57 protein-coding genes are annotated in these 57,671 nt (G+C 31.1%); 54 read left to right on the forward strand and 3 right to left on the reverse strand.

All coding sequences use genetic code 11. The features are described 5' to 3' along the window. The first annotated feature begins 168 nt into the window (after positions 1 to 168). The 6 genes from rimM (at position 169) to CLMAG_RS07305 (ending at position 4,218) form a co-directional block, all read left to right on the forward strand. On the forward strand, positions 169 to 657 hold the full coding sequence (gene rimM, locus CLMAG_RS07280) for a ribosome maturation factor RimM (protein ID WP_066620054.1): 489 nt from the start codon (positions 169 to 171) through the stop codon (positions 655 to 657). After that, positions 648 to 1,376 carry a tRNA (guanosine(37)-N1)-methyltransferase TrmD gene (gene trmD, locus CLMAG_RS07285; RefSeq protein ID WP_066620056.1) on the forward strand — a complete coding sequence of 243 codons (729 nt, stop codon included), beginning with the start codon at positions 648 to 650 and terminating at the stop codon, positions 1,374 to 1,376. The genes rimM and trmD overlap by 10 nt, the downstream gene beginning before the upstream one ends. Positions 1,377 to 1,533: 157 nt before the next feature. Beyond that, the gene (gene rplS, locus CLMAG_RS07290) at positions 1,534 to 1,878 is read left to right on the forward strand and encodes a 50S ribosomal protein L19 (RefSeq protein ID WP_066620059.1); all 345 of its coding nucleotides are present in this window, start codon (positions 1,534 to 1,536) and stop codon (positions 1,876 to 1,878) included. Positions 1,879 to 1,930: 52 nt separating this feature from the next. Continuing rightward, positions 1,931 to 2,497: a signal peptidase I gene (gene lepB, locus CLMAG_RS07295; RefSeq protein ID WP_066620061.1), complete on the forward strand. Its 567-nt coding sequence runs from the start codon at positions 1,931 to 1,933 to the stop codon at positions 2,495 to 2,497. A 15-nt stretch (positions 2,498 to 2,512) separates the two neighbouring features. Beyond that, positions 2,513 to 3,355, forward strand: a complete 843-nt coding sequence (gene ylqF / locus CLMAG_RS07300) for a ribosome biogenesis GTPase YlqF (protein ID WP_066620063.1) — start codon at positions 2,513 to 2,515, stop codon at positions 3,353 to 3,355. 20 nt (positions 3,356 to 3,375) lie between these two features. Continuing rightward, positions 3,376 to 4,218, forward strand: coding sequence for a ribonuclease HII (locus CLMAG_RS07305; protein WP_066620479.1), 843 nt, complete (start codon positions 3,376 to 3,378; stop codon positions 4,216 to 4,218). 117 nt (positions 4,219 to 4,335) lie between these two features. On the opposite strand, the gene CLMAG_RS07310 is transcribed toward CLMAG_RS07305, so the two are convergent. Continuing rightward, a complete protein-coding gene (locus CLMAG_RS07310; RefSeq protein WP_066620067.1) occupies positions 4,336 to 4,704 on the reverse strand; it encodes a YraN family protein in 369 nt (122 codons plus the stop codon). Positions 4,705 to 4,954: 250 nt separating this feature from the next. Between CLMAG_RS07310 and CLMAG_RS07315 the strand changes: the two genes are divergently transcribed. The 10 genes from CLMAG_RS07315 (at position 4,955) to CLMAG_RS07360 (ending at position 16,359) form a co-directional block, all read left to right on the forward strand. After that, positions 4,955 to 6,472 (forward strand): YifB family Mg chelatase-like AAA ATPase, encoded by a 1,518-nt coding sequence (locus tag CLMAG_RS07315; RefSeq protein WP_066620074.1) that lies wholly within the window; start codon positions 4,955 to 4,957, stop codon positions 6,470 to 6,472. 92 nt (positions 6,473 to 6,564) lie between these two features. Next, on the forward strand, positions 6,565 to 7,653 hold the full coding sequence (gene dprA / locus CLMAG_RS07320; RefSeq protein ID WP_066620076.1) for a DNA-processing protein DprA: 1,089 nt from the start codon (positions 6,565 to 6,567) through the stop codon (positions 7,651 to 7,653). A 147-nt stretch (positions 7,654 to 7,800) separates the two neighbouring features. Continuing rightward, positions 7,801 to 9,957: a type I DNA topoisomerase gene (gene topA, locus CLMAG_RS07325; protein WP_066620079.1), complete on the forward strand. Its 2,157-nt coding sequence runs from the start codon at positions 7,801 to 7,803 to the stop codon at positions 9,955 to 9,957. 266 nt (positions 9,958 to 10,223) lie between these two features. Further along, positions 10,224 to 11,000 carry a GTP-sensing pleiotropic transcriptional regulator CodY gene (gene codY, locus CLMAG_RS07330; RefSeq protein ID WP_066620082.1) on the forward strand — a complete coding sequence of 259 codons (777 nt, stop codon included), beginning with the start codon at positions 10,224 to 10,226 and terminating at the stop codon, positions 10,998 to 11,000. Between the two features lie 575 nt (positions 11,001 to 11,575). After that, on the forward strand, positions 11,576 to 12,277 hold the full coding sequence (rpsB, locus tag CLMAG_RS07335) for a 30S ribosomal protein S2 (RefSeq protein ID WP_066620084.1): 702 nt from the start codon (positions 11,576 to 11,578) through the stop codon (positions 12,275 to 12,277). A 75-nt stretch (positions 12,278 to 12,352) separates the two neighbouring features. Further along, on the forward strand, positions 12,353 to 13,273 hold the full coding sequence (gene tsf / locus CLMAG_RS07340; RefSeq protein ID WP_066620086.1) for a translation elongation factor Ts: 921 nt from the start codon (positions 12,353 to 12,355) through the stop codon (positions 13,271 to 13,273). An 89-nt stretch (positions 13,274 to 13,362) separates the two neighbouring features. Then, positions 13,363 to 14,076: a UMP kinase gene (pyrH, locus tag CLMAG_RS07345; protein ID WP_066620089.1), complete on the forward strand. Its 714-nt coding sequence runs from the start codon at positions 13,363 to 13,365 to the stop codon at positions 14,074 to 14,076. 20 nt (positions 14,077 to 14,096) lie between these two features. After that, positions 14,097 to 14,654: a ribosome recycling factor gene (frr, locus tag CLMAG_RS07350; protein ID WP_066620103.1), complete on the forward strand. Its 558-nt coding sequence runs from the start codon at positions 14,097 to 14,099 to the stop codon at positions 14,652 to 14,654. 87 nt (positions 14,655 to 14,741) lie between these two features. Next, the gene (locus CLMAG_RS07355) at positions 14,742 to 15,515 is read left to right on the forward strand and encodes an isoprenyl transferase (protein WP_066620109.1); all 774 of its coding nucleotides are present in this window, start codon (positions 14,742 to 14,744) and stop codon (positions 15,513 to 15,515) included. A 46-nt stretch (positions 15,516 to 15,561) separates the two neighbouring features. After that, positions 15,562 to 16,359 (forward strand): phosphatidate cytidylyltransferase, encoded by a 798-nt coding sequence (locus CLMAG_RS07360; RefSeq protein ID WP_066620123.1) that lies wholly within the window; start codon positions 15,562 to 15,564, stop codon positions 16,357 to 16,359. Between the two features lie 164 nt (positions 16,360 to 16,523). On the opposite strand, the gene CLMAG_RS07365 is transcribed toward CLMAG_RS07360, so the two are convergent. Further along, positions 16,524 to 17,048 (reverse strand): amidase domain-containing protein, encoded by a 525-nt coding sequence (locus CLMAG_RS07365; RefSeq protein WP_066620124.1) that lies wholly within the window; start codon positions 17,046 to 17,048, stop codon positions 16,524 to 16,526. 246 nt (positions 17,049 to 17,294) lie between these two features. Between CLMAG_RS07365 and CLMAG_RS07370 the strand changes: the two genes are divergently transcribed. The 30 genes from CLMAG_RS07370 (at position 17,295) to CLMAG_RS07515 (ending at position 48,997) form a co-directional block, all read left to right on the forward strand. Continuing rightward, a complete protein-coding gene (locus CLMAG_RS07370) occupies positions 17,295 to 18,446 on the forward strand; it encodes a 1-deoxy-D-xylulose-5-phosphate reductoisomerase (RefSeq protein ID WP_066620126.1) in 1,152 nt (383 codons plus the stop codon). 71 nt (positions 18,447 to 18,517) lie between these two features. Beyond that, on the forward strand, positions 18,518 to 19,528 hold the full coding sequence (gene rseP, locus CLMAG_RS07375) for an RIP metalloprotease RseP (RefSeq protein ID WP_066620130.1): 1,011 nt from the start codon (positions 18,518 to 18,520) through the stop codon (positions 19,526 to 19,528). 226 nt (positions 19,529 to 19,754) lie between these two features. Beyond that, the gene (gene ispG / locus CLMAG_RS07380) at positions 19,755 to 20,804 is read left to right on the forward strand and encodes a flavodoxin-dependent (E)-4-hydroxy-3-methylbut-2-enyl-diphosphate synthase (RefSeq protein WP_066620133.1); all 1,050 of its coding nucleotides are present in this window, start codon (positions 19,755 to 19,757) and stop codon (positions 20,802 to 20,804) included. 456 nt (positions 20,805 to 21,260) lie between these two features. Beyond that, a complete protein-coding gene (rimP, locus tag CLMAG_RS07385) occupies positions 21,261 to 21,725 on the forward strand; it encodes a ribosome maturation factor RimP (protein ID WP_066620139.1) in 465 nt (154 codons plus the stop codon). 18 nt (positions 21,726 to 21,743) lie between these two features. Then, positions 21,744 to 22,847 carry a transcription termination factor NusA gene (gene nusA / locus CLMAG_RS07390; RefSeq protein ID WP_066620142.1) on the forward strand — a complete coding sequence of 368 codons (1,104 nt, stop codon included), beginning with the start codon at positions 21,744 to 21,746 and terminating at the stop codon, positions 22,845 to 22,847. A gap of 23 nt (positions 22,848 to 22,870) precedes the next feature. After that, complete coding sequence (gene rnpM, locus CLMAG_RS07395) at positions 22,871 to 23,140, forward strand: RNase P modulator RnpM (protein WP_066620152.1); 270 nt, start codon at positions 22,871 to 22,873, stop codon at positions 23,138 to 23,140. Continuing rightward, on the forward strand, positions 23,130 to 23,444 hold the full coding sequence (locus tag CLMAG_RS07400; protein WP_066620154.1) for a 50S ribosomal protein L7ae-like protein: 315 nt from the start codon (positions 23,130 to 23,132) through the stop codon (positions 23,442 to 23,444). Before rnpM ends, CLMAG_RS07400 begins: the two co-directional genes overlap by 11 nt. A gap of 17 nt (positions 23,445 to 23,461) precedes the next feature. Next, positions 23,462 to 25,561, forward strand: coding sequence for a translation initiation factor IF-2 (infB, locus tag CLMAG_RS07405; RefSeq protein ID WP_066620156.1), 2,100 nt, complete (start codon positions 23,462 to 23,464; stop codon positions 25,559 to 25,561). A 141-nt stretch (positions 25,562 to 25,702) separates the two neighbouring features. Next, the gene (gene rbfA, locus CLMAG_RS07410) at positions 25,703 to 26,068 is read left to right on the forward strand and encodes a 30S ribosome-binding factor RbfA (protein ID WP_066620164.1); all 366 of its coding nucleotides are present in this window, start codon (positions 25,703 to 25,705) and stop codon (positions 26,066 to 26,068) included. Continuing rightward, positions 26,055 to 27,020 (forward strand): DHH family phosphoesterase, encoded by a 966-nt coding sequence (locus tag CLMAG_RS07415; protein ID WP_066620171.1) that lies wholly within the window; start codon positions 26,055 to 26,057, stop codon positions 27,018 to 27,020. Before rbfA ends, CLMAG_RS07415 begins: the two co-directional genes overlap by 14 nt. Before the next feature lie 119 nt (positions 27,021 to 27,139). Continuing rightward, positions 27,140 to 28,015, forward strand: a complete 876-nt coding sequence (truB, locus tag CLMAG_RS07420; protein WP_066620173.1) for a tRNA pseudouridine(55) synthase TruB — start codon at positions 27,140 to 27,142, stop codon at positions 28,013 to 28,015. A gap of 6 nt (positions 28,016 to 28,021) precedes the next feature. After that, the gene (locus CLMAG_RS07425; protein WP_066620175.1) at positions 28,022 to 28,960 is read left to right on the forward strand and encodes a bifunctional riboflavin kinase/FAD synthetase; all 939 of its coding nucleotides are present in this window, start codon (positions 28,022 to 28,024) and stop codon (positions 28,958 to 28,960) included. A 115-nt stretch (positions 28,961 to 29,075) separates the two neighbouring features. Beyond that, positions 29,076 to 29,339, forward strand: a complete 264-nt coding sequence (gene rpsO, locus CLMAG_RS07430) for a 30S ribosomal protein S15 (RefSeq protein WP_066620176.1) — start codon at positions 29,076 to 29,078, stop codon at positions 29,337 to 29,339. 167 nt (positions 29,340 to 29,506) lie between these two features. After that, positions 29,507 to 31,618, forward strand: a complete 2,112-nt coding sequence (locus CLMAG_RS07435; RefSeq protein ID WP_066620178.1) for a polyribonucleotide nucleotidyltransferase — start codon at positions 29,507 to 29,509, stop codon at positions 31,616 to 31,618. Positions 31,619 to 31,871: 253 nt separating this feature from the next. Then, entirely contained in the window at positions 31,872 to 33,170 is a 1,299-nt protein-coding gene (locus CLMAG_RS07440; RefSeq protein WP_066620183.1) for a M16 family metallopeptidase, read from the forward strand. Positions 33,171 to 33,248: 78 nt separating this feature from the next. Beyond that, a complete protein-coding gene (locus tag CLMAG_RS07445) occupies positions 33,249 to 33,521 on the forward strand; it encodes a YlmC/YmxH family sporulation protein (protein WP_066620185.1) in 273 nt (90 codons plus the stop codon). A gap of 56 nt (positions 33,522 to 33,577) precedes the next feature. Further along, a complete protein-coding gene (gene dapG / locus CLMAG_RS07450) occupies positions 33,578 to 34,786 on the forward strand; it encodes an aspartate kinase (protein ID WP_066620191.1) in 1,209 nt (402 codons plus the stop codon). Positions 34,787 to 34,845: 59 nt separating this feature from the next. Next, a complete protein-coding gene (locus CLMAG_RS07455; RefSeq protein ID WP_066620193.1) occupies positions 34,846 to 35,580 on the forward strand; it encodes a ClpP family protease in 735 nt (244 codons plus the stop codon). Between the two features lie 95 nt (positions 35,581 to 35,675). Then, positions 35,676 to 37,928, forward strand: coding sequence for a DNA translocase FtsK (locus CLMAG_RS07460; RefSeq protein WP_066620196.1), 2,253 nt, complete (start codon positions 35,676 to 35,678; stop codon positions 37,926 to 37,928). A 91-nt stretch (positions 37,929 to 38,019) separates the two neighbouring features. Next, positions 38,020 to 39,360 carry a 30S ribosomal protein S12 methylthiotransferase RimO gene (rimO, locus tag CLMAG_RS07465; protein ID WP_066620199.1) on the forward strand — a complete coding sequence of 447 codons (1,341 nt, stop codon included), beginning with the start codon at positions 38,020 to 38,022 and terminating at the stop codon, positions 39,358 to 39,360. Next, positions 39,344 to 39,931 carry a CDP-diacylglycerol--glycerol-3-phosphate 3-phosphatidyltransferase gene (pgsA, locus tag CLMAG_RS07470; RefSeq protein WP_066620203.1) on the forward strand — a complete coding sequence of 196 codons (588 nt, stop codon included), beginning with the start codon at positions 39,344 to 39,346 and terminating at the stop codon, positions 39,929 to 39,931. Before rimO ends, pgsA begins: the two co-directional genes overlap by 17 nt. Before the next feature lie 325 nt (positions 39,932 to 40,256). Further along, positions 40,257 to 41,315 (forward strand): recombinase RecA, encoded by a 1,059-nt coding sequence (gene recA / locus CLMAG_RS07475; RefSeq protein WP_139264218.1) that lies wholly within the window; start codon positions 40,257 to 40,259, stop codon positions 41,313 to 41,315. A gap of 250 nt (positions 41,316 to 41,565) precedes the next feature. Then, entirely contained in the window at positions 41,566 to 43,113 is a 1,548-nt protein-coding gene (gene rny, locus CLMAG_RS07480; protein WP_066620208.1) for a ribonuclease Y, read from the forward strand. 152 nt (positions 43,114 to 43,265) lie between these two features. Next, entirely contained in the window at positions 43,266 to 43,526 is a 261-nt protein-coding gene (locus tag CLMAG_RS07485) for a stage V sporulation protein S (RefSeq protein WP_066620210.1), read from the forward strand. A gap of 320 nt (positions 43,527 to 43,846) precedes the next feature. Beyond that, positions 43,847 to 44,713 (forward strand): decaprenyl-phosphate phosphoribosyltransferase, encoded by an 867-nt coding sequence (locus CLMAG_RS07490; protein WP_066620213.1) that lies wholly within the window; start codon positions 43,847 to 43,849, stop codon positions 44,711 to 44,713. Positions 44,714 to 44,742: 29 nt separating this feature from the next. Beyond that, positions 44,743 to 45,996: a hypothetical protein gene (locus tag CLMAG_RS07495; RefSeq protein ID WP_066620481.1), complete on the forward strand. Its 1,254-nt coding sequence runs from the start codon at positions 44,743 to 44,745 to the stop codon at positions 45,994 to 45,996. After that, complete coding sequence (locus CLMAG_RS07500; protein WP_066620216.1) at positions 45,993 to 46,349, forward strand: SMR family transporter; 357 nt, start codon at positions 45,993 to 45,995, stop codon at positions 46,347 to 46,349. Before CLMAG_RS07495 ends, CLMAG_RS07500 begins: the two co-directional genes overlap by 4 nt. 85 nt (positions 46,350 to 46,434) lie before the next feature. Then, on the forward strand, positions 46,435 to 47,286 hold the full coding sequence (locus tag CLMAG_RS07505) for a PHP domain-containing protein (RefSeq protein WP_242872945.1): 852 nt from the start codon (positions 46,435 to 46,437) through the stop codon (positions 47,284 to 47,286). A 53-nt stretch (positions 47,287 to 47,339) separates the two neighbouring features. After that, complete coding sequence (locus CLMAG_RS07510) at positions 47,340 to 48,533, forward strand: pyridoxal phosphate-dependent aminotransferase (RefSeq protein ID WP_066620484.1); 1,194 nt, start codon at positions 47,340 to 47,342, stop codon at positions 48,531 to 48,533. Between the two features lie 203 nt (positions 48,534 to 48,736). Further along, positions 48,737 to 48,997, forward strand: coding sequence for an HPr family phosphocarrier protein (locus tag CLMAG_RS07515; protein WP_066620227.1), 261 nt, complete (start codon positions 48,737 to 48,739; stop codon positions 48,995 to 48,997). A gap of 48 nt (positions 48,998 to 49,045) precedes the next feature. Here the strand turns inward: CLMAG_RS07515 and CLMAG_RS07520 are convergent, their stop codons facing one another. Continuing rightward, the gene (locus tag CLMAG_RS07520; protein WP_066620230.1) at positions 49,046 to 49,255 is read right to left on the reverse strand and encodes a DUF378 domain-containing protein; all 210 of its coding nucleotides are present in this window, start codon (positions 49,253 to 49,255) and stop codon (positions 49,046 to 49,048) included. A gap of 211 nt (positions 49,256 to 49,466) precedes the next feature. Here CLMAG_RS07520 and purB point away from each other — a divergent pair, with 211 nt between their 5' ends. The 8 genes from purB to CLMAG_RS07560 all read left to right on the forward strand — a co-directional run bounded on the left by purB (position 49,467) and on the right by CLMAG_RS07560 (position 57,193). Continuing rightward, a complete protein-coding gene (gene purB, locus CLMAG_RS07525; protein ID WP_066620233.1) occupies positions 49,467 to 50,897 on the forward strand; it encodes an adenylosuccinate lyase in 1,431 nt (476 codons plus the stop codon). Positions 50,898 to 51,257: 360 nt separating this feature from the next. After that, positions 51,258 to 53,321 (forward strand): glucose-specific PTS transporter subunit IIBC, encoded by a 2,064-nt coding sequence (gene ptsG / locus CLMAG_RS07530; RefSeq protein ID WP_066620235.1) that lies wholly within the window; start codon positions 51,258 to 51,260, stop codon positions 53,319 to 53,321. A 133-nt stretch (positions 53,322 to 53,454) separates the two neighbouring features. After that, the gene (locus CLMAG_RS07535) at positions 53,455 to 53,706 is read left to right on the forward strand and encodes a hypothetical protein (RefSeq protein WP_066620236.1); all 252 of its coding nucleotides are present in this window, start codon (positions 53,455 to 53,457) and stop codon (positions 53,704 to 53,706) included. Positions 53,707 to 53,911: 205 nt separating this feature from the next. Then, positions 53,912 to 54,454: a 2'-5' RNA ligase family protein gene (locus tag CLMAG_RS07540; protein ID WP_341420053.1), complete on the forward strand. Its 543-nt coding sequence runs from the start codon at positions 53,912 to 53,914 to the stop codon at positions 54,452 to 54,454. A gap of 117 nt (positions 54,455 to 54,571) precedes the next feature. Beyond that, the gene (locus CLMAG_RS32315; RefSeq protein WP_066620237.1) at positions 54,572 to 54,967 is read left to right on the forward strand and encodes a hypothetical protein; all 396 of its coding nucleotides are present in this window, start codon (positions 54,572 to 54,574) and stop codon (positions 54,965 to 54,967) included. A 161-nt stretch (positions 54,968 to 55,128) separates the two neighbouring features. Continuing rightward, entirely contained in the window at positions 55,129 to 55,554 is a 426-nt protein-coding gene (locus tag CLMAG_RS32320; RefSeq protein WP_066620244.1) for a hypothetical protein, read from the forward strand. A gap of 178 nt (positions 55,555 to 55,732) precedes the next feature. Beyond that, a complete protein-coding gene (locus CLMAG_RS07555; protein ID WP_066620247.1) occupies positions 55,733 to 56,146 on the forward strand; it encodes an acyl-CoA thioesterase in 414 nt (137 codons plus the stop codon). 399 nt (positions 56,147 to 56,545) lie between these two features. Continuing rightward, positions 56,546 to 57,193 carry an alpha-L-arabinofuranosidase C-terminal domain-containing protein gene (locus CLMAG_RS07560; RefSeq protein ID WP_066620256.1) on the forward strand — a complete coding sequence of 216 codons (648 nt, stop codon included), beginning with the start codon at positions 56,546 to 56,548 and terminating at the stop codon, positions 57,191 to 57,193. Positions 57,194 to 57,671 lie beyond the last annotated feature (478 nt).

Below are 57,671 nucleotides of genomic sequence, written 5' to 3' on the forward strand. Positions count from 1 at the left end.
AGTGTACGTTGCGAGCGGCTATGTCCCTGGATTCGTTCAACTAAGAATAAGATTGGATTTGAAACCCAATCTTATTCAAGTTTTCACTTCATAAATAAGTATTAATAAATTAATAATGGTAAATATAAATAATGAGTAAAAATGTAAAGTGATTAGGAGGGTATATCTATGAAGCAGTTTATAACTGTTGGACAAATAATAAATACCCATGGCATTAAGGGTGAGTTAAAAGTTTATCCCTTGACGGATGATATGAAAAGATTTAGAAAGCTTAAAAAGGTTTACATAGACGGAGTACAAAAAGAGGTAGTGTGGTGTAAACTGCAAACAAAGACAGTAGTATTAAAAATAGATGGGATAGACTCTATAGAGGATGCAAACAAATATAGGGAGAAATACTTAGAAGTATCTAGAGAAGATGCAGTTAAACTTCCAGAAGGTGCATACTTTGTTACTGACATAATAGGATGTAATGTTATAGATGAGAATGGAGCCCAGCTTGGAAAGATCTATGATGTAATTCATACCCCAAGTAATGATGTGTATTGGATAAAAGAAGGAAAAGAACTTTTGATACCAGTTTTAAAGAGTATTGTGGTTAGTGTAGATGTTGAAAATAAACAAATAGTTATAAAACCGGTGGAAACATGGCAATAAAGATAGATATTTTAACACTTTTTCCAGAGATGTTTGAAATATTTAACCACAGTATAATAGGAAAAGCTAAGGAAAAGAGAATTTTAGATATAAATACTTTAAATATTAGAGATTATACACTAGATAAGCATAAGAAAGTTGATGATTACCCATATGGAGGTGGAGCAGGCATGGTTATGGCTGCGCAACCTATAGTGGATTGTATAAAGGCTGCAAAGCAAAGTAACAAAGGCAAGGTGATATTTTTAGGCCCCCGAGGTAAAACTTTTAATCAGAATATGGCCAAGGAATTATCAAAAGAAAAAGAGTTGATTTTTCTATGTGGTCACTATGAAGGTATTGACGAGAGAGCATATGAGTGTATAGATATAGAAATTTCTTTAGGAGACTTTGTACTCACTGGTGGAGAAATGGCATGCATACCGGTAGTTGATGGTATATGTAGACTTATGCCAGGAGTTCTTTCAAGTAGCGAAAGCTACACAGATGAATCATTTTATGATGGAGTGCTTGAGTATCCTCAATATACGAGACCAGAGTGTTTTAGAGAAATTAGAGTTCCAGAAGTATTGATATCAGGACATCATGAAAATATAAGAAAATGGAGAAGGCTTCAATCACTCAAGTTAACGAAAGAGAGAAGACCGGATTTGTTTGGTAAACTTCAGTTATCCAAAGAAGACAAAAAGCTTCTGATAAAGGAAGGGTTATTAAAATAGAGCTAAACTTAAATTAGATCATTTACCAAAAAATAAAATTCTGTCTTGAAATACATAGATATATGTGATAAAATATGATTCGTGCTACACAGGCGCTCCTCTGTCTGCAAAAATGCTGGATATGAACGTCGAATAATTTTTAGGAGGTAATGCACAAATGTTAGAAATAATAAGAGCAATAGAAGCGGAACAAATCAGAACTGATTTACCTGAATTTAATGTAGGGGATACTGTAAAAGTTCATGTAAAAATTAAAGAAGGTAATAGAGAAAGAGTACAGGTTTTCGAAGGAACTGTTTTAAAGAGACAAAACGGTGGATTAAGAGAAACTTTCACAGTAAGAAGAGTAGCTTACAATGTTGGAGTAGAAAGAACATTCCCAGTTAACGCTCCTATAATTGAAAAGATAGAAGTAGTTAGAAGAGGTAAAGTAAGAAGAGCTAAATTATTCTACTTAAGAGACAGAGTAGGTAAGGCAGCAAAAGTTAAAGAAATAAGATAGTGAAAATGGGGCTTTATAAAGTCCCTTTTTTATATTAAGGTGGTGTAGAGAATTGGTAAAAGAATTAATTGAATTAGGAAAATCGATGATTATTGCCATTATAGCTGCATTTTTAATAATAACTTTTGTTTTTGAAACGGTAAGTGTAGACGGACACTCTATGGATCCAACATTGAATCATAAAGACAGACTTATAGTTGAAAAGGTAAGCTATTATTTTAGAGAACCAAAACCGGGTGATATTGTAGTTATTAAATATCCAGCAGATCCTAAAGAGAAATTCATTAAAAGAGTTATAGCAATAGGTGGAGATAAGGTTAGAATAGAAAATAATAAATTATATATAAATGATGTACAAAAGAATGAACCATACATACTTGAGCAAACTATGAATGATTTTAACCAAGTAACAGTACCTCAAAACACAGTTTTTGTAATGGGTGACAATCGAAATAATAGTAGAGATAGTAGGTATCCAGATGTAGGGTTTGTTGATTATAAAATGGTAGTTGGAAGAGCGGCATTAAGAATATATCCATTTAGCAAGTTTGGAAGATTAAGTTCATTAGCAAATGAAAGTGCACTTAATACAATTGGATTTTTAGATTCTGCTCACTAGAAAGGATAGGATAACATGGCTATAAATTGGTTTCCGGGTCATATGGCAAAGACCAGAAGAGAAATAAAAGAAAATTTAAAACTTGTAGATGCTATAATAGAAATTAGAGATGCTAGATTGGTAGCATCTAGTAAAAATCCAGATATAGATGATCTTTGTGGTAATAAGCCTAGAATAATATTACTAAATAAAAGCGACTTAAGTGAAGAGAGAGTTACTAAGGAATGGATTAAATATCTTTCTAATGATAATATAAAAGTAATCGGTGTAAACTGCATAACTGGTAACGGATTAAAAGGTATTAAACCATTATTAAATGAACTTTTAAAAGAAAAGCATGATAGAATGACAGCAAAGGGTATTGTAAATATAGTAGATAGAGTTATGGTTGTTGGAATACCTAATGTAGGAAAATCTACATTTATAAATAAGATGGCTAAAAATAATATAGCTAAAACAGGTGACAGACCAGGAGTCACAAGAAGCAGACAATGGATTAAAACTAAAATAGGAATGGAACTTATGGATACACCAGGAATTTTATGGCCAAAACTTGAAAGTGATGAAACTCAATTAAACCTAGCTTTTACTGGAGCTATAAAGGACGAAATTATGGATATAGAAGAATTGGCTTTAAAGCTTATTGAAAAACTTCAAACAGATTATCCAGATAGACTGATGGCAAGATATAAACTTACAGAATTAAGTGAAGAGCCATTAGAAAATATGAACAGTATAGGCAGGAAAAGAGGCGCTGTTGTTTCAGGTGGTCAGATAGATTATAATAGGGTAGCGGTACTTCTTTTAGATGAATTTAGGGGTGGAAAATTAGGCGCTATTTCCTTAGAAAGACCTTAATGAATGGAGATTATTTAATAATGGGTGTAGATTTTAATGAAATAGAGAAAAGCTTATTTGAAGGGACTGCTAAATTAAATTTTGGCAGCCTTAAACTTTATGTGGCGTATTTAAAAGAAAATTTTTTGCAAGTTGAGAGAGAAAAAATTAACAACATTACAAAATTTTTAGAGAATGACAGCAGAAAAAATGTTCAGGCTTTAGCCGACAGTTTAAATAAATTTTTTGTGAAGAAAGAAAATGAAATTATAAGAGTTAAGGATATGTATAGTTTTGATAGAAGTTTCGGTAATTATATATATTTAGCAGGGGTTGATGAAGTTGGAAGGGGGCCTCTAGCAGGTCCGATAGCTGCAGCCTCAGTGGTGTTAAGTCTAAAATATAAAGAGGACACTGATTTAATATTAGGGATTAAGGATTCTAAAAAGTTATCCCCCAAGCATAGGGAAGAGTTAGCAGAAATAATAAAGAAAAAAGCAATAGCTTATAATATTGCTCTTATAAACAATAACGAAATCGACGAAAGAGGTATATCTTGGTGCAATAATGAAGTACTTAGAAGAGCAGTTAAAGGGCTAAAGATACCTCCGGATATTGCATTGTCTGATGGATATGCTGTTAAAAATTTAGATATACATAACGAATTTGTTATAAAAGGTGATGCTAAAAGTGCTAGTATAGCCTGTGCTTCTATAATAGCAAAGGTTTATAGAGATAACCTGATGAAGGAATATTCAAAGTTATATCCTCAGTACGGGTTTGATAACAATGCAGGGTATGGAACAAATGAACATGTTAACGCCATAAAGGAGTATGGGGTATGTAAAATACACAGAATGAGTTTCCTGAAAAACATAATATAGTTAACAAAAATAAACTAGAAATGAGCAGTTTAAAGAATGACACTTCTTAAATTTAAGGTGTCATTCTTTAAATTTAAAAAGACATCATTACTTAAGGGTCGCAATAATTCTTGATATTCATATTTGAAAAGCATCTTTAATAAGCCTTATAGAAGGTTTATTATTAGAATTGTTTAATATAATCTCAATTACATCAAATCTAAAATTAAATTTAAAAAGCTTCTTGCGCATTATATATGTTTCTGCAGTTTTATAAATTTTTAAACATTTTGAATAAGTAACTGCTTCACAGGGACTTCCATATATTGATCCATATCTAGTTTTAACCTCAATAAAACAAATATAATCACCATCTTTTCCTATTATATCTAGCTCTCCAATTTTACATCTAAAGTTTCTATCAAGCACGGTATAGCCTACTTGTCTTAAATAAGTTTCAGCAATATCTTCGCCCAGGGAACCTATATCCTTGTTAAAAGAATGCATAAATTCGCTCCTTTCATAGCTTATCAATATATTTACATGCTTATTGAAGTTTTAAGTAATTTTGAACTATTTAAATGATAAAGAAATGTTGTTAGTTTGAGCCGTATATATAAAATATTGGTATGTTTCAATTTTAGCAATATTAATTCAATTTGTAAATACAATAGACATGCTAATAAAGTAATCTTTTCTAATAATTCTAAAGTATATAAATACATATAATTGTCAAGACTTAAGCAGAGGTGATATTATGGCAGTTAAAATTACAACTGCTGCTTTTACTGGTATTGATGGTGCAATTGTTTCTGTAGAAGTCGACATTGGAAGAGGTCTTCCCTGTTTCAATATAGTTGGCCTTCCAGATATTTCTGTTAAGGAATCAAAAGAAAGAGTAAGAGCTGCGATAATAAATTCAGGATTTGATTTTCCTGTAAGTAAAATAGTTATTAATCTTGCTCCTGCAGATATAAGAAAAGTAGGCGCTTTATTTGACTTACCAATAGCTATTGGAATTTTAATTGCTACAGAACAGATAGTGTTTGAGGATGCAGAGAAATTCTTAATTATGGGTGAATTATCTCTATCAGGGGATCTAAAAAGAGTTAGAGGAGTATTGCCTATTACTATTGAAGGTATAAATAATAGGATTAATAACTTTATTTTACCTCAATATAATGCTGAAGAATGTTCTGTCGTTAAAGAAGCTAAAGTTTACCCTTTTGAAAATTTAAAAGAAGTTGTGGAGTACATAAAATATAGAGACTTGATGCCATATGAATATAGAAATGACGAAAAACAAATTGAAGGTAAATTAGATTTTGAAGATATATTAGGACAGGAAAGTTGCAGACGGGCAATTGAAGTTGCAGCAGCAGGCAATCATAACCTTCTTATGATTGGTCCTCCAGGATCAGGAAAAACTATGATAGCTCAAAGGGTATCTACTATACTACCGCCATTAAGTTATGAAGAAGGGCTTGAGGTTACTAAAATTTATAGTGTGTCTGGCAAATTAGAAAAAACAACAGGATTAGTGTATGATAGACCATTTAGAACCCCTCATCACACTACAACTAATGTAGCTCTTATTGGTGGGGGAAACAATTTAATGCCTGGTGAAGTATCGCTAGCTCATAATGGAATTTTATTTTTAGATGAGATTTTAGAATTTAAAAAGAATGTTTTAGAGGTTTTAAGACAACCTTTAGAAGATCGGGTTATTAAAATTTGCAGAGCATCTGGTACTGTAACATATCCTTGTAATTTTATGGCTATTATCGCTACTAATCCATGTCCTTGCGGATATTATGGCTCCTCAAAACAGTGTACCTGTAGAGATTATGAAAGAAAGCGTTATATAGGAAAGTTATCAGGGCCGTTACTAGACAGAATAGATTTATTTACTTTTGTGAATTCGTTATCCTTTGAAGAACTTCAATCTAAGTCAAAGGGAGAGTCTTCAAAAAGTATTAGACTTAGAGTAGAAAAAGCCAGAGAAATACAAAAGAATAGATTTGAGGAAGAGAATATATATTCAAATGCTCAGATGGACGGAAGGCTCATAAGAAAATATTGCAAATTAAATAATAAAAGCAACAAAATTATAGAAAAAATTTATAGTAGGTATAATTTAAGCACTAGAGCTTATAGTAGAATACTAAAAGTTGCAAGAACAATAGCGGATTTAAATGAAAGGAAAGCTATAGAAGAAAGTGACATTATTGAAGCCTTACAGTATAGAAGATTTTTAAATGAAGAAATTATATGATGTAGAGATGTCTTTATATTATACAATTTCTTCATTTTTATAAGTAGCAGAAATATTAAAGGTGGAAAAAATAATTTTTTAAGGAGAAAAATATGAATATATTTGATTTATGGTTTTGTTCAGTAAAGTTATCTAATAGAATAAAGATTGAATTGATGAAGAAATTTAATAGTATAGAAGATATATGGAATTACGGTTTCGATGTTGATAAAAGATCATTATTTGATTATGATGATAAAAAAATAAAGTGTTGCTTGAAAAAAGCATGGGATAAAATAGAATTTGAAAGTTTACTAAAAAAAACATTAAATCAAGGAATTGAAACTGTAAATTTTAATGAAGATAAATATCCTAGAGAGTTAAAAAACTATGATTACTCGCCTTCTATATTATTTTATAAAGGAGATATAAGTAAACTTAATGAGAAATATAATGTTGCAATTATAGGCTCCAGAGACTGTAGTGTTTATGGAAAAAATTCTGCAAATTTAATAAGCAAAGAGCTTTCGGTAAATAATATAAATATAATTAGTGGAATGGCTAGAGGTATAGATACCTGTGCCCATAAAGCTTGCTTAGAAACCGGGGGATATACTTGTGCAATATTAGGATCTGGTATAGATGTGATATACCCAAGGGAGAATAAGAAAATATACGATATGATTTTAAATATCGGCTGCATAATATCAGAGTTTTTGCCAGGGACTAAGCCATTTAATTATAATTTTCCTGTAAGAAATAGAGTTATAAGTGGCTTGAGTAATACTATAATTGTTGTTGAAGCAGGAGAAAGTAGCGGTTCACTTATTACCGCTAATTTAGCTGTTGAACAAGGTAAAGAAGTAGTTGCTCTACCAGGTTCGATTTTTTCTAATCAAAGTAAGGGAACAAATAAATTAATAAAGGATGGAGCATATCCTTTCACTGATTTTGAAGATTTATTTGCCTTTTTAGGTATTAAACATATAGGTAATAGCGAGAAAAATATAAGCAGATTAGAGGGGATAAAAAAGAAAATTAGTGATATTATTAGTGATACTCCAATACATATAGATGACATATTTGCGAGAACTAATATTGACATAAAACGATTATATGAGTTATTATTTGAATTGCAGCTTGAAAATGTAGTAATATGTATCTCAGGTAACTATTATGTAAAAGTGGGAAGTACAGTATAGCTATGCTAATCTAATAAAATAAGGTATATTTATTTAAATAGAGAATAGTATTTATTAAATATATAGAAAATAAATAATATTATAAATAGTTTTAAAACAAGGGGGTGCAAAAACTCTAGTGACGGTAGGAGTTTACTGGGGTATAAAATGGGACAAAAATTGGTTATAGTAGAATCACCGGCAAAGGCCAAAACCATAGGAAAGTATTTAGGGAAAAATTATGTGGTAGAAGCGTCTATGGGGCATGTTAGAGATCTTCCCAAAAGTCAATTGGGAGTTGATATAGATAATGAATATAATCCTAAATATATAACTATAAGAGGAAAAGGGGAATTGCTAGATAAGTTAAAAAAGGAAGCAAAAAAAAGTGAAAAGATATATCTTGCTACTGACCCTGATAGAGAAGGAGAGGCAATTTCATGGCATTTAGCGCATGTACTTAAGTTAAAAGAGGGAGAAAAATGTAGAATAGAGTTTCATGAAATTACTAAAAATGCTATTAAGAGTGCGATTAAATCTCCAAGAGAAATTAGTATAAATGTAGTTGATGCACAGCAAGCAAGGAGAGTTTTAGATAGATTAGTTGGCTATAAAATAAGTCCAATATTATGGAGTAAGGTTAAATGGGGATTGAGTGCTGGAAGAGTTCAATCTGTAGCACTTAGACTTATATGTGATAGAGAAAAAGAAATAGTAAGTTTTACACCAAAAGAATATTGGACGGTAGAATGTGCTCTAAATAAGATCAATGATAAAAAAGCCTTTATTGTTAGGTTAACAACCTTAAAGAAAAAGAAATTAGAAATAAGCAATAAAGAAGAAGTTGATAAAATTATAAAGGATTTAGAGTGCGCGGAGTTTATAGTAAAAAATATTAAAAAAACTTCTAAGAATAAAAATCCTCTACCACCTTTTACAACAAGTACATTACAGCAAGATGCATATAAAAAACTGAATTTTGCCACTAAAAGAACAATGTCAATAGCTCAACAATTGTATGAAGGTATAGACATTAAGGGACATGGAACCGTAGGTCTTATAACATACATGAGAACTGATTCAGTCAGAATATCCGAAGAGGCACAAGCAGCTTGTAGGAGTTTTGTATCAAATAAATTTGGCGAGGAATATATTCCAAAAGATCCTAGAAACTTTAAGGGTAAGAAGAATATACAGGATGCCCATGAAGCAATTAGACCAACGAATGTTGAGATAACTCCAGAGATTGCAAAAGAAAATTTAAAAGACGAACAATATAAGTTATATACTCTAATTTGGAATAGATTTGTAGCTAGTCAAATGTCATCCTGTATAATGGATGTTACATCAGTAGATATTGTTAATGGAGAATATGGATTAAAGGCTAGTGGGTCAATAGTGAACTTTGATGGATTTATGAGAGTTTATGAATATGCAACAGATGAGGAAAAGGAAGATATTAATTTGCCAAAATTAGAAGATGGTGAAAAGCTTATGAAAAAGTCTATAGATGAAAAGCAGCATTTTACTCAACCACCAGCTAGATTTTCAGAAGCTACTCTTGTAAAAACACTTGAAGAAAACGGAATTGGAAGACCAAGTACCTATGCTCCTATAGTTTCTACGTTACTAGATAGAAAATATGTGGAAAGAGAGAAGAAAACTTTAAAACCAACGGAACTTGGAGATATCGTAAATACTATTATGAGCGAATATTTTAAACAGATAGTAGACGTAGAATTTACTGCTGAAATGGAACAAAAGCTGGATAATATAGAAGAAGGAAAAGAAAACTGGAATAAGGTGGTTGATCAATTTTTTTCACCTTTAAAAGAAGCTATAGATATAGCTGAAAAAGAGATCGCTAAAATTACAATTGAAGACAAGGTTACAGATATTCTTTGTGATAAATGTGGAAGAAATATGGTTATAAAACATGGAAGATTTGGTGATTTTCTTGCATGTCCTGGATATCCGGAATGTAAGAATACTAAACCTATAGTTGAGGAATTAGATGTGAAATGTCCAAAATGCGGAGGTAAGGTTTTAATCAAGAAAAGCAAAAAGGGAAGAAAGTTTTATGGATGCAGCAATTATCCAGAATGTGATTTTGTAAGCTGGTTTGAGCCTGTAGAGGAAAAGTGCCCTTCTTGTAATAGTTATATGGTGAAAAAGTTTAGTAAGTCAAAAGGTGACTATTTACAATGTGCTAATGATGAATGTAAACATATAGAAAATAGACCTGCTAAAAATACGGATGAAGAAAATGACAATAAAGAAGTAAATATCAATATAGAAATAGTAAAAAATGAAGGAAATAAATAATTTTTTAAAAGAAAATAAAAAAAAATAATTAATATGTCGAATTTTATAAAGATAATGTTGAAATGTAATAGCTATTGTGTTATTATAATTAAAGAATAGGAAATAATTCTAAATATTTTAAAAAGTCTAAATTATCGGTAGGATGATGTTGTTTAGCAAATATCAATGATATTTGCTGCGTATACTCTTGATATAGGTCATAGACGCAAATAAAAATATAAAATAGAAGTTATTAGATTATAAATAAATAGTGAGGTGGGGTACAAATGACATCATTGTTAAATAAAACAAGAATGTTAAATAGAATACTACAAAAAACAGGGACAGAGCCAGTAGTTTTTGATGATATATGTAACTTATTAAGTGATGTATTAAGCTGTAATGTTTATATTATAAGCAGAAAAGGAAAAATACTAGGCTATAATTTTTCAGCAGGTTTTGAGTGTGATATAGTTAAAGAAAAAGTTATAAGTGAAATGAGGTTTCCAGAGCACTATAATAATAAGTTGTTAAATGCTCATGAAACTCTTTCAAATTTAACAAGTCAAAATATTTGTGTATTTGAAGAAGAAAAAGATTGTGGAATTCCAAATAAATTAACAACCATTGTACCTATAATTGGTAATAGAGAAAGACTAGGAACTTTATTACTTGCAAGATTTGATGAATCTTTTACAGATGAAGATTTAGTTATATCAGAATATAGTGCTACAATAATTGGGTTAGAAATATTAAGATCTAAGCAGGATGAAATAGAAGAAGAAGCAAGAAAGAAGGCAGTAGTTCAGCTTGCTATAGGAACACTTTCCTATTCAGAACTAGAGGCTGTAGAACACATTTTCAATGAGTTAGATGGAACAGAAGGCTTACTTGTAGCATCTAAGATAGCAGATAAAGTTGGAATTACAAGATCCGTAATAGTAAATGCATTAAGAAAATTTGAGAGTGCAGGGGTTATTGAATCCAGATCTTTAGGTATGAAAGGTACTCATATAAGAATACTTAATGAAAAGTTGATAGATGAACTGAAAAAAATAAAGTAGTATAATACTATGAGGATATAGTATTAAATTGACTGAAGAGAGTTTGTTTAATATTCTAAGTACTCTATACTATATGAATAAAAAAAGGTTAAATTAAATTAATATTTAATTTAACCTTTTTTTATTCTGTCTAAGTTGATTTATCCGATGACTACCAGCTCCAGTACTCCTATCTTTATACGGAGCTCCTCTTCATATGTCAGAGGAGTACTCACAGAGCAAGCATCATCATCAAATCATAGATTTGAGATGTCTGCTTTACCGATTTATAAAAAATCATAGATTTTGATTCGCTGCTGAACTGGAATTTTATCTAAATTGGTATAAATATTACTGTAATAATAATAATATATATATACAAAGTAATTAATTATCTGTTATTTTAAGGATCTTTCATATAATAATTCTAAATTTAGCTATGTAATTTCAAAAATGTTGTTGAATAGCTTTAATGCTTATGATATACTACTTAAGGTAAGAAAATACGCACATTACCCAATTCGTAAAATGGTGCCTAAAAAGGTATTTTATGAATATGACGGTAATGGAGGAAAAACCTAGGAGGGAAAAATATTATGTCAGTTATTTCAATGAAACAATTATTAGAAGCAGGTGTTCACTTTGGACATCAAACAAGAAGATGGAACCCTAAGATGGCTCCATACATATTCACAGAAAGAAATGGAATCTACATAATCGATTTACAAAAAACAGTTAAAAAAGTAGAAGAAGCTTATGATTTCATTAAGAGTGTTTCTGAAGAAGGAAAAGATGTTCTTTTTGTTGGAACTAAGAAGCAAGCTCAAGAAGCAATTCAAGAAGAAGCTGTAAGATGCGGTATGCACTTTGTTAACAATAGATGGCTTGGTGGTATGATGACTAACTTCACAACAATCAAGACAAGAATAAGCAAATTAGAAGAATTAGAAAAGATGGAAGAAGATGGAACTTTTGAAGTTCTTCCAAAGAAAGAAGTTATTAAGCTTAAGAATGACCAGGAAAAATTAGAGAAAAACTTAGGCGGAATCAAAGAAATGAACGCAGGCAACATAGGAGCATTATTCGTTGTTGACCCAAGAAAAGAAAAAAATGCTATATCAGAAGCTAAAATTCTAGGAATACCAGTTGTAGCTATAGTTGATACAAACTGTGATCCAGATGAAGTTGATTTTGTTATACCTGGAAACGATGATGCAATAAGAGCTGTAAAATTAATAACAGCTAAGATTGCTGATGCTATAATAGAAGGAAGACAGGGCGAACAATTAGCTGAATAATTTGTTGGGGTAGATAAAGATAATAAATCTCTTTATTTACCTCTTAAATTAAGTTAAAATTAGGAGGAATCTACGATGATAACTGCACAGATGGTAAAAGAGTTAAGAGAAAGAACTGGAGCAGGCATGATGGACTGCAAGAAAGCTTTAAGTGAAGCTAATGGGGATTCAGAAAAAGCTGTAGAAATATTAAGAGAAAAAGGATTAGCAGCTGCAGCTAAAAAAGCAGGAAGAATAGCAGCTGAAGGATTAGTTAAGACTTACGTTTCAGAAGATGGAAAAACTGCTTCAATAGTAGAAGTTAACTGTGAAACTGACTTCGTAGCAGTTAATGAAGACTTCGTAACATTTGCTGATAATGTTGCAAAACAAGTAGCAGCAACAAAGGCTATTGCTATAGAAGAATTAGTAGAAGAAAAATACATAGCTGGAACAGATAAGACTGTTCAAGAAACTGTAAATGAATTAATAGCAAAAATTGGTGAAAACATGGCAGTAAGAAGATTTTCAAAACTTGCTGTAGAAAATGGTACAATTGCAAGCTATATTCACGGTGGTGGAAGAATAGGCGTTCTTGTAAAAGTTGAATGTGAAAAAGATAGTGATGTTTTAGCTGCAGTAGCTAAGGATGTAGCTATGCAAGTTGCTGCAACTAATCCATTATTCTTAAATAGAGATGCTGTAGATAATGAATCATTAGAAAAAGAAAAAGAAATTTACAGAGTTCAAGCATTAAATGAAGGAAAACCAGAAAAAATCGTTGAAAAAATGGTTGTTGGAAGAGTTCAAAAATACTACAAGGAAAATTGTTTAGTTGAACAGGTTTATGTAAAGAATCCTGATTTAACTATTGAAAAATACCTTCAAGAGAAATCAAAAGAAGTAGGTGCTCCAATAACAGTAGCTGCTTTTGTAAGATTTGAAAAAGGTGAAGGAATTGAGAAAAAAGAAGAGAACTTTGCTGAAGAAGTTCAAAAGCAAATGCAGGGTAAATAGTAACTGAAGAGGGAACACAGTGTGTTCTCTTTTTTTAAAGTATAAACCTTAATATGTGTGTAATTTTTGACAATTTGGAGGTATAATATATGTATAATGCTAAATACAAGAGAGTTATGCTAAAACTTTCAGGTGAGGCTTTAGCTGGAGAAAAAGGATATGGTATAGATTTTGATGTTACTAAAAAAATAGCTGAAGAAATCAAATCACTAGTAGATATGGGAGTAGAAGTAGGAGCTGTTGTAGGTGGTGGTAATATCTGGAGAGGCAGAAGTGGAGAAGGAATGGATAGAACTACTGCTGACTATATGGGAATGCTTGCCACTTGTATAAATGGTTTAGCTCTTCAAGATTCATTAGAGAACATAGGAGTAAACACTAGAGTTCAAACTGCTATAGAAATGAAAGAAGTTGCAGAGCCTTTTATAAGGAGAAGAGCAATGAGACATTTAGAAAAAAATAGAGTTGTTATTTTCTCAGCAGGTACAGGAAATCCATATTTTTCAACAGATACTACAGCAGCTTTAAGGGCAGCTGAAATAGAAGCTGATGTTATACTTCTAGCAAAAAAGGTTGATGGAGTATATGATAAAGATCCTCATAAATATGATGATGCTAAAAAGTTTGATAAGTTAAATTATATTGAAGTACTTGAAAAAGGTCTACAGGTAATGGATTCCACTGCAACATCATTATGTATGGATAACAGCATACCTATTTTAGTATTTGGTTTAGATAATCCAGAAAACATAAGAAAAGCAGTTATGGGAGAAAAAATTGGTACACTAGTTTCTAAGGAATAAAAGATAAGGAGGCATTTTCTATGATTAAAGACATTTTAAAAATTGCAGATGAAAAAATGAATAAGACAATTGAATCACTAAAGAGAGACTTAGGTTCTATGAAGGCTGGAAGAGCCAATCCTGCTATGTTAGATAGAATTGAAGCTGAATATTATGGAGCTATGACTCCACTAAATCAATTAGCAAACATATCAATTCCAGAACCAAGGATAATTGCTATTCAGCCTTGGGATAAAGGTGCATTCAAAGCAATTGAAAAAGCTATACTTAAATCAGACCTTGGAATTAACCCATCAAGTGATGGGGAATTAATAAGACTTATTATACCTGAACTTACAGAAGAAACTAGAAAAAATATAGTAAAGAATGTAAAGAAGGCAGGAGAAGATTCAAAGGTTGCTATAAGATCAATAAGAAGAGATTGTAATGACAAAATTAAGGCTTTAAAGAAAGATAGTGACTTATCTGAAGATGAAATTAAAAAGGCTGAAGATGATATCCAAAAAAGAACTGATAATTTTATTAAGGAAATAGATAAAATAGTTGACGCTAAAGAAAAAGAAATTATGTCAATATAATATGAATTGTTTTAAACCTGCGAATTCGCAGGTTTTTGTTAGCAATAACAGAGAAACTTTTATAAAATTATGAATGGAGAATGGCATATGTTAAATTTTTTTAGTTCCAAAAAAAGTAATCAGAATTATACTAATGAAGGTAATATAGACTTAAAGAATATACCAAAGCATATAGCTATTATAATGGATGGTAATGGCAGATGGGCCAAGGAAAGAAGACTTCCTAGGACAATGGGACATAAGGCTGGAGTTGAAGCCATAAGAGAAATAGTGAAGGAATGTAGTAATATAGGAGTTAAATATTTGACACTATATGCATTTTCCACGGAGAACTGGGTAAGACCCAAAGACGAAGTTAGTGCTCTAATGAGTTTGCTAATGGAATACTTAAAAAAAGAGTTTCGTGAATTAGATTCAAACAATGTTGTTATAAACCATATTGGAGATATATCAAAATTACCTCAGGTATGTCAACAGGAATTAATAAATGCTTACGAAAATACAAAACATAATACAGGATTAGTTTTAAATTTAGCTTTAAACTATGGAGGTAGAGATGAACTAGTTCGTGCTTTTAAGTTAATGCATGAAGATATTATAAAAGGGAAAATAAATGAAAATGATATAAATGATAATACTCTGTCCAATTATTTAGATACAAAGGGTATGCCTGATCCAGACATAATAATAAGGCCTAGTGGAGAGCAAAGACTTAGTAATTTTTTATTGTGGCAGTGTGCTTATTCTGAATTTTGGTATTCTAATATAAAATGGCCAGATTTTAAAAAAGAAAACTTACATAAAGCTATCTATGATTACCAAAATAGAGATAGAAGATTCGGAGGAGTTAAACAAAGTTAGAGATATATGACTAAGTCTTGAAAATATAAGCTTAGGAGATGATAAAATGAACAACAGATATATAGGGGCATTAATAATAGCTCCATTTCTCATACTTTTGTTTTTAGGTGGAGTATACTTAAAATATGGAGTTATGATACTGTCTTTATTGGGAATGCACGAATTTTATAAGGTAATAAGGGAGAAGAATATTAATGCTATAAGCTCAGCGGGCTATTTATTATGTCTTATATATTATATAACCTTGAGTAACGATATTAATTATAAGCTTATATTTTTCATTTTAGTAATTACGGTCTTTATAATTATGTGTATTCCTGTCTTAGATATAAATTATAATTTTATAGATATTTCAGTAACCATACTGGTATTTCTATATGTTGCCATATTCTTTAGTTTTATAGTTCTAGTTAATAGTAAAGTTAATGGAAACTATTTAGTTTGGATAATATTTATTTCTTCATGGCTTTGTGATACTGCTGCTTATTATGCAGGCAGATTCTTTGGTAAAAAAAAGTTATGTCCTGCAGTAAGTCCTAAAAAAACTGTAGAAGGATCTATTGGAGGAATTTTAGGCAGTGCTATAGCTTGTGGCATATTTGGATTTATAATTAATTCTAAGGGTATAGAAATACCGATATATCATTTTTTAGTAATAGGTATAGTTTGTGGAGGGTTTTGTCAATTTGGAGATCTTGCAGCATCTTCTATAAAAAGACATGTTGGAGTAAAAGATTATAGTAATTTGATTCCAGGTCATGGAGGAATTCTAGATCGATTCGATAGTATACTTTTTGCTTCGGTAGTGGTGTATTACTATTTAACATTTGTAGTTGGAATTTAAAGATTTGAATGAAATGGAAACGTGAATCAGATGGAAGTATTAGATCAGGTAGTCACGGGATAAAAATAGAGGGCGGATTAGCTTAATGTTAATCTAAACCCTCTATTTTTTATATTATACATCTTGCTGTGAGAAATGTACTCTAATGATGTAATTTTTATGGTTTAAATGCTTATTTTTAAAAAACGTAATTTAGATGCAGGCCAGGAACTTGAATAGGGGATGTTTAAAGCTTCGAAAGAATGATGAGATATCAAAGGTCGGTTAGATGAAAAAGATGTTACTATTGCTGAGTGGAATACACTACCTTTGTTGTCTTGGAAAAAGATTAGATCTCCTAGTTGAAGTTCTGAAATATTTTGAACTTCTAATCCCTTAGGGCCGTAAAAATTTGACTTCTGGTTTACTTTTAAATACCAATAAAGAGAATTTGCTACTGTCCAAGAAATAGACCAAGTATCATTTTTTGAATTAATCGAATTACGTTTATACCACCAAGGGTTTTGTCTACTAAAATTCATGGGTGCTCCACCGGCTTTTAAACATTGAGAAATAAAATTGGCACAATCACCACTGCGATCATTAACTAATGGGAAATATCTGTAAGACTTATTTGGTTTAAGAGCATATTTTATGGCATAGGCTACAGCGTTGTTTCTATTATATTGATTTTGTCTAAATAAATACATAATAATCTCCGTAAAATTGCTATAATTATATTTTATGTACATTTAATAAAAATGTTAATAATAAACATAAAATTTATAGCATATTCATAAATAAGACTAGTTATCTCGTATACTATAGCTAATAAAGGTGTTTACTTTATTTTATTTGATAAATATGCTATAGTTAATCATGTTAAAAATTTCATGGCAAAAGAGAAAACTCATTAAGTTAAAGATGAAGTAAAACTGGAATTAGGAGATGTTAGAATGAAAAGACTTACAATACTTGGTGCAACAGGTTCCATAGGAACTCAGACACTTGAAGTGATAAGAAGAGAGCAAGAGAACTTCGAGTTAGTAGCTGTTTCAGCTAACAATAATTCTAATAAAATTATTGATATAATTAATGAATTTGCACCACTCTATGCAGTATTAACAGAGAAAAAAGCTTATGAAGAAGTAAGAAAATATTGCCTAGATAATAATTTAAAATGTAAAATATTATTTGGGATGGAAGGTCTAAATACTATAGCAAGTTTACAGGAGGTGGATATTGTTGTAACTTCCGTAGTTGGAATGATAGGGTTGGTACCTACTCTAAAGGCTATTCAAGCGGGAAAAGATATTGCTCTAGCAAACAAGGAAACATTAGTGGTAGGAGGAGAATTGGTTATTTCCGAAGCTAAAAAACATAATATAAAAATACTACCAGTGGATTCAGAACATGGTGCTATTTTTCAGTGTCTTCAAGGAAATAAAAAATCAGCTGTAAGTAAGATACTACTTACAGCCTCAGGTGGACCTTTTAGAGGTAAGAGAAAGGAAGATCTTTTAGAGGTTACAGTTGATGAGGCCTTAAAACATCCTAGATGGAATATGGGAAAGAAAATATCCATTGATTCTGCTACGCTTATGAATAAAGGACTTGAGGTTATAGAAGCTCATTGGTTATTTGATGTTAAGTATGATGATATTCAAGTACTGGTACATCCTCAAAGTATAATACACTCTATGGTGGAATATAGAGATGGAAGTATCATAGCTCAGTTAGGTAGTACAGACATGAAGCTTCCTATACAATATGCACTTAACTATCCTAATAGAGAGCAGGCGGTAGCAGATAGATTGAATTTCTATGATATGGAAAACCTAACCTTTGAAAAACCTGATATGGATACTTTTACAGCTCTTAGGCTTTCTTATGAAGCAGGAAAAGTCGGTGGGACAATGCCAGCAATATTAAATGCCGCTAATGAGGCAGCTGTAGAATTGTTTTTGGGTAAAAGAATTAAATTCTTAGAAATAGGAAACATATTAGAAGAATGTATGAATAAATTTGAAGTTCAACAGAGCTATGTTTTAGAAGATTTATTGGAAATTGATTCTAAAGTTAAAAAATATGTTAAAGATAGATTCTAAGATCAGGAATGGTTCTAAGGAACTTGTAAAAAAACAAGAATAACTTTAAATACAGTTGGGAGGAATATTACTTGTATATTATAATGGCAATTTTGGCCTTTGGTGTTTTGGTTATAATTCATGAACTTGGTCATTTTACAATGGCAAAGCTTAATGGGGTGAAAGTTGAAGAATTTGCCATAGGAATGGGACCAAAGCTTTTGGGAATAAAAGGAAAGGAAACACAATATTCTATTAAATTATTACCTATAGGTGGATATGTAAAAATGCTTGGAGATGAGGGTGAAAGTAGTGATCCAAGAGCCTTTAATAACAAAAGTCCATTACGTAAATTAAGTATAGTTATAGCTGGACCTATAATGAATCTTATTCTAGGTATAGTTCTTTTTGCAATAATAGCCAGTATGAGAGGCTATCTATCTCCAGTAGTTGAAAAAGTAGTGCCAAATCAACCAGCAGACGTAATGGGAATAAAGGCTGGTGACAAAATAGTAAGAGTTAACAATTCAAAGATTTCTACCTGGGAGGATTTTGTAACAGTTGTATACACTGCTAATGGAAATCCTTTGGATATAACATATATTCGTAATAATCAAACTAATACCACAAAAGTTGTTCCAGTAAAAGATGCTGAACAAAATAGATATGTAGTTGGAATATATCCAACTACTGTAGAAAAGCCTACAGCTTCTCAATCAATAACATATGGTTTTGTTGAAACTAAATCACTAATTAAGCAGACTGGTAGTTTTTTCAAGACTATATTTAAAGGAAAAGCCTCAGTTAATGATGTTGGAGGACCTTTGACAATAATAAAATTCTCTGGAGCAGCAGCTAAAGCTGGAATTTTAAGTCTTATGGCTTTTGCTGCATATATAAGTGTACAGCTTGGTATATTTAACATAATTCCTTTTCCAGCTTTAGATGGAGGATATATAATAATGTTCCTATTTGAGCTGATTACAGGTAAAAAGCTAGATGATAACAAGGTTGGAATTATAAACTATGTGGGATTCGCCATTTTAATGACATTAATGGTTCTAGTAACAATAAAAGATATATTGTATCCTATTAAGATTTAGCTTGAAGTGAAACTTGAATCACATGAAGTCTGGAATTTATCTGATTTTTAGTGGAACGAATCCAGTAACGTAGCAGCTCAAAACCTACATTACAAAAATGGCGGTATTAGAGCGGGCAGTCATCGGACAGAATTTGAAAGTGTTTAGTAGTCTTTAGACAATAGATTGGGAATGAAGATTAGATTAGATATTTTTCATTCCCAATTTTCGTGAAGGAGTTGATATAGTGAATAGAAATAAGACTAAAAAAATTAAAGTAGGAAATACATATATTGGTGGAGATGCAGATATAACTGTCCAATCTATGACTAATACAGATACTAGAAATGTTCAAGAAACTATAAGACAAATAAATCAACTAGAGGAAGCTGGTTGTCATATAATAAGGTGTGCAGTCCCAGATATAGAAGCTTGTGATGCATTAAAAGAGATAGTAAAATATATAAGCATTCCATTGGTGGCAGATATTCATTTTGATTATAGACTGGCACTTAAGTCTATAGATAATGGAGTTTCAGCTCTTAGAATAAATCCGGGCAATATTGGGAATGTTCAAAAAGTAAAGGAAGTAGCAGAAGCTGCTAAGAATAAGAATATACCTATAAGAATAGGAGTTAACTCTGGATCATTACAAAAAGACATACTAGAGAAATACGGTACAGTATGTCCAGATGCTCTTGTGGAGAGTGCACTAGAACATGTTAGAATTTTGGAAAATGTAAATTTTGATGATATAGCTATATCTATAAAATCTTCTAATGTAGTACAAATGATAGATGCATATAGAATTATATCTAAAAAAACAAATTATCCCCTCCATTTAGGTGTTACAGAAGCAGGAACTCTTTGGAGAGGAACTATTAAATCAAGTATTGGTATAGGAACTCTTCTAACTGAAGGAATTGGAGATACTATAAGGGTATCATTAACTGGTGATCCAGTTGAAGAAGTAAGAGTTGGTAGGGAAATATTAAAGTCTGTTGGGTATATAAATGAAGGGATTGAGTTTATATCTTGCCCTACATGTGGAAGAACTCAGATTGATTTAATAAAGATAGCAGAGGCCGTTGAAAAAAGATTAGCAAACTACAATAAAAACTTAAAGGTTGCAGTAATGGGATGTGTGGTAAATGGACCTGGAGAAGCCAGAGGAGCAGATATTGGTATAGCAGGTGGAAATGGCGAGGGTCTTATCTTTAAAAAAGGTGAAATAGTTAAAAAGGTAAGAGAAGAGGATTTAGTTGAAGAATTGATTAATCAAATTAAAGACATGTGAATTTGATTACTATGTGGCATATATTATGATGGCAGTAAAAATATCATACTTTAAAGTTTGTTATTCTAAAGGGTATTATGCTACATATTTTTAGGATAAAAAGAAAAATGGATGAATTTTACGTTATGGGGAATAATATTACTCATAAGGATAAAGGGCTTCTAACTATCCTGAAATTTTCCTATGGGATCCACAAGATAGAAACAAGATTTTTTCTTGACTTTTAAACAATGCTAACTTTTTCTTGAAATAACTAATGTAGTATGCTAGAATGAATGTAGTAAATCTACAGAAGTTTGTTTAACAGGGAGGAGTGGGTTTGGACCCGCTCTTTCTATTTGCAAAAAACGCAGCGAAAGTTGCGTTTTTAAATTAGCCTAATATTTTGAGCTATATTCTTATATACAGTCATTTTTTATTTAAAATTGCAGAATATATACATAAGGAGGGATTATGATGAGTAAAAATGCTTTAATAGATAAACTTGTAACCTTAGTAAAACCTATAGTATCAGGATTAAATTATGAATTATATCACTTAGAATTCGTAAAAGAGGGAAATGAAAATTACTTAAGAATATACATAGATAAGGAAACTGGTGGTATATCACTAGAAGATTGTGAAAAAGTTAGTAGAGCAGTAAGTGAAATGCTTGATGTAGAGGATCCAATAGTAGAAGCATATTACTTAGAAGTTTCCTCACCAGGAATAGATAGAACACTTTATACAGAGGAACATTTACAAAAATACGTTCAGTCAAAGATTCTAGTGAAATTATCTGGACTACTAGATGGAAAGAAAAAGTATGAAGGAGAGCTAATAGCATTTGACTCCGAAGAACTAAAGATTAACAGTGAAGGGCACGAAGTTTCTATTCCAAGGAGTAAGGTTTCGAGCGTGAATTTGAGAGGCGAACTTTAAGGGAGGGTATATTAGGAAATGAATCAGGAATTTATAGAAGCCTTAAAAGAAATAGTTAAAGAAAAAGGAATTAGCGAAGATTTGTTATTTACAACAATAGAAGATGCATTAGTTGCAGCATATAAGAAAAACTACGCTAATTACGGAGGAAACAATCAAAACGTTAAGGTTACAATGAATAGAGAAAATGGAGAAATTCACGTTTACTCCCAGAAAAAAGTTGTAGATGAAGTTTATGATGAAATAAATGAAATAAGTTTAGAAGAAGCTAAAGAAATAGATCCTAACTATGATATTGAAGATGTTGTTAGTATAGAAGTAACTCCTAAAAAGTTTGGAAGAGTTGCGGCACAAGCAGCAAAACAAGTTGTTATTCAAAGAATAAAAGAGGAAGAAAGAAGAATTATCTATAGCGACTTTGCTGAAAAAGAAGATGACATAATAACTGGAACAGTTATTCGAAAGGATAAAAATAACGTACTTGTAGATTTAGGAAAGACTGAGGCTGTGCTTGGTCCAAATGAGCAAATGCTTGGAGAGAAATACAATTTTAATGATAAAATAAAGCTTTATATAGTTGAAGTGAAAAACACAACTAAGGGTGCTCAAATTGTAATTTCAAGAACTCATCCTGGTCTTATAAAGAGACTGTTTGAACTTGAGGTGCCTGAAATATTTGATGGTACAGTTGAAATAAAGTCAATAGCTAGAGAAGCAGGATCCAGAACGAAAATTGCAGTAGCTTCTAACGATGAAAATGTAGATCCAATGGGAGCATGCGTTGGACCAAAAGGGGTAAGAGTACAAAATATAGTAAATGAACTTAAAAATGAGAAAATAGATATCATTAAATGGAGTAAGCTTCCTGAAGAATATATAGCTAATGCCCTAAGCCCTGCTAAAGTGGTAGATGTAACATTAGATGAAGAAAGCAAATTTGCTCAGGTTGTAGTAGATGATAATCAATTATCACTAGCTATAGGAAAAGAAGGTCAGAATGTAAGATTAGCTGCTAAACTTACAGGTTGGAAGATTGATATTAAAAGTAGATCACAGGCTGGAAATAATCCTGAATTAGTAGTTGAGGACGATATTCAATTAATATCTGAAGAAGACATCTAATTTTAGATGAGGTGGTGTTTAAAATGAAGGTGAAAAAGGTACCACAGAGAATGTGTACAGGATGCATGGAAATGAAGCCTAAAAAAGAACTAATAAGAGTAGTGAAAAGTACAGAAGGTGACATTTCTGTGGATTTAACTGGAAAGAAAAACGGCAGAGGCGCTTATGTTTGCAGAAATATTGAATGTCTAGAAAAAGCTTTTAAGGCAAGAAGACTTCAGAAAAATTTAGAGGCTCAGATAAGTGACGAGATTTATAGCCGATTAAAGGAAGAAATTGATAATGAAAAATAAATTTCTTCAATTTTTAGGCCTAACTAAACGTGCAGGAAAACTTTTGGAAGGATATAATAAATGTGAGGATGCAGTAAAAAGAAGGGCTGTTCATTTAATAATACTATCTTTAGATGCATCTGAAAACACAATAGATAAATTCTCCAAATATAGTACTAAATATAAAGTGCCTTTGTTACAAGGATATAGCAAAGAAGAATTAGGCAGTGTTTTGGGTTTAGATGAAATAAAAATTCTAGCTATTTCTGACAAAAAAATGAGCGAACGTTTGATTTGTCTATGGAAAGAAAATGAGGAACTTTAGTTTCGGGGGTGAATGTTTTGTCAAAAATAAGAGTTTACGAGTTATCCAAAGAATTAGGTATATCAAGCAAAGAATTGATTACAATTCTTCAAGAAGAGTTTGGTGTAGAAGTAAAAAATCATATGAGCGTAGTTGAAGAGGAAGATGCGGAGTTAATAAAAGAACTTTTTGCGGAGAAAGAAAAAGAAAAAGAAAAAGAGGAGCAGAATGAAAATGAAGCTCCTAATGAAGACATAAAGGAAAAATATGAACATTTAGTTGATGTAAATTCACAAAAGAACCGCAAAAAGAATAAAGGTAAAAATAAAAATAGAAATGAGGAATCTACTATAATAGAAGAAAAAGAAGATAGAGTTGAAGAAACAGTTATTGAAATGGATGAAACAATAACCGTTAAAGAGCTATCTGAAAAATTAGAAAAATCATCTACAGAAGTTATTAAACAACTGATTTTTATGGGAGTTATGGCAGGTATAAATCAAGAAATAGATTTTGAAACTGCAGAAAAATTAGCAGAAAAGTTCGAAGCTATAGTAGTGAAAAAAGAAAGCAATGAAGAAGAAGAAGTTGATCTTGAAGAAGATGTTGATGATGAAGCAAATTTAGAAGATAGACCACCAGTTATAACAGTTATGGGGCATGTTGATCATGGTAAGACTTCATTATTGGATGCCATAAGAAAGTCTAAAGTTACTGCAACAGAAGCAGGTGGAATTACACAGCATATAGGAGCATATACAGTAAACATTAATGAACAAAAGATTACATTTCTAGATACTCCAGGACATGAAGCTTTTACAGCAATGAGAGCTAGAGGCGCTCAGATAACAGATATAGTTATTTTAGTTGTAGCAGCAGATGATGGAATAATGCCACAAACTGCGGAAGCTATAAACCACTGTAAAGCAGCTAATGTACCAATGGTAGTAGCGATAAACAAGATGGATAGACCAGGTGCAAATCCTGATAAAGTTAAGCAAGAATTAACTGAATATGGATTAGTATCTGAAGACTGGGGTGGAGATGTAATATGTGTTCCAGTATCAGCTCATACAAAAGAAGGTATTGATACTCTACTTGAAATGGTTCTTTTAACTGCAGAAATGTTGGAATTAAAAGCAAATGCAAATAGAAATGGTAAAGGAACTGTAGTAGAATCTAAGCTAGATAAAGGTAGAGGTGCTGTTGCTACATTACTTGTTCAGAATGGTACAATAAATGTAGGGGACTCAATAATAGTAGGTACTACTTATGGTAGAATTAGAGCTATGTTTGATGATAAGGGTAAAAAGATTAAATCAGCGGGACCTTCTATACCGGTGGAAATACTTGGATTGTCAGAAGTTCCGGCGGCAGGTGATAGATTCCATCAAGTAAAAGATGAAAAGACTGCAAGGGACATGGCAGAGAAGAGAAAAGATAAATTAAGAGCTGAATACTTACAATCAACACATAAAGTTTCGCTTGAGGACTTGTACAGCCAGATAAAAGAAGGAAAAGTAAAAGAATTAAACATAATTGTTAAAGCTGACGTTCAAGGTTCTATAGAAGCTATAAAACAGTCACTTCAAAAGTTATCTAATGATGAAGTTAAAGTTAGAGTTATACATGGAGCAGTTGGAGCAATAACGGAAACTGATGTAACATTAGCATCTGCATCTAATGCTATAATTATCGGATTTAATGTAAGACCAAATGACAATGCGGTCGCTATAGCAGAAAAGGATGCTGTGGATATTAAGACATACAGAGTTATATATAATGCTATAGATGATATAAAGTCAGCTATGGTAGGTATGCTTGAACCAGAATACAAAGAAGTAGTTCTTGGAAAAGCAGAGGTTAGACAGGTTTATAAGATATCTAACGTAGGTACAATTGCAGGATGCTACGTATTAGATGGAAAACTTACTAGAAATAGCAGTGTAAGAGTTATAAGAGATGGCATAGTAATATTTGAATCAGAACTTGCATCTTTAAAGAGATTTAAAGATGATGCAAAAGAAGTTGCAAGCGGATATGAATGCGGTCTTTCAGTAGAGAAGTTTAATGATTTAAAAGATGGAGATATAATAGAAGCATTTACTATGGAAGAAATTAAAAAGAAAGAACTATAGTAGTAATTGGGAATGGAAAATTGGGAATGAAAACCACAGTCATTCCTCATTTTCCATTCCTAATTCATATAATCTTGACTAAAAATAAAAAAAGAGAGTTAAAATATAATTATAACTTTTACTAATACGGGGTGAGAATTTATGGCTAAATATAGAAGTAATAGAATAAATGAAGAAATGAGAAAAGAAGTAAGTAGTATAATTCAGAATGATATAAAAGATCCTAGAATAAGTGCTATGGTTAGTGTTACTAAGGTAGATGTAACAAAAGACTTAAGATATGCTAAGGTTTATGTAAGCCTTTATGGGAATGAAGAATCTAAAAAAAGTACTTTAGATGCCTTAAAGGGATCATCTGGATTTATTAGAAGAGAGATTGGTCATAGAATAAATTTGAGATACACACCAGAGATTATTATGGAACTAGATAACACAATAGAACAAGGTATGCATATTGATGAACTTTTACACAAGATAAGGGAGAAAGAACATCATGATAATGAATAATATATTAGGTAAAATAAAAGATAGCAATAGAATTGCTATTACTTTTCACACATCACCTGATGGAGATTCATTGGGAAGTTCTTTAGCTTTGATGCAAGGACTACAAAAGATAGGGAAAGAAGCTTATATACTTTCTAAGGAAGAGATTCCAGTAGATTTTAAGTTTTTGCCTTGTTCTGATAGGATAGATGGAAAAAGGTTTACAATAATTCCGGGAACTGAATGTGTTATAGTACTAGATTGTGGAGACACAAAAAGGATTAATGCTGATTTAGATTTTAATAATAAGGATTATACCATAATAAATATAGATCATCATATGTCAAACGATTTATATGGTGATTTAAATTATGTAGATACTAATGCTTCTGCCATGTCAGAAACTGTTTACCAAATGCTTCGCATTATGGGGATAAAAATAGATAAAGACATGGCTACATGTCTTTATACATCTTTAATTACAGATACAGGTTCCTTTAAATATTCAGGAACAACTTCTGTCACTCATACAATAGCTGGCGATTTAATTAATACAGGCATTGACTTTAGTGAAATTCATAGAATTGTTTTTGATAACAAAAATTTTCAAACAATAAAATTACGTGGTAAAGCTATTGAGAAAATGGAACTTATTGATGAAGAAATTTGTATAATGGCTATTGCTAAAGAAATGATTTCGGAGCTTGGACTTGATTCTGAAACTGCGGATACTTCTGATCTAATAAATATAGGTATGCAGGTAAGTTCTGTTGAAACTACAGCACTTATAAAAGAAGCGGATGATGGTGTTAAAGTAAGCCTAAGATCTAAATCAAAGGTGGATGTAAGAAAAATTGCCGAAAACTTTGGTGGTGGTGGCCATATAAGAGCATCCGGTATGAGATTGGAAAATAAGACTATTGAGGAAGCTAAGGAATTAATAGTTACTGAATTAAAAAAATCATTAAAGTAAAGAAAAATATAATATTAAGTTGGTTATCCATATGAAACAAAATAACAAATTACATATATTATACTGAATAGTTATTTTGAAGATGTGGTATATAAATATAAGAAGAAGAGTTGATAAGTATGGATGGAATATTAAATATTAACAAGCCAACAGGCATGTCTTCATTTGATGTTGTAAGAGTAGTAAAAAAAGCAGCAAAAACGAAAAAAGTAGGTCATACAGGTACTCTTGATCCCGAGGCATCAGGAGTACTACCTATATGCATAGGTCGTGCTACAAAGCTTGTGGATTATATAATGAGCGACTATAAAATATATGAAGTAGAACTTAAGCTTGGAATTACTACTGATACATATGACAGGGAAGGAAAAGTGCTTCAAACCTCAGAGGTTAACTTGTCTGAGAATGACGTTAAAGAAGTAATTAAAAGCTTTGTGGGAGAAATAGACCAGGTACCACCTATGTATTCTGCACTAAAGGTAAATGGTCAGAGATTATACAACCTAGCAAGACAGGGAATAGAAATAGAAAGAAAATCGAGAAAAGTACATATTTATAATATAGATATATTGAGTGTGGATTTACCAGTAGTACATTTTACAGTTAAATGCTCCAAAGGTACCTATATAAGAAGCTTATGTTATGATATTGGTGAAAAATTGAAATGTGGTGGAACTATGTGGAATCTGAAGAGAACACAAACAGGAAGCTTCAACATTTTAAATTCTATGGAGCTTGATCAATTAAATGTTGATAATATACATAACTACTTAATTCCAATGGATAAAGCTTTAGAAAGTTATCCTAAAGTTGTAATAGATAAGAAATATGAAAAACTTATACTTAATGGTGTCAATGTTAAAGATAATGCTATAATAGGTAATATAGAAACAAATAAGTTGTATAGAGTTTATCTTGGAGAAAATGACTTCGTTGGAATTGGAGTAAAAAAAGATTTTGGCTTTAAAATGACAAAATTATTAGTTCAGGGGTAGTTTATTATGATTATTTTAGAAGATAGTCTTACAAGAGATTTACATGATAGGACGTATATTGCACTTGGAAGTTTTGATGGACTTCATATTGGTCATATGAGTCTCATTAGTAAAACTGTTAAGCTTGCAGAAAAAAATAATGCGAAGAGTATGGTTTTCACTTTTAGAGACCATCCCCTTGCTACTATTAATCCAGAAATATCACCTAAACTTATTATGGATAATAATTCTAAGTTAGAGGTATTAGAAAAGTCAGGATTGGATATAATAAGTATGGTAAACTTTGATAGAGGCTTTATGCAAATGTCTCCAGAGGATTTTGTAATTAACTTAGTAAAGCATTACAAAGCAAAAGGGTTAATAGTAGGTTTTAACTATAGATTTGGATACAAAAATCTTGGAGACGTAGAATTGCTAAAAAAAATGAGTAACGCTTATGATTTTTCTTTAAATATAATAGAACCAGTAAAATATAAAGGTCAGATAGTCAGTAGCTCCTTTATCAGGAACATAATAGTAGATGAAGGGGACATGAAGAAGGCTAACAAATTACTTGCAAGACCTTTTATGATACAAGGGAATGTTGTAAAAGGAAAGCAATTAGGAAGAACCCTAGGGTTCCCAACTGTAAATCTTGATTATAATAAGCGATATGTTCTTCCCAAAGGTGGTGTTTATTATACTGTAGTTGAACATAAGGGAAGAATATTTAAAGGAATAACTAATGTAGGGTACAATCCTACTACTCATGATAACAAGTTAAATATTGAAACTCATATTTCAGATTTCAATGAAGATATATATGATGAGCATGTAAAGGTATATTTTATTGAAAGAATCAGGGAAGAAAAAAAGTTTAATTCATTAGATGAATTAGCGGAACAATTAAAGAGAGACAAGATATATGCAATGAAGCAAAAGCTAGAAATTAATTTCAAAATTTAATTTACAATTTTATTTTTATTTGTTATAATTACAATCGTGATCCTTATACTAAGAATACCGACTTGCCGACGGCTTTCTTGGAATACAGGGGATTTAACAATCGGAGGTGTATACAATGGAAAAGGCAATGAAAGAAGAATTAATGAAAAAATACGCAAGACATGAAGGTGATACTGGTTCACCAGAAGTGCAAATAGCACTACTTACTGAAAGAATCAATCACTTAAATGATCACTTAAAGGTTCATAAGAAAGACCACCATTCAAGAAGAGGTCTTTTAATGATGGTTGGTAAAAGAAGAGGTCTTTTAAACTACTTAATGGCTCAAGATATTGAAAGATATCGTACAATTATTCAGCAGTTAAATTTAAGAAAATAATTTTAGAGCGGCTCAAAACCGCTCTATTATTTTAAAAAAAAACATTGGAATAAAAATACAATTTCAACGCTTGTAGTAAAAAATATTTTAAATCTATAATTTAAATTGTATAATAATATTGATAAATATTGATAATAATATTGAAACCTGTGAAAGGAGGTTAATTTATGAGTCAAATAATGGAGACTGCTGTTGCAGGTAGAACTTTGAAGGTTGAATGCGGTAAAGTAGGTATGCTTTCAAATTCTGCTATTCTTATTAGTTATGGAGAAACAGTAGTTCTTGTTAACGCAAATGCATCAGATAAGCCAAGAGATGGGATTGATTTCTTCCCTTTAAGTATAGAGTATGAGGAAAGATTATACGCTGTAGGTAAAATTCCAGGAGGATTTATAAAAAGGGAGGGTAAGCCTTCCGAAAAGTCAGTTTTAAATGCAAGAGCAATAGATAGACCACTAAGACCGCTATTTCCTAAGGGGTATAGAAATGATGTGCAGGTGGTTTGTACTGTTGTATCTGTAGAACAGGATAACTCACCAGATATACTAGCTATAAACGGTGCATCACTGGCTTTATGCCTATCCAGTATTCCTTTTAATATACCTGTAGCGGCTGTATCTGTAGGATTAATTGAAGATAAGTTTATTATAAATCCAACATTAGCCGAGAGAGAAAAAAGCACTTTAAACTTAACTGTATGTGCAACTAAGGAAAGAGTAATGATGGTAGAAGCCGGAGGGCATGAAATACCAGAAGATGTAATGTATAATGCTATAATGTTTGGTTTTGAAGAATGCAAAAAAATAGTGACTTTTCAAGAAGAGGTTGTTGCAAAATTAGGCAAAGAAAAACAAGTGCCTGTGCTTCATAAAGTAGATGAGTCTATAGAGAAAGAAGTTAGAGACTTTGCATTCAATATCATAAAAGAAGCTATGTACATAACAGACAAGGATAAAAGAAATGAAGCTGTAAATGCTGCAAAGGAAAAGATTAGTGAGCAGTTTAGTGAAAAATATCCAGATAACTCTGCAGATATAGCAGAAATTATATACGGAATGCAAAAAGAAGTAGTAAGAAACATGCTTTTAAATGAGGATAGAAGACCAGATGGAAGAGCATTTGATCAAGTAAGACCTATCAGCTGTGATAACGGATTCCTTCCAAGAACACACGGAACAGGATTATTTACAAGGGGACTGACTCAGGTAATGACTGTTGCAACATTAGGAGCTTTAGGTGATGTTCAAATTCTTGATGGACTTGGTTCTGAAGAATTTAAAAGATATATGCATCATTATAATTTTCCGTCTTACAGTGTTGGAGAGGTTAGACCTTTAAGAGGACCAGGAAGAAGAGAAATTGGTCACGGAGCTTTAGCTGAAAAAGCATTAGAGCCTCTAATTCCTAATGAAGATGAATTCCCATATACTATAAGACTTGTATCAGAAGTGTTAAGTTCAAATGGATCAACATCTCAAGCAAGTGTATGTGCTAGTACTTTGGCATTATTAGATGCTGGAGTTCCAATAAAAAGACCAGCGGCAGGAATTGCTATGGGACTTATAACAAGTGAAGATTTATCTAAAGAAAAGGTTATTACTGATATACAAGGTATAGAGGATTTCTTTGGAGATATGGATTTTAAAGTAGCAGGAACAGAAGTTGGTATTACCGCTATTCAATTTGATACAAAGGTTCATGGCTTATCTAGTGAGTGTATAAAAACATCATTAAAAGATGCAAGAACTGCTAGAATTCATATTTTAGAAAAAATGAATGCATGTATCTCTAAGCCAAAAGAAGAGCTATCAAAATATGCTCCAAAGACTTATATAATGAATATAGATCCTGATAAGATTAGAGACGTAATTGGGCCAGGTGGAAAAGTTATAAATAAAATTATAGCAGAAACTGGTGTTAAGATTGATATAAAAGAAGATGGAAAGATATTTGTAATGTCTGATGATAGCGTATGCGCGAAGAGGGCATTGAAAATTATAGACGATCTAACTAGAGAAGTTAAGGTTGGAGAAATATATCTAGGAAAGGTTACTAAGATAACTACTTTTGGTGCCTTTGTAGAAGTACTTCCTGGAAAAGAAGGATTAGTACACATATCAAAGCTAGACTTTGCTAGAGTAAATAAAGTTGAAGACATAGTTTCTGTTGGAGATGAAATACTAGTTAAGGTAACTGAAATAGATAATCAAGGAAGAGTTAATCTTTCAAGAAAAGATGCTATAAAGGACTCTGAGGAAAAAGATTCAAAGGAAGAATAAAAATAGAAGGGCATTATGATGCCTTTTTATTTTTTAAGTAGGAATTTAAAACTTTTTATTAAAACAATACTTATTAGATATAAAAAAAGCTAATTTGTAGATTAATATGAAATATTATAAGGAATAGAGTATATAGATAGGCCAAAAGCAAAAAAGGCGGCTATGCCGCTTTGTTCTCGTATTATTATTGTAGGAAATTCAAATTTTAATATAATTTAGTATAATAAATATATGAATTCCTGAGGAGGCGCTTATGTATAATTTATTTAAATTAGACAATGGGTTAAGAGTAGTTGTTGAAAATATAGAGTATGTGAACTCAGTAAGTGTTGGCTTATGGGTAGAAAATGGTTCAAGAAATGAAAATAAAGCTAATAGTGGGATATCTCATTTTATTGAACATATGTTTTTTAAAGGAACAGAAAATAGAACAGCACTTCAAATAGCTGAATGTATAGAAGATGTAGGTGGTCAAATAAATGCTTTTACTGGTAAAGAGGCTACGTGCTTTTATGTAAAAGCTTTAGATTCCTATTTAGAACTTTCTTTAGATGTAATATCTGATATGCTTTTTAATAGTAAGTTTTCACCAGAGGATATTGAGAAGGAAAAGAGTGTAATTATAGAAGAGATAAATATGAGCGAAGATTCACCAGAAGATGTGTTATCCGATTTACATAGTGTAGCTATATGGGGAGATGATGCTATATCGCTACCTATATTAGGAACAGAAGATACAGTAAAATCTTTTACCAGGGATCAGATAGTCAAATATATTTCTTCATATTACATACCTGAGAATTCTGTTATATCAATTGCAGGTAAATTTGATCCCGAAAACATAGAAAAACTTGTAGAAAAATATTTTGGTAACTGGAATAGTACTAATAAAAAGTTAACTAAGTATTCTAAACCGGAAATTTTAAGTAAAAACTTATTTAAGAAAAAGAGTATTGAACAGCTTCATATAAGCATTGGCATTCCTGGTATAGAAACAGGAAGTGAGGATCTATATTCTTTACTACTTTTAAGCAATGTTTTTGGTGGTGGTGCATCATCTATACTATTTCAGAAGATAAGAGAAGAAAAAGGTTTGTGCTACTCCATTTATTCCTATATTTCGGCTTTTATGAATACTGGCGTTGTGAATATATATACTAGCTTAAACCCTAAGTATGCAGCTGATGCCATTAATATGATAAAGGAAGAAATAAACAAATTTGTTCAGAATGGTATAAGTGATGATAAATTAGTGAAAGCCAAAGAACAGCTAAAGGGAAGCTATATTTTAGGGCTAGAAAGTACTAGTAGTAGGATGTTTAGTAACGGAAAGTCTGTATTATTTTTGAACAAAATAAAAACTCCTACAGATCTTATAGAAAAGATAAATAGGATAGATAGACATAAGCTGGAGGAAGTTATGCAAAAGACTTTTGCTCATGGCATAATCAATTCATCCTTTGTAGGAGAAAATATAGATAGGGAACTTTTAAATAACATACTTACAACAGAAATAGTATCTTTTAAAAGTGAAAAAAGTAAACTAGTATAATTGAGCTGGTAATAACTCCTTAATATTATACATAATATGTAAAGTAGTAGATACATAATATTAAGGAGGTATTTAAATATGAGCGAAAATATAAAGTTTTATAGTGACATGGAGAAGTATGAGATAATTAATGTTAATGATGGAGATAAATTTAATTGCCTAGGAAATAATGATATAGTTATTGATGAGGATGGAAATCTAAAATTATTAATTTTAAATGATAATAAGTCTAAATTTGGCTTATTTGCCAAGAGTGAGTTTATAGAAGTGCCTTGGGAGTATGTAAAAAAAATAGGTTCGAAAACTATAATAATTGATGCAGAAGATAAAATGCTTAAGAGATCTCGTTAACATATTGAGATCTATCTAATATACTGTTATTAGAGAATGTTCATGGAGGGTAAATGATGAAAATATTAATACAAAAATTTGGAGGAACCTCTGTTTCCACCCATGAGAGAAGATTATTAGTAGTTAATAAGATATTGAAGGCAATAGAAGAAGGTTTTTCGCCTGTAGTAGTAGTATCTGCTATGGGAAGAAAAGGACAGCCTTATGCAACAGATACCCTTCTTTCTTTAATAAGTGATGAATTTAAGAAAAATACTTTGGCTGTAGACCTGCTTATGAGTTGTGGTGAAATTATAAGTACAGTAGTAACAAGTGATGAATTATCTAAAAATGGATTACAGTCAGTACCATTGACAGGAGGACAAGCAGGAATTATAACTGATGATAACTATAATAATGGATCTGTCTTAAGGGTTCAGCCAGAAAGATTATTGAATATACTTAGAGAAGGAAAAATACCTGTAGTTGCTGGCTTTCAAGGAATAAGTGAAAATGGATATGTAACTACTTTAGGAAGAGGTGGAAGTGATACCACTGCATCACTTTTAGGAGTAGCTTTAAAAGCAGAAGAAATTCAAATCTATACAGATGTTGATGGAATTATGACAGCAGATCCAAGAATAGTTTCAGATGCAAGTTTAATTGAAGAGATTGGTTATAATGAAGTTTTCCAGTTTGCTGATCAAGGGGCTAAGGTAATTCATCCTGGTGCTGTAGAAATAGCTGCTAAAGGGAATATTCCACTTGTTATCAAAAATACTCTTAATGATTGCAAAGGAACTATAATTAGTGGTAAAGCTATGCAGATTTCTAACAATATTATCGATGGAATTACTTCAATGGATGATAGAGTACAAGTTACGGTAGAGTGCGATAAAAATAAAGATAATGAAAACTATTATGTATTATTTGATGAATTGGCAAATAATTCGATAAGCTTAGATTTGATAAATGTATTCCTAAATCAAAAAATATTTACTATTGATAAAAAAAATATGGAAAACTTAAAAATTATAATGAAAAACCTTGGACTTCAGTATTCTTATATAGAAGATTGTACTAAGATAGCATTAATTGGCAGTGGAATGAGAGGTATACCAGGTGTTATGGCTAGAATATTAAAGGTGTTAGCTAAAGAAAATATACAGATACTTCAAACTGCAGATTCACATACTACTATATGGTGTCTTGTAAGAAGTAAAGATGTAGAAAAAGCTGTTAATGCACTTCATAGAGAATTTAAATTAGGTGGAGAGTGTAATTAGCATGTATATAGGTCCCCTTTTATGCATAGAATAAGGCTATGCAAGGAGGGGATTACTACATGTCAGATGAAAGAGAAAATCGTGATAATCGAGATAAATCAGAAACTAAAAATGAAGTGGAAAATAAAGAACTACAGAATATAAAAGAATTAGGTGTTCCTAATATTCCCAAGGGTAGAGACAGAATTCAAATACTTCCTATAATTGGTCAAATTGAAGGGCATGGTGTTTTGCCGCCTCAAACTAAGACAACTAAATATGAACATGTTATACCACAGTTAATTACTATAGAAAATGATTCTAGTGTTGAAGGAATATTAGTGGTATTGAATACTGTAGGTGGAGATGTAGAAGCAGGTCTTGCTATATCGGAAATGATAAGAAGTTTAAGTAAACCTACGGTATCTTTAGTAATCGGTGGGGGGCATTCTATTGGTGTACCACTTGCTACTTCATCAGATTATTCATTTATTTCGCCTACCGCTACAATGATTGTTCACCCTGTAAGAATGAATGGATTGGTTATAGGGGTTCCGCAAACCTTTGAATATTTTAATAAGATGCAGGAAAGGATAAATGATTTTGTAGTAAGAACATCGAAGATAAATAAAGATAGATTAAAGGGTCTAATGCTTCAAACAGATGAACTTTTAAATGATATGGGAACTATTTTGATTGGTAAGCAGGCAGTTGAGGAAGGATTGATTGATGAAGTTGGTGGTATAAGCGATGCACTTAGAAAACTAGAAGAGCTTATACAGCAAAATAAAAGTGAGGGCGAAAAACGACCATAGGAAATTTCCTATGGTAATTTATATTTGTTAAAGGTATAAAAAGGAAATAGGTAGGCTATGTAGAAATATTTATATTGCTGGAGGTGATATTGAATATGGCTAGAAAAACTGAAAAATATGAATTTAATAGTGACATAAAAGGAATTTTATTAATTACTATAGGAATACTTATGATTATTAGTATTTTTTCATCAACGTCCTCTGGAATTGTAGGCAAGTTTATAAAAAAATTACTAATAGCCGTTATGGGATTAGGAGCTTTTATATTCCCTATCTTAATAATTTTTATAGGATTTTGTTATGTAGTAAAAAAGAACAAAATAAATTTCAGTAAAAAATTCTATGGGATTTTACTTTTTATTGTTACTACCCTTTTATTTACGCAGATGATAGTGCTGTCTAATTATTATATTAATGATAATGTGTCTTCAGGTATACGTAGATTATATGAAACGGATGAAATACTTCATGGAGGGATTATAAGTTTCTTAATAGATGTGCAACTATTTAACTTGTTTGGAACCCCGGGCTGCTATGTGATTTTTATTTCCTTATACATAATATCCTTTATAATTATGAGTAGAGTAACATTGTATGATATATTACATAAAATTAAGTATGCATTAAAGGAAAACTATATTGAAGAAGATGATACAATAATCCAAGATAAGAGTGACAAAGTAGTAAAATCTGATGATGAAAAAGAAAGCTTTATTAAAAATATTAATAATAGAATAAAAATACTTGATTTTATGAAAGCTGGAGATAAAAAAGAGGAAGAAAATTCAATAAATAAAAATGGAAATGATTATAATAGTCAAAGTAAAAATAAAAGACATCATATAGAAATTGAATATGCCTCTGACAAGATAGAGGATAATTCCATAAATGAAGAATTAGAAAAACAGATAATTAATAATAAATCTGTTTTAAATCTAAAATATAATTTTCCACCACTAGATTTATTAAAGCCCAATATTCAATCTAAGTTAAATAAGGAAGATAAAAAGGAACTAATTAGCAATGCTAATAAACTTGAAGAGACTTTAAATAGCTTTGGAGTTGAGGCCAAAGTCATTCAGGTTAGTAAAGGTCCTTCGGTAACTAGATTCGAATTGCAACCAAACCCTGGGGTGAAGGTAAGTAAAATTGTTAATTTATCTGATGATATAGCCTTAGGATTAGCAGCATCCGGGGTTAGAATAGAAGCACCTATACCGGGAAAATCTGCAATAGGAATAGAAGTACCAAATAAAGAATTAGCAGCTGTATACTTACGAGAAGTAACGGAATCTCCTGAATTCATTAATTCAAATAAAAATTTGGCATATTGTTTAGGAAAAGATATAGGTGGTAATTGTGTAGTTTCAGATTTAACAAAAATGCCTCATATGCTGATTGCAGGGGCTACTGGTTCCGGTAAGAGTGTATGTATTAATACACTTATTGTGAGCTTATTATATAAATATTCACCGGATAATGTTAAGCTTTTGATGATAGATCCAAAAGTAGTTGAATTGAGTGTTTATAATGGAATACCACACCTATTGATACCAGTTGTAACAGATCCTAAAAAAGCTGCAGGTGCTTTAAACTGGGCTGTTCAGGAAATGAATAGAAGGTACAAGCTTTTTGCTGATAATGGTGTAAGAAACATTGAAGGTTATAATGAATTAGTTGATAAAGGAATGGCAGAAAACAAACTATCTTTTGTTGTAATAATTATTGATGAGTTAGCAGATTTGATGATGGTATGTGCTAATGATATTGAGGATTATATAGGACGTTTGGCACAGATGGCAAGAGCTGCAGGTATGCATTTAGTAATTGCTACTCAGAGACCCTCTGTAGATGTTATAACAGGGGTTATTAAGGCAAATATCCCTTCAAGAATATCCTTTGCGGTATCAAGTCAAATTGACTCTAGAACAATTCTTGATACTGCTGGAGCAGAAAAGCTTCTTGGAAAAGGAGATATGCTATTTTATCCAGTAGGTGAAGCAAAACCTGTAAGAATACAAGGGGCATTTATCTCGGAAAGTGAAGTTGAAAAAGTTGTTAACTTCATAAAAGATCAGCAGGGAGAGCCCCAATATGAAGATCATATAATAGAGCAAATAGATACAAGCACTAATGGAGAAAATTCTGAAAGTGATGATTTGCTAGAAGAAGCAACTAGAATCGTGGTAGATGCAGGTCAAGCATCTACGTCTTTAATTCAGCGAAGGCTTAGAATTGGATATAATAGAGCAGCGAGAATAATGGAACAGATGGAAGAAAGAGGAATAATATCCGCAAGGGATGGAAGTAAACCAAGGCAAGTACTGATAAAAAGAGATGAGCTTTAATTTAAATTTTGTCTTGTAAAATACAAAAAGTAGATTTAAAATAAAATATGAGTTTATTAAATATCATTTGTGTACATACAGGAGGATAAAAGTGGAAAAATTAAAAATAGGACTTATTAGTTTGGGCTGTGATAAAAATAGAATTGATTCGGAAATTATTTTGAAAAATATACATGCTGATAATATTATAATAAATGATCCTAGAGAAGCAGATGTAATAATTGTAAATACCTGTGGATTCATAGAGTCATCGAAACAAGAGTCCATAGACACTATACTTGAAATGGCAGAATACAAGAAAAAATACAATTGTAAGCTACTTGTAGTAACAGGATGCTTGACTCAAAGATACGGTGAGGAACTTAAAGAGCTTTTGCCAGAGGCAGATATAATGCTAGGAGTTAATGATTATAACAAGCTTAATGAAAGCATTGAAAAATGTATTACTGGTAAAGAAAGTAAGTTTTATAGCTTTAATTATAGTGATTTATCTATAAATGAGGGTGAAAGAATTTTAACTACAGAAGCTTACACTGCATATTTGAGAATTTCTGAGGGATGCGATAATTTTTGTACCTATTGTGTAATTCCTAAAATTAGGGGAAGATATAGAAGTAGAGAAATAGAAAACATATTGAAAGAAGCTAAAAGCTTAGCAGATCAAGGAACTAAAGAGATTGTACTTGTAGCTCAAGATACTACTAGATATGGTATTGATATCTATGGCAAAAAAATGCTTCCACAGTTAATTAAAGAGGTTTCTAAGGTAGATGGCATTGAGTGGATAAGGATATTGTACTGTTATCCAGAAGAAATTACGGATGAATTAATAGATGAGATAGCAAATAATGATAAAGTATGTAAGTATTTAGACATTCCAATTCAGCACATAAGTAATGATATTCTAAAGCTTATGGGAAGAAGAGGAAGAAAAGAACAGATAGTAGAAAACATAAATAAGTTAAGAGAAAAAGTGAAAGATTTAGTTATAAGAACATCAATCATAGTTGGTTTCCCAGGTGAAACAGAGGAAAACTTTGAAGAACTAAAAGAATTTATTAAGGAAACAAAGTTTGGCAAATTAGGTGTATTTACATATTCACAGGAAGAAGGTACACCGGCAGCTACTATGGAAAATCAAATTGATGAAGAAGTAAAGAAGAAAAGAGAGGAAGAATTAATGCTTCTTCAACAGGAAATCTCTAAAGAGCTTAATGCTGTTAAAGTAGGCAAGATTTATGAAGTTATTGTAGAAGGAAAAGAAGAAGACTTGTGGTATGGAAGAAATTATGAGATGGCACCACAAATAGATGGTTTAGTTTATTTCCAAAGTGATAGAGTTATAAATAAGGGAGCTATGGTTAATGTCAAAATAACAAGTAGCTATGAGTATGATTTAAAGGGAGTTGTATGCGATGAATCTTCCAAATAAGCTTACAATATTAAGAATTATATTGGTTCCATTATTTTTGGTATTTATTTCAATGAAAGGTATACCTTATGGGAAACCTATTGCAATTGCAATATTTATAATTGCATCTGTTACTGATACTCTAGACGGATATATAGCAAGAAGTAGAAACCAAGTAACAAGATTTGGGAAGTTCATGGATCCTTTAGCAGATAAGCTATTGGTAACAGCAGCTTTGATATCTCTTGTAGAGTTTCATATAGTACCTGCTTGGGCAGCTATGATAATTATTGCTAGAGAGTTTGCAGTAACGGGTTTGAGAACTGTAGCTGCAGCTGAAGGAATAGTTATAGCAGCTAGTGCCTGGGGAAAAGCAAAGACAGTTACACAAATAATTGCAATTATAATGGGGCTGATTAATCTAAACTATAATCATGTGTCTCTAGGTTTAGTAAAAAAGTTTATAAATTATCCTCATAAATTTCTAAATATTACTACAGATATAGCAATGGCTGCTGCCGTAATTATTACAATAATATCTGGTTTGGATTATTTCTTAAAAAATAGAGGGGTAATGAAGTCAGATAAATAAAAAGAATTAACATCAATTGAGAATGCGTAACGACTATAAATTTTTGTATTAGTGCAAAAGTTCATACGCATTCTTAATTTTTGGTCTCTTAATTTTATCCATTTTCATTTCATTGATTAAATCTTAGTGATTTGTCCATAATGAAGAATAGTGTATGTGATTCCTAAATAAGGAATTAATACTTAATTTTCATGTAAATACCCATAATATCTATTTAATATATAGGCAAATTAGTTTTATATATTATTGACCGTCATAGTATTATAGTATATAATGAAATTAGAACAAATGTTCGAAGTGAAAGGAAGTGATCCCGGTGGGGAATATTAATGCAGAAAAGCTAAAAGCATTAGAAGCTGCAATGGGACAAATAGAGAAGCAGTTTGGAAAAGGTTCTATAATGAAACTTGGAGAGCAAAGTGGACTAAATATAGATGCCGTATCAACAGGATGTCTTGATCTTGATATAGCTTTGGGTATTGGTGGTGTACCAAGAGGAAGAGTAATAGAAATATTTGGACCTGAATCATCAGGTAAGACAACAGTTGCACTACATATTGTAGCGGAAGCTCAAAAAGCTGGTGGTGCAGCAGCGTTTATAGATGCAGAACACGCACTAGATCCGGCTTATGCTAAGGCATTAGGTGTTGATATAGAAAACTTAATTGTATCTCAACCAGATACTGGAGAACAGGCTTTAGAAATAGCTGAAGCGCTGGTAAGATCGGGAGCTATAGATGTAATGGTTGTAGACTCAGTTGCTGCTTTAGTACCTAAAGCAGAAATAGAGGGTGAAATGGGAGATTCTCATGTAGGATTACAAGCTAGGCTTATGTCACAGGCTTTAAGAAAACTTACAGGTTCTATAAACAAGTCAAAGAGTGTGGCAATATTTATAAATCAATTGAGAGAAAAAGTTGGTATCATGTTTGGAAATCCTGAAACAACTCCAGGAGGAAGAGCACTAAAATTCTATTCATCTGTCAGAATGGACGTTAGAAGAATAGATTCTATAAAGCAAGGCGATGAAATTGTAGGTAATAGAACAAAGGTTAAAGTTACTAAAAATAAAGTTGCTCCACCTTTTAAGCAGGCAGAATTTGATATTATGTATAATCAAGGTATATCAAGAGAAGGAAATGTTCTTGATGTAGGGGTAAGGGAAGAACTGGTACAAAAAAGTGGGGCTTGGTTCTCTTATAATGATATTAGACTTGGTCAAGGAAGAGAAAATGCTAAGCAATTCTTTAAAGAAAATCCTGATGTAATGTATGAAATAGAAAATAAAATCAGAGAAAAGCATGAGTTACCAGTACTAAAAACAGTAGAAACTAATAAAAATAAAAGTGAAACTAAAGCGGAAGCAAGTAGTAGTGAAAAATAATCGCAATAGATGTAACATAATCGCAGGCTTGAATAGCCTGCGATTATGTTATTATAAGGAAATTATTTAATATACTTTGGCGAATAGGGTATATATAAACTTGACAATAATTAAAATATAATATAAAATGAAGACAAATTCTGGTTTATCATGTATTTAAAATTACCAAATGAATATATATGACACCTATTCTATGCTTGCATATTTAGCTAAAATATAGATACACAAATAAAGCAAAGGAGGTGTCCATGTGAATACTAATTTTATTATATATGAGATTATTGCTGGTGTAATAATAGCAATTGGTTTGTTTGTTATATTCTATATGACAAAGAATAAAGCTGAGGCTATAAAGTCACAGGCTCTTGAAGAGTCTAATAGATTGAAAGAAGATGCTGAGAGAGAAGCAGAATCGAAGAAGAAAGAAGCAATATTAGAAGCTAAAGAAGAGGTTCATAGGCTAAGAAACGATTTAGAGAGAGAGTCTAGGGATAGAAGAAATGAAGTCCAAAGACTGGAAAGAAGACTAATTCAAAGAGAAGAGTTACTTGACAAAAAAAGTGATGCTCTTGAGAAGAAAGAAGAAGGTCTAAGTAAAAAACAACAGGAAATTGATGATTTACAAGTAAGTGTAGAGCAATTGTATGGAAAACAAAGAGAAGAACTTCAAAGATTGTCTGGGCTGACTTCTGACGAAGCTAAGCAAATTTTATTGGAAGAAGTAAATAAAGAAATAAAGCATGAAGCTGCAATAATGATTAAAGAAGTGGAAGCAAAAGCTAAGGAAGAAGCTGATAAAAGAGCAAGGGAGATTATTACCTACTCTATACAAAGATGTGCAGCTGACCATGTAGCAGAAACCACTGTTCATGTTGTTACATTACCTAATGATGAAATGAAAGGAAGAATAATTGGTAGGGAAGGAAGAAACATAAGAACTCTTGAAACCCTAACTGGTGTAGATTTAATTATTGATGATACTCCAGAAGCTGTAATTCTTTCAGGATTTGATCCAATAAGAAGAGAAGTAGCTAGAATAGCATTAGAGAAACTCATAATTGATGGAAGAATTCATCCGGCGAGAATTGAGGAAATGGTTGAAAAGGCTAAAAAAGAAGTTGAAAATGATATTAAAGAAGAAGGAGAACAAGCAACTTTTGAAACTGGAGTACATGGTCTTCATTCAGAATTAATTAAATTACTAGGAAGACTTAAGTACAGAACCAGTTATGGCCAGAATGTTTTAAAGCATTCTATTGAAGTTGCTTATTTGGCTGGTCTTATGGCTTCAGAACTTGGAATGGATCCAACGATGGCTACTAGAGCGGGATTACTTCATGATATCGGTAAAGCTGTAGACCATGAAGTTGAAGGTCCTCATGCTATTATAGGGTCAGAAGTTGCTAAGAAGTATCGTGAGTCTTCTATAGTGGTAAATGCTATTGGAGCCCATCATGGTGATTTAGAATTTCAATCTTTAGAAGCTGTACTTGTTCAGGCTGCTGATGCAATTTCAGCTGCAAGACCTGGAGCTAGAAGAGAAACTTTGGAGGCTTATATCAAACGTTTAGAAAAATTAGAAGAAATTGCAAATACATGTGAAGGTGTAGATAAGTCATATGCCATTCAAGCGGGAAGAGAACTTAGAATTATGATCAAACCAGAAGAAGTTGATGATGCCGGGTCTGTTGAAATGGCAAGGAATATTGCAAAGAAAATTGAAAGTGAGTTGGAATATCCTGGTCAAATAAAAGTAAATGTTATAAGAGAAACCCGTGCAATAGAATATGCAAAATAGTTTATAGTCATATAAAAGTAAAATTATTCCTTTTAGATTTTGTAAGATATAGAAAGTTTACAAAATTTAAAAGGAATTTTTAGATTTCTGTAGAATATTATAACGTAGTAACAATAACTAATAAAGGTAATATAATATATAGGAGGTTTATTATGGAAGTATTAAAGGTTTCAGCAAAATCAAGTCCAAATTCAGTGGCAGGAGCTTTAGCAGGAGTTTTAAGGGAGAGGGGAGCAGCGGAAATACAAGCAATTGGAGCTGGGGCTCTAAATCAGGCTATTAAAGCCGTTGCTATAGCAAGAGGTTTCGTTGCGCCAAGCGGAATAGACTTAGTATGTATTCCAGCGTTTACGGATATTGAAATAGATGGTGAGGAAAGAACTGCAATAAAGTTAATTGTGCAGCCAAGATAAAGAATTAAATCAAAAATGAGTTTTAAAAGGGACTTGAAGTTAAATCAGGTCCCTTTGATTTTTAATTAATAATATTGACTATATTGTAGGCTATGTTAAAATGGATGAAGTGGAAACTTGAATCAGATGGGGCCAAACTCCATCTGATTCTTAGTTAAACGAATCCAGGAACGTAGCCGCTCGAAACGTAATCTTTGAGAAAAGCAGCGAACCAAAATCTCTGATTTTGTGTGAGTCGCTTTCACACCGTGCGTAGGGAGTATTAGAGCGGGTAGTTATCGGATAAAGACGTAAGGTAGCATATAATAAGGAGGAAAGTAATGGACGTTAAAGCAGTTTTAGAATTAATGAGACCTAAGCAGTGGATTAAAAACTTCTTTGTATTTGCAGCAATAGTTTTTTCAGGGAATTTTTTTAATGCTAATCTACTAATGAGTAATATCTTAACCTTTATTTTATTTTGTTTTACTTCGTCCTCAATATATATATTAAACGATATTGTGGATATAGAAAAAGATAGGTGTCATCCGGATAAAAAGAGAAGACCACTTCCTAGTGGACGTGTGTCGAAAAAAATAGCAATCATATTGGATATACTTATAGCTTTAGGAATAGTATGGAGTTCATATAAGATGCTAAATATACTAATTTTATCTGTATTGGCAGTCTATATGTTTATAAATATACTTTATTGTTTTAAGTTGAAAAATGTAGTTATTATAGATGTTATGGTAATAACTCTGGGATTTGTATTAAGGGTTGAAAGTGGAAGTGTAGCAACTGGAGTCCAGGTATCACCTTGGCTATTTTTATGCACGATACTTCTCTCATTATTTTTAGGATTAAATAAAAGGAAGAGTGAGATCATAACATTAAAAGACAAAAGAAGTTCTCATAGAAAGATATTAGAAGAATACTCGGTACATATGATTGATAAGATGCTTACAATTGTAACACCATCTATATTGATGGCGTATTGTTTGTATACTTTTAGTTCTACACAAAGTAAAACTATGATATTTACTATTCCTTTTGTTTTATATGGAATTTTTAGATATGAATATCTAGTGGACAAGGAGAATGTAGGAGGAAAACCGGAAGCTGTATTCGAAAAGGATATTCCATTTCTAATAAATATATTGTTATGGATGATATCTGTTTTAGTTATAATATATTTAAGACTATAGAGATGAGTTATAGAAAGGATTTTAAATTTATGCAGTTAGAAAGCTTAAAAAAAGACATATATTATAAAGTAGTACTAATCACTGGATTAATTGCATCAATATTATGGATAGTTTTTGTAGATACAAAACCTTTCTCAGATTTCAAGTATTATTATGATTTGGCTGTTGGTATAGCAAATGGATTGCCTTGGGGAGACACTTATACATCTGTAGGGTATTCAATAGTACTTGGTGGTATTTTTAAGTTATTTGGTGCTAGTATGATTAATGCTAAAGTATTTAATTTAATACTTGCCTTTGTGAGTAATATATGCTTTCTATTAATACTAGATAAAATAGATATTAATGAAAAAGGTAGAAAAATTATCTTTGCTTTATTTGTATTTATGCCTAATAATATATTTTATAACAGCATTTTAGCAACTGAAATATTATTTACAACAATACTGCTAATTACAACAAATATATATTTTAGTAATATTAAATATAAATATGTCTACATTGGGATTTTAACAGGATTAAATACAATGATTAAACCATTTTTTGTTGTATTTGCATTGGCAGTATTTTTAGTAGATTTATTAAAGGAAAAACAGCTAATAATGTCAATAAAAAATTCATTAATTATATTAATAATTGCTATGACAGTTATATCACCTTGGATTTACAGAAATACAAAACTTGTTGGAGAGCCTACCTATGTATCTAATAATGGGGGAATAGTTCTATATATTAACAACAACTCTCAAAATGACCGAGGCAGATGGATGGCCGCAAGTGATGTGGAAAATTCAATTGTAATAACAGAAGAGTATAAAAATGCAAACATGACTGAGAAAAATAAAATGTTAGCTAGTTCAGCTAAAAAGTGGATTAAAAGTCATCCAATAGAATTCATGAAGCTTGGTTTTAAAAGATTGTTTAATACATATTTTGTAGGTGATGATATTGTCTATAGCACTAATGGAAGTATGTTAAGTGATTATACCAAATCTATACTTTATAGCATAACAAATAACATAAGAAATATAATTTTTGTTCCAGCTATAATTTATATACTTATCTACAGTGTTGTGATTTTACATGCTGTTATATTCAGAAAAGTTCATATGTTGAATAAATTCCGAATTTATGTCATAATATTATTCTATATGTTTACTTCTATATATTTTATAACAGAGGGTCAGGGAAGATATGCATTTCCAGAAATATTTATAATGGTATATTGTTTTTATCACTTCATGAGCTTTGCAATATTGAAATATAAGGAGTTGCGTTTATGATAGGATTAATATTGGTTTCTGTATTTTTAGGAGCTATCGGACAAGTTCTGGTTAAATATGGAGCGTCTGCTCTCGAACTAAATTTTGCAGGAAAATATTTAATTGGAAGCATATTCAATATACTAGGAAATATGCCTGTAATGTGTGGAATTATCTCATATGGAGTTAGTTTTCTGTTATGGATAAAAGTTTTGAGTAAGGTGGAGCTAAGTTATGCATATCCTATGGTTAGTATAGGCTATATAATTACTATGATTTTTTCCTATTTTATATTCAAAGAAAATATTTCATTTACAAGACTTTTAGGTGTTATTTTCATTATTATAGGTGTAATATTAGTGGCTAGAAGTTAAAAAAAGCTTAGGCCTTCTAAACTATAAAGGTTAGTCAAAAATTGTTTAAAATAGATATTTTAAAAGTTTTGACTAACTTTAGAAGATGGGTGATAAAATGCTTTATGCAGATTTGCACATTCACTCCAACTATTCTGATGGAAGATTAACACCGGAGGAAATAGTTGATTTAGCAATAAAACGAAATATAAAATGTATTTCTATTACAGATCACGATAATATTGATTCTCAATATATTGTGAATAACTATGCAGATAGTAAGCGCATAAAAATTATTTCTGGATTAGAACTAAGCTCTCAATATGAAAATATTGAAATTCATATTTTATGTTATTTTATTGATACTCAAAATGAAAATTTAAAACTAAGTCTTGATGAGATAAAAAATAATAGACAAGATAGAGCTAAAAAAATAATACAAAAATTAAATGAAATAGATATTGATGTTAATATTGAAGATATTGATAGACAATATTACGATCGATCAATAGGAAGACTTCATATTGCTAAACTCCTTGTTAAAAAGGGGTATACTAGTAGTATTAAAGAAGCTTTTCAAAAATATCTAATTAAAGATAGACCTGCATTTGTAGAAAGAAAAAAAATTAACTATAAAGAAGCTCTTAAACTTATATCTGATGCAAAGGGAATAGCCGTATTAGCACATCCTGGAGAAATATACAAAAGTATGTTTGGTGAAAAATTGATAAAAGGCCTCAAAACATATGGTCTTAAGGGAATAGAGGTGTTTCACCCATCACATTCTCCTAAAGTACTAAACCATTATTATAACTTAGCAAAAAAATATTCGCTACTAATTACTGGGGGGAGTGATTGTCACGGAAACACCATAAATACAGATTATGGATTAGGTACTATGGGAATGGATGAAGCACTGACATATAAATTTTTATACTATGCTGCAAAAAAACTATAATAACATTGTTGCATAGTTGGGGCTGTAAAATTATGGTATATGGAGGAGATAAAATGATATTATCAAGAAAAGCTCAACAAATTGAGCCATCCATTACTCTAGCTATAACAGCTAAAGCAAAAAAGATGAAGGCAGACGGAATTGATGTTATAGGCTTTGGAGCAGGGGAACCAGACTTTAATACTCCTGAATATATTCAGAAAGCGGCTATAAAGGCTATAAAAGAAGGATATACAAAATATACTCCCGCATCAGGAATTATGGAGTTAAAAAATGCTATAGTTGAAAAATTTAGAAAAGATAATGGATTAGAGTACAATACTTCCCAAATTATAATATCTACTGGAGCGAAGCAGAGTTTAGCAAATGTTTTTGCAGCAGCTTTAAATCCAGGCGATGAGGTTATAATTCCGGTACCTTATTGGGTAAGTTATCCAGAGTTGGTTAAGCTTCAAGGTGGAGTGCCTATATTTGTGGAGACAGAGGAAAATAACGGATTTAAGTATACTATTGAAAAATTAGAAAAAGCTATTACAAAGAATACAAAAATGATACTCATAAATAGCCCTAATAATCCTACAGGCACTGTCTACAGCAAAAAAGAGCTAGAAGATATAGCAAACTTTGCTAAAGAAAAAGATATATTAATTTTATCTGATGAAATTTATGAAAAATTAATATATGGAGATACTAAGCATGTAAGTATAGCAAGTTTATCAGGAGATGCCTATCAAAGAACTATAGTTATAAATGGGGTTTCAAAGGCTTATGCTATGACTGGATGGAGAATTGGATATGCTGCAGCTAATAAGGAAATAGTTAGACTAATGTCTAATATTCAAAGCCATACTACTTCAAATCCTAATTCTATTGCACAATATGCATCAGTAGCAGCTTTAAAGGGTGATACTTCTTCTATGGATAGTATGGTTGCTGAGTTTAAGAATAGAAGAGATTATATGGTAAATGAGATAAACCGGATAGATGGGTTATCTTGTATAAAACCAGAAGGTGCTTTTTATGTAATGATGAATATATCAAAGACAATTGGCAAAAAGTTTAATGATGTAAAAATTGAAGACTCTATAAGCTTTTGTGATCAACTATTAGAAAGAGAAAAAGTAGCTGTTATACCTGGAATAGGATTTGGCATAGATAACTACGTAAGATTATCTTATGCAACATCTGCAGAAAATATTGAAAAAGGATTAGATAGAATAGGAAGGTTTGTTAAAGAATTAAAATAGCAAATATTTATCATTAAATATAGAATTGATTTCAATAAAGAATAGTGAAAATTTTAAAATCAAAAAAATATTATAAAAATTATCGAACTGTAACCATTTTCATAATAATTTACATGTTGAAAGATGTTGAAAACATGCTATAATGTTAAAAGAAAAGTTTGTCAAATAATATTATATAAAAATTTTTAATAGAGGTGAATTAAATGGTATCTAAAGAAGTTATAGTTAAAAGTGCAACAGGTTTGCATGCAAGACCAGCAACATTGCTAGTAAAGAAGGCGTCTTCTTTTAAATCAGACATAAGTATAGAATTCGACGGAAAGAAAGCAAACGTAAAAAGCTTAATTGGAGTATTGTCATTAGGAGTTACTAAAAATGCAAATGTAAATGTTGTTGCATCTGGTGATGATGAAGCATTAGCTCTTGAAGAAATAGTTAAATTATTAAATTCATTAGAAGAATAGTAGACAATAAATAAAAGGCTCAAATAAGTTGAGCCTTTTATTTATTGTTTAAAGCTTTTTTGTTTTAAACAATAGCATTAGCATGTCCACACCGGAAACACCAATTAAAATATAAATTATTCTACCTATTAAGTTTGTAGGCTGACCGAAAAGAGCATCTACAAGATTAAAATTAAATAAACCTATAAGTCCCCAGTTTATTGCTCCTATGATTACTAAAATCAAAGAAACTTTGTCTATAAGTTTAAACTTATACATAAATACCTCCAAATCTCTATAAATGTTATTTTAGTAAATTATATTAAATTGACAGAAAAATAGAACAGTTTGTACATAAATTATTTTAATAATGTAGTTATAAAATATATAAAATACGAACATAATATATATGAAATCTTATAAATATATGTTATAATGTGAATGAAAGAACTATAAATATAAATTACATACGTACGGAGGTGCTTTTGAGATGAAAGATGTATACAATACACCGTTAAATACTAGATATGCTTCCAAAGAAATGAGTTATTTATTTTCAGAGGAAATGAAGTTTAAGACATGGAGAAAGCTGTGGGTGGCTTTAGCTGAGAGTGAGAGGGAATTAGGATTAAATATTACAGAAGAACAAATAGAAGAGCTAAAAGCAAACATGGATAATATAAATTACGAAGTTGCTGAAAAGAGAGAAAAAGAAGTAAGGCATGATGTTATGAGTCATGTATATGCTTATGGACAGCAGTGCCCTAAAGCGAAGGGTATAATACACCTAGGGGCAACTAGTTGCTATGTAGGGGATAATACAGATTTAATAATCATGAGAGAGGCTTTGCTTATTATTAAGAAAAAAATACTTAATACAATTAATTCTTTAGCTAAGTTTGCAATGGAATACAAAGATATGCCTACTCTTGGATTTACTCATTTGCAGCCAGCTCAGTTGACTACAGTAGGTAAGAGAGCTACTCTATGGATTCAAGATCTTTACTTAGATTTAGAGAACCTAGAGTTTGTGATAGATCATATGAGATTTAGAGGAGTAAAAGGTACAACTGGTACTCAAGCAAGTTTCATGGAGTTATTTAATGGCGATGAAGAAAAAATAAAGTTGTTAGATAAAATGGTTACAGAGAAGATGGGTTTCGAAAATGAATTTATGGTAACAGGACAAACTTACTCAAGAAAGGTAGATTCAATAATACTAAATACTCTTTCAGAGGTTGCTCAAAGTGCATATAAATTTAGTAATGATATGAGACTCCTTCAAAATATGAAGGAAATGGAAGAGCCTTTTGAAAAAAATCAAATAGGTTCATCAGCTATGGCTTATAAGAGAAATCCAATGAGATCAGAGAGAATAGGAGCTTTAGCAAGATATATAATAGTAGATGCATTAAATCCTGCTATAACAGCTTCAACTCAGTGGTTTGAAAGAACATTAGATGATTCTGCAAATAAAAGAATAGCAGTAGCGGAGGCGTTTTTAGCATTAGATGGAGTGCTTAACCTGTATATGAATATATCAGAAAATATGGTTGTATATCCAAAGGTTATTGAAGCTCATGTGAAAAGTGAACTTCCATTTATGGCTACAGAGAATATAATAATGGGAGCTGTAAAAAAAGGTGGGGATAGACAAGAACTTCACGAAAGAATAAGACAGCATTCTATGGAAGCAGGGAAAGTAGTTAAAGTAGAAGGAAAAGAAAATGATTTAATAGAGAGAATTATAAATGACGAATTCTTTAATATAACAAAAGAAGAGATGACAGCATTGGTAGACCCTAATAAGTTTATTGGAAGAGCTCCAGGGCAGGTAGTAGACTTTATTGAAAGTCAGATAAAACCTATACTAATCAAAAATCAAAATTTGCTTGGAGAAGAAGCAGAAATAAATGTTTAAAAAGTTTTAAGATTTTTTTAAGAAAAGGTATTGAAAAGTTATTAATGCTCTGATATAATAAAAAACATAACAGGTCGGAAACATTACTACAGAGTAATTCATGAAAAAGTTTACGACTTGTAAAAAGTAAATAATAATTTGCGTGTTACTGATTCGATCAGGCATGAGCAAAAGTTTTTTAGGGCTAGATTTATATCTATCTATACTAGTGAGGTAGATATATTCTAAACTTAAATACTTTGCTCATGCCTTTTGTGTTTTAGGGCACAATAAAATTAGTTTGTGAATTAATTCAAGTTTTTTAGCAAACAATAATTAAAATTAATGAATTATTTTTGAGGAATGAAAGGAGTTAACTATATGTCTAAAAACAGTAGTCTTTTTGGTAAACTACAACAAATTGGTAAAGCGCTAATGCTTCCAGTTGCAATATTACCAGCTGCAGGTATTTTACTTGCCTTTGGTAACATGTTTCAAAACCCTAACTTCTTAAAATATGCAACATTTTTAGGTGGTCATGGTTTCCAAACTTTTGCTAAAGTTATGGAACAATCAGGAGATATTATATTTGGTAATCTATCATTGTTATTCGCAGTAGGTGTTGCGGTAGGACTTGCGGGCGGAGAAGGTGTTGCAGGACTTGCAGCAATCGTTGGTTTCTTAATAATGAATAAAACTTTAGGAATAGTAGCAGGAGTTACTCCAGAGGTATTAGCTAGCGGAAATCCAGCTTATGCATCAATTTTAGGTATTCCATCACTACAAACAGGTGTATTTGGAGGTATCCTAGTAGGGGTTGTTGCAGCACAGCTTTATAAGAAATTCTTTAATATAGAATTACCTTCATATTTAGGATTCTTTGCAGGAAAGAGATTCGTTCCAATTGTAACAGCAGTAACAGCTATATTTTTAGGAATTATACTTGTATTCATATGGCCACCAATTCAGCATGGATTAAATTCATTCTCAAGAAATATGATTGATGCAAATCCTACAGTGGCAGCATTCATATTTGGTATTATTGAAAGATCATTAATACCATTCGGATTACATCACATATTTTACAATCCATTCTGGTATCAATTTGGAGAGTATGCAAGTAAAGCAAGTGGTGCGATTGTAAGAGGAGACCAAACAATATTCATGGCTCAATTAAAAGACTTCACTCAGTTTGGTGTACTTAGCAACGGTGGAACACAATTTACAGCAGGTACGTTTATGGTAGGTAAATTTCCATTTATGATGTTTGGATTACCAGCAGCAGCACTTGCAATGTATCATGAAGCAAAACCAGGAAAGAAATTAATAGCAGGTGGTATACTCGCATCAGCAGCACTAACTTCTTTCTTAACTGGTATAACAGAACCGATAGAATTCGCATTCTTGTTCGTTGCACCAGTATTATTTGGAATTCATGCTGTATTTGCAGGTTTATCCTTCATGGTAATGCAACTATTAAATGTTAAGATAGGTATGACGTTCTCAGGTGGTTTAATAGACTATATCCTATTCGGAGTTATACCAAATAGAACAGCATGGTGGTTAGTAATACCAGTAGGTTTAGTTTTCTCAGTAATTTATTACTTTGGATTTAGATTTGCTATAAGAAAATGGGATCTTAAGACTCCAGGACGTGAAGAAGATGTTGAAGATGAAGGAGCATCTAATGTTCAAGGTTCAGAATTACCATCAGCAATATTAGCAGCACTAGGCGGAAGAGAAAATATTACTAACTTAGATGCTTGTATAACTCGTTTAAGAGTAAGTGTTAATGATGTTAAAAACGTAGATAAGACTGAACTTAAGCGATTAGGTGCAGCAGGAGTTATGGAAGTTGGAAACAATGTTCAGGCTATATTTGGAGGAAGATCAGACCAGTTAAAGACTCAAATTCAAGATATCATGGCTGGAAGAGTTCCAACAGTTGTGAAAGATTCTCCTAAGAAAGAAGCAGCAATTACAAAATCAAATGATAATATCTTTGTTGCTCCAATAGATGGAAAGATATTACCTATAACAGAAGTTCCAGACGAAGTTTTTTCACAAAAAATGATGGGTGATGGATTTGCTATAGAACCAGCAAATGGAGAAGTTGTATCACCTGTAAATGGGGTAATAACAACTGTTTTCCCAACAAAACATGCTATTGGAATAACTGCAGATAACGGAAGTGAAATATTAATTCACTTTGGTATAGACACAGTAAACCTAAAGGGTGAAGGACTAGAAGCCTTAGTAGAGCAAGGTGCTAAAGTTAAAGCTGGTCAGCCTATACTAAAGGTAAACTTAAATGAAGTAAAAGGAAAAGTTCCATCAGTTATTACACCAATTGTTTTCACAAATTTAACTGAAGGTCAAACAGTATCAGTTAAGAGCGGAAATCAAGTAAAACGCGGACAAAAAAATATTGTAACTATTAAATAATTGAGAATAGATGGCTAGTGTATACTTAAAATTGTATATACTAGCCTCTTTTATTATTTAAGTGTCATAATATTTACTTCATTTTAATATTTTTATAACAACAGCATGATACTATAATTATGAGGTGAGTGTGTTGACAACACAAATATATCAAAGTCCTGATTTTAAAATTTATAAGGCAGGAGATGGTTATATAGTGCATAATACACATAAGAGTTTTAAAGAAGGTCATACCCATGTAAAGAAATATGATACATGTATGGTTATGATTAAACTAATTAAAAGAAAGCAATTACCGAAAAGTAGGAGTAAGCGATTTATTGAAAGCCTCATAAGGATAAGTGACGATAAAAAGTATACAAATATGATAACGAACTGTATTTAAAGAAAATCTCGAGATTTAATCTCGAGATTTATTGATTTTATCCGCTGACTACCTGCTCTAATATTCACATCTTTTTTAAAAAAGATAATTTTTAGTATTTAAGTAATATAATATTCTTAAAAAAAGGCATAACTAAAAGCGTATACTAAAAAATAATTCCTTAAGGTGGATAACTAGCATACGGTAAGTATAATAAATGAAGGGAATGATAAATTTGGATAGATATGTATTAGTTTGTCTTATAGAGGGCAAAGCTGAAAAATTTCATGATGGGCTCGTTAGTTCCGTTTGTCAAAAGTTTAATAAAAGACGTCAAAAGTTACCTGCGCATATAACTCTAAAGGCACCTTTCGAAACAGATAAAATATCGGAAATGGAAAGAGTATTAGAAGATTTTACAGCTAAGAGAATTAAAACTCCTATAAAAGTAAGTGGATTTGGTAAATTTAGAAGAGATGTTATCTATATGGATGTTGAAGTATCACAGGAAGCAAAAGAAGTTCATGATGAACTTATAGAGGAACTTATTAAAATACCTTGGATTGAATTTAAGTCAAATGAAGGCAAGGATAAAGTATTCCATTGCACTATTGTTTCTAGAAGAATTCAGGATAAATTTAAAGAAATATGGGACTATGTAAATGAGCATACCTATGTTTTTAAACTATATTTTGATAACTTATCTCTATATAAGTGGAAAGATAATACATGGGTATTATATAGGAAATTCAAGTTTAGAGAACAATAGTAAATTCAGAAGAATAAGGAATTTATTTATCGTTAGGTTTTAATAATAAAATCCGTAACTGGTAATAGATAAAAAACATATTATGTAGTAATACTAGGAATTTACGGAGGTAATGTTTTGAAAAAATCAAATAATGATATGGATAAAATAATGGATTTGTTTCTATACATGTTTCCTAAATACCTAGATAAAATATATGAGCAAACACATAACAGAGATATAATAAAAAATGATTCTTCAGAAAGGATTCAAAAAAAAGCTGTTCCAAAGGGAGATAAAATTAAAACTATTAATAAGGATCATAATCATGATAAGGATGCAAGTAAAACTGAAGTTTCAAAAAATGATTATAAATTAAAAGAGAATAAAAATGATAATTTAGTAAAAGCAAATGGTAACAATATTATATCTAAGAGGGGTGAGGGTATAATGGCTAATAAAGTTGAGGATAAAGATATAGATAGAGAAAAAGATATAGATAAAAATAAGAGTATGGATAAAATAAAGATATAGATGTAGATAAAGATAAAGATATAGATAAAAATAAAGATATATATATAGATAAAGATAAAAATATAGTTAAAGATATAGTTGTAAATAAAGGTAAAAATAAAGATATAATAGTTGATGCTGATATTACAAAAAATGAGATTTATAATAATTGTATTGATGGAATGGAAAAAATACTGAAAGAATTAATAGAAGAAAAAGTTGATATATCTATTGCAGATTCAACAATGTTTTTACTCAATGCTGTTACTGTATTAAGTGTCGAAGGTACTATTGTTAAATTAAAAACTACGGTAAACAATACTATAGTAATACCTATACAGGAAATAGTAGCTATAAGAAGTAATTTGATTTATGGTATAAGTTTTAAAAATAACTGTGATCTAGAAGTTTGTAAAGAAGGGGAAAGCCTTAGAAGATATTTTGCATCAATCATAGGTAAGAAGGTTTCGATTCAAACTAAAGGCGAGGGGGAGTTTAAGTATATTAATAGTAGAATTGTAACTGGTACAGGTAAGGGTATAGTAATTATTGAAGGAACTATAGCAATTTCTCTTTCAAAAATTAATCTAATCGAAGAAATCACATAAAACTTATAAAATAATTTTGATGGGCATAAGTTAATATAAAGTACCATAGTGAATGATAAAATAAAGGACGGTTAAGCTGACCTTTATTTATCGCTTTTTCAATAAATATAGACAAAATCCATAATTAAGGTAAAATAGATTTATATACAAAAATATTAGAAAAGGTGGCATAATTAATATGTATATAAGTGAAACTAAACTAAAAGTAAGGTATGTAGAGACAGATCGTATGGGAATAGTTCATCATTCAAATTATTATGCTTGGTTTGAAGTGGGCAGAGGGGATTTTATTACAAAATCAGGAATGACATATAGTGATATGGAAAAGCAAGGTGTAATGATGCCACTTGTAGAAACCTATTGTAAATATTATGAAGGTGCTAAGTATGATGATGATATAATTATACAGACATCCATAGGGGAAATGAATCCGGTAAAAGTTATTTTTAATTATAATGTAATAAGAGAACTAGACGGTAAATTATTGGCAAATGGAAAAACAACTCAGGCTTTTGTAAATAATCAATTTAAAATAATTAATCTTAAAAAGGTACATAGTGAACTTTGGGAAAAGCTTGAGAATCTAAAATAAAAACATTATATAAAAAGACCTGCAGATTTACTTTCTGTAGGTCTTTTTCTTCAATTTGTAGACTTGTATAATTAATGCTTCAAAACTTTGTTATTTTTATGCATAGATATATTATATATACAATGTTAAAATAATTGCATAATATAGGTTAATTAAAAGAGTGAGTTGGAAAACTAATTTCCAGTAGCATTCAAAATGACTCCTAAGTGTTTTTAGTGCGGAGCACTCTTAAAATTACTATTTTTATTTAATTTAACTTTAAAAAATGGTATAGCAAAGCTAACTCACCGATAGGTGAATTTTTTGAAAACTTAACAATTATTTAGGCTAGCTTACTTTATTTACAGCTAACTCTAAAATGTCTAATATGTTGTTTTTTAGAGTTAGCTGAGCATCCAAGTGAATATTCATTTTGATGAATGGAATGTATGGTATCAAAAGAAACAAACCCGTTTTCCGTGGGAAGTTGCTCCGCCTATACTTGAGGATATATACTCCCTTGTTGATGCATTAGTATTTGGAGGAATGTTATGTATCCTTTTAAATAATGCGGACAGAGTGAAGATGGCTTGTTTAGCTCAACTTGTAAACGTTATACCACCTATATTCACAGAAAAAGGTGGCAGAATTGTTAAACAGGCTATATTCTATCCATTCCAGCAAGTATCTAATTTTGGAAGAGGAGAAGCCTTAAAGCCTATTGTGAAATGTTCAACTTTTGAGTCAAATCTGTATGGTGAAGCACCAATAGTTCAATCAGCAGTTACATATGATAAAGAAAACGAAACTGTAACGGTATTTGCTTTAAATTGTGACCAACAGGAAGATATACAATTTACGATAGATTTTAGATCCTTTGAAAATAGTATTCCTATTAAACATGTAGTTTTAGATGGACCAGATTTATATGCTCAAAATACTTTTGGTGAACCAGATAAGGTTAAAACTGGAAATGTAAAAATAGAATCAAATCAGGGTGGTATTATAGATGTGATAATTCCGAAGCTTTCATGGAATATGATAAGATTTAGCACTAGTAATAAATAAATGGGGCTTTAAGAGTAACTGATTGATTTGAAAATAAATATTTTAGACTTACTAACTTGGCGTAAGTTTCCTGATTTATAGCGAACTCCTCTTCCTAACGTCAGAGGAGTAATCGATTCACACAAAATCATAGATTTTGATTCTCTGCTTAAATGGGAGTTCAACGCGAAGTAAGCCATGCATTCGCAGCTCTAAAATTCAGATGGGTTAAAAGATCCCCATTTGAATTTTAGAGCTTGCTTCAATTCAAAATGTAGGTCCTGTAATTTTTACGCAGGGACTTATGATTATTTTGTGTGTGAATTTCTTTCAGATTCATTTGACTTAATTGGACTAATACTGCAAGGCATAGCAGTTGTGATTAGTCGTATTCACAATAGATTAGCATAGTTCAAAGAACTGCCTTAATAATTAAAAAAGTATTGACAATAATTTAATTTGTATGATACTATATAAAAGCTGTGAACAACACATAACT

It is taken from the genome of Clostridium magnum DSM 2767 (assembly GCF_001623875.1).
Taxonomy (GTDB): Bacteria; Bacillota; Clostridia; order Clostridiales; family Clostridiaceae; genus Clostridium_AM; species Clostridium_AM magnum.

Bases quoted from the DNA above. Each gene is read 5' to 3' on its own strand.
- rbfA (WP_066620164.1), top strand. From the start codon at position 25,703: ATGGCTAAATATAGAAGTAATAGAATAAATGAAGAAATGAGAAAAGAA.
- CLMAG_RS07555 (WP_066620247.1), top strand. From the start codon at position 55,733: ATGTATATAAGTGAAACTAAACTAAAAGTAAGGTATGTAGAGACAGAT.
- trmD (WP_066620056.1), top strand. From the start codon at position 648: ATGGCAATAAAGATAGATATTTTAACACTTTTTCCAGAGATGTTTGAA.
- CLMAG_RS07520 (WP_066620230.1), bottom strand. From the start codon at position 49,255: ATGTATAAGTTTAAACTTATAGACAAAGTTTCTTTGATTTTAGTAATC.
- CLMAG_RS07485 (WP_066620210.1), top strand. From the start codon at position 43,266: ATGGAAGTATTAAAGGTTTCAGCAAAATCAAGTCCAAATTCAGTGGCA.
- CLMAG_RS07355 (WP_066620109.1), top strand. From the start codon at position 14,742: ATGTTAAATTTTTTTAGTTCCAAAAAAAGTAATCAGAATTATACTAAT.
- nusA (WP_066620142.1), top strand. From the start codon at position 21,744: ATGAATCAGGAATTTATAGAAGCCTTAAAAGAAATAGTTAAAGAAAAA.
- rplS (WP_066620059.1), top strand. From the start codon at position 1,534: ATGTTAGAAATAATAAGAGCAATAGAAGCGGAACAAATCAGAACTGAT.
- CLMAG_RS07425 (WP_066620175.1), top strand. From the start codon at position 28,022: ATGATTATTTTAGAAGATAGTCTTACAAGAGATTTACATGATAGGACG.
- frr (WP_066620103.1), top strand. From the start codon at position 14,097: ATGATTAAAGACATTTTAAAAATTGCAGATGAAAAAATGAATAAGACA.
- pyrH (WP_066620089.1), top strand. From the start codon at position 13,363: ATGTATAATGCTAAATACAAGAGAGTTATGCTAAAACTTTCAGGTGAG.
- CLMAG_RS07490 (WP_066620213.1), top strand. From the start codon at position 43,847: ATGGACGTTAAAGCAGTTTTAGAATTAATGAGACCTAAGCAGTGGATT.
- rimM (WP_066620054.1), top strand. From the start codon at position 169: ATGAAGCAGTTTATAACTGTTGGACAAATAATAAATACCCATGGCATT.
- CLMAG_RS07305 (WP_066620479.1), top strand. From the start codon at position 3,376: ATGGGTGTAGATTTTAATGAAATAGAGAAAAGCTTATTTGAAGGGACT.
- CLMAG_RS07315 (WP_066620074.1), top strand. From the start codon at position 4,955: ATGGCAGTTAAAATTACAACTGCTGCTTTTACTGGTATTGATGGTGCA.
- topA (WP_066620079.1), top strand. From the start codon at position 7,801: ATGGGACAAAAATTGGTTATAGTAGAATCACCGGCAAAGGCCAAAACC.
- pgsA (WP_066620203.1), top strand. From the start codon at position 39,344: ATGAATCTTCCAAATAAGCTTACAATATTAAGAATTATATTGGTTCCA.
- ptsG (WP_066620235.1), top strand. From the start codon at position 51,258: ATGTCTAAAAACAGTAGTCTTTTTGGTAAACTACAACAAATTGGTAAA.
- ylqF (WP_066620063.1), top strand. From the start codon at position 2,513: ATGGCTATAAATTGGTTTCCGGGTCATATGGCAAAGACCAGAAGAGAA.
- CLMAG_RS07370 (WP_066620126.1), top strand. From the start codon at position 17,295: ATGAAAAGACTTACAATACTTGGTGCAACAGGTTCCATAGGAACTCAG.
- CLMAG_RS07460 (WP_066620196.1), top strand. From the start codon at position 35,676: ATGGCTAGAAAAACTGAAAAATATGAATTTAATAGTGACATAAAAGGA.
- dprA (WP_066620076.1), top strand. From the start codon at position 6,565: ATGAATATATTTGATTTATGGTTTTGTTCAGTAAAGTTATCTAATAGA.
- CLMAG_RS07440 (WP_066620183.1), top strand. From the start codon at position 31,872: ATGTATAATTTATTTAAATTAGACAATGGGTTAAGAGTAGTTGTTGAA.
- CLMAG_RS07540 (WP_341420053.1), top strand. From the start codon at position 53,912: ATGATAAATTTGGATAGATATGTATTAGTTTGTCTTATAGAGGGCAAA.
- rimP (WP_066620139.1), top strand. From the start codon at position 21,261: ATGAGTAAAAATGCTTTAATAGATAAACTTGTAACCTTAGTAAAACCT.
- CLMAG_RS07455 (WP_066620193.1), top strand. From the start codon at position 34,846: ATGTCAGATGAAAGAGAAAATCGTGATAATCGAGATAAATCAGAAACT.
- rnpM (WP_066620152.1), top strand. From the start codon at position 22,871: ATGAAGGTGAAAAAGGTACCACAGAGAATGTGTACAGGATGCATGGAA.
- CLMAG_RS07310 (WP_066620067.1), bottom strand. From the start codon at position 4,704: ATGCATTCTTTTAACAAGGATATAGGTTCCCTGGGCGAAGATATTGCT.
- CLMAG_RS07360 (WP_066620123.1), top strand. From the start codon at position 15,562: ATGAACAACAGATATATAGGGGCATTAATAATAGCTCCATTTCTCATA.
- CLMAG_RS07400 (WP_066620154.1), top strand. From the start codon at position 23,130: ATGAAAAATAAATTTCTTCAATTTTTAGGCCTAACTAAACGTGCAGGA.
- codY (WP_066620082.1), top strand. From the start codon at position 10,224: ATGACATCATTGTTAAATAAAACAAGAATGTTAAATAGAATACTACAA.
- CLMAG_RS07500 (WP_066620216.1), top strand. From the start codon at position 45,993: ATGATAGGATTAATATTGGTTTCTGTATTTTTAGGAGCTATCGGACAA.
- CLMAG_RS07445 (WP_066620185.1), top strand. From the start codon at position 33,249: ATGAGCGAAAATATAAAGTTTTATAGTGACATGGAGAAGTATGAGATA.
- CLMAG_RS07495 (WP_066620481.1), top strand. From the start codon at position 44,743: ATGCAGTTAGAAAGCTTAAAAAAAGACATATATTATAAAGTAGTACTA.
- CLMAG_RS07510 (WP_066620484.1), top strand. From the start codon at position 47,340: ATGATATTATCAAGAAAAGCTCAACAAATTGAGCCATCCATTACTCTA.
- rpsO (WP_066620176.1), top strand. From the start codon at position 29,076: ATGGAAAAGGCAATGAAAGAAGAATTAATGAAAAAATACGCAAGACAT.
- purB (WP_066620233.1), top strand. From the start codon at position 49,467: ATGAAAGATGTATACAATACACCGTTAAATACTAGATATGCTTCCAAA.
- CLMAG_RS07415 (WP_066620171.1), top strand. From the start codon at position 26,055: ATGATAATGAATAATATATTAGGTAAAATAAAAGATAGCAATAGAATT.
- CLMAG_RS07515 (WP_066620227.1), top strand. From the start codon at position 48,737: ATGGTATCTAAAGAAGTTATAGTTAAAAGTGCAACAGGTTTGCATGCA.
- CLMAG_RS07505 (WP_242872945.1), top strand. From the start codon at position 46,435: ATGGGTGATAAAATGCTTTATGCAGATTTGCACATTCACTCCAACTAT.
- CLMAG_RS32320 (WP_066620244.1), top strand. From the start codon at position 55,129: ATGGAAAAAATACTGAAAGAATTAATAGAAGAAAAAGTTGATATATCT.
- rpsB (WP_066620084.1), top strand. From the start codon at position 11,576: ATGTCAGTTATTTCAATGAAACAATTATTAGAAGCAGGTGTTCACTTT.
- dapG (WP_066620191.1), top strand. From the start codon at position 33,578: ATGAAAATATTAATACAAAAATTTGGAGGAACCTCTGTTTCCACCCAT.
- tsf (WP_066620086.1), top strand. From the start codon at position 12,353: ATGATAACTGCACAGATGGTAAAAGAGTTAAGAGAAAGAACTGGAGCA.
- CLMAG_RS07435 (WP_066620178.1), top strand. From the start codon at position 29,507: ATGAGTCAAATAATGGAGACTGCTGTTGCAGGTAGAACTTTGAAGGTT.
- CLMAG_RS07365 (WP_066620124.1), bottom strand. From the start codon at position 17,048: ATGTATTTATTTAGACAAAATCAATATAATAGAAACAACGCTGTAGCC.
- truB (WP_066620173.1), top strand. From the start codon at position 27,140: ATGGATGGAATATTAAATATTAACAAGCCAACAGGCATGTCTTCATTT.